General features: G+C 65.1%; 38 protein-coding genes, 3 tRNA genes and 2 pseudogenes (1 of these 43 running past the window's edge). 23 read left to right on the top strand and 20 right to left on the bottom strand.

All coding sequences use genetic code 11. The features are described from left to right. On the bottom strand, nt 1-7 hold the start of the coding sequence (locus BP26_RS0111165) for a peroxiredoxin (RefSeq protein ID WP_029920661.1). The gene continues 560 nt to the left of window position 1, outside the view; the window shows 7 of its 567 coding nt (coding positions 1-7); its start codon is at nt 5-7; its stop codon lies beyond the left edge, outside the window. Nucleotides 8-196: 189 nt separating this feature from the next. Between BP26_RS0111165 and alaC the strand changes: the two genes are divergently transcribed. The 4 genes from alaC to recJ are packed head-to-tail and all read left to right on the top strand — an operon-like array spanning nt 197 to nt 5,560. Continuing rightward, the gene (gene alaC / locus BP26_RS0111160; RefSeq protein WP_029920660.1) at nt 197-1,429 is read left to right on the top strand and encodes an alanine transaminase; all 1,233 of its coding nucleotides are present in this window, start codon (nt 197-199) and stop codon (nt 1,427-1,429) included. Next, nucleotides 1,426-2,733 carry a homoserine dehydrogenase gene (locus BP26_RS0111155; RefSeq protein ID WP_029920659.1) on the top strand — a complete coding sequence of 436 codons (1,308 nt, stop codon included), beginning with the start codon at nt 1,426-1,428 and terminating at the stop codon, nt 2,731-2,733. The genes alaC and BP26_RS0111155 overlap by 4 nt, the downstream gene beginning before the upstream one ends. Beyond that, entirely contained in the window at nt 2,730-3,851 is a 1,122-nt protein-coding gene (thrC, locus tag BP26_RS0111150) for a threonine synthase (protein WP_029920658.1), read from the top strand. The genes BP26_RS0111155 and thrC overlap by 4 nt, the downstream gene beginning before the upstream one ends. A gap of 14 nt (nt 3,852-3,865) precedes the next feature. Continuing rightward, nucleotides 3,866-5,560, top strand: coding sequence for a single-stranded-DNA-specific exonuclease RecJ (recJ, locus tag BP26_RS0111145; RefSeq protein ID WP_051748865.1), 1,695 nt, complete (start codon nt 3,866-3,868; stop codon nt 5,558-5,560). Nucleotides 5,561-5,566: 6 nt separating this feature from the next. Here the strand turns inward: recJ and BP26_RS0111140 are convergent, their stop codons facing one another. Both BP26_RS0111140 and BP26_RS0111135 read right to left on the bottom strand, forming a co-directional pair. Then, a complete protein-coding gene (locus BP26_RS0111140; RefSeq protein WP_029920656.1) occupies nt 5,567-6,397 on the bottom strand; it encodes a heme ABC transporter ATP-binding protein in 831 nt (276 codons plus the stop codon). A 1-nt stretch (nt 6,398) separates the two neighbouring features. Further along, on the bottom strand, nt 6,399-7,439 hold the full coding sequence (locus tag BP26_RS0111135) for a FecCD family ABC transporter permease (RefSeq protein ID WP_084183009.1): 1,041 nt from the start codon (nt 7,437-7,439) through the stop codon (nt 6,399-6,401). A gap of 104 nt (nt 7,440-7,543) precedes the next feature. Between BP26_RS0111135 and BP26_RS0111130 the strand changes: the two genes are divergently transcribed. The 9 genes from BP26_RS0111130 (at nt 7,544) to BP26_RS0111090 (ending at nt 16,607) form a co-directional block, all read left to right on the top strand. Continuing rightward, nucleotides 7,544-7,628: transfer RNA gene (locus BP26_RS0111130), tRNA-Leu, on the top strand. 118 nt (nt 7,629-7,746) lie between these two features. Next, on the top strand, nt 7,747-9,081 hold the full coding sequence (gene tig / locus BP26_RS0111125) for a trigger factor (protein ID WP_029920654.1): 1,335 nt from the start codon (nt 7,747-7,749) through the stop codon (nt 9,079-9,081). 53 nt (nt 9,082-9,134) lie between these two features. Then, entirely contained in the window at nt 9,135-9,758 is a 624-nt protein-coding gene (clpP, locus tag BP26_RS0111120) for an ATP-dependent Clp endopeptidase proteolytic subunit ClpP (RefSeq protein ID WP_029920653.1), read from the top strand. 135 nt (nt 9,759-9,893) lie between these two features. Then, entirely contained in the window at nt 9,894-11,171 is a 1,278-nt protein-coding gene (gene clpX, locus BP26_RS0111115; RefSeq protein WP_029920652.1) for an ATP-dependent Clp protease ATP-binding subunit ClpX, read from the top strand. Nucleotides 11,172-11,454: 283 nt separating this feature from the next. Beyond that, nucleotides 11,455-13,848, top strand: coding sequence for an endopeptidase La (gene lon, locus BP26_RS0111110; protein WP_029920651.1), 2,394 nt, complete (start codon nt 11,455-11,457; stop codon nt 13,846-13,848). Between the two features lie 284 nt (nt 13,849-14,132). Next, the gene (locus tag BP26_RS0111105) at nt 14,133-14,405 is read left to right on the top strand and encodes an HU family DNA-binding protein (protein ID WP_029920650.1); all 273 of its coding nucleotides are present in this window, start codon (nt 14,133-14,135) and stop codon (nt 14,403-14,405) included. Between the two features lie 28 nt (nt 14,406-14,433). Beyond that, nucleotides 14,434-14,509, top strand: a tRNA-Val gene (locus tag BP26_RS0111100). Nucleotides 14,510-14,537: 28 nt separating this feature from the next. Further along, nucleotides 14,538-14,614: transfer RNA gene (locus tag BP26_RS0111095), tRNA-Asp, on the top strand. Nucleotides 14,615-14,672: 58 nt separating this feature from the next. Then, the gene (locus tag BP26_RS0111090) at nt 14,673-16,607 is read left to right on the top strand and encodes a SurA N-terminal domain-containing protein (protein WP_029920649.1); all 1,935 of its coding nucleotides are present in this window, start codon (nt 14,673-14,675) and stop codon (nt 16,605-16,607) included. Between the two features lie 113 nt (nt 16,608-16,720). Here BP26_RS0111090 and BP26_RS0111085 read toward each other — a convergent pair whose 3' ends face one another. The 11 genes from BP26_RS0111085 to gloB form a co-directional block, all read right to left on the bottom strand. Then, the gene (locus tag BP26_RS0111085; RefSeq protein WP_029920648.1) at nt 16,721-17,521 is read right to left on the bottom strand and encodes an enoyl-ACP reductase FabI; all 801 of its coding nucleotides are present in this window, start codon (nt 17,519-17,521) and stop codon (nt 16,721-16,723) included. 155 nt (nt 17,522-17,676) lie between these two features. Continuing rightward, a complete protein-coding gene (locus BP26_RS0111080; protein ID WP_029920647.1) occupies nt 17,677-18,633 on the bottom strand; it encodes an AgmX/PglI C-terminal domain-containing protein in 957 nt (318 codons plus the stop codon). Continuing rightward, the gene (locus tag BP26_RS0111075; protein ID WP_245611773.1) at nt 18,630-19,145 is read right to left on the bottom strand and encodes an ExbD/TolR family protein; all 516 of its coding nucleotides are present in this window, start codon (nt 19,143-19,145) and stop codon (nt 18,630-18,632) included. Before BP26_RS0111075 ends, BP26_RS0111080 begins: the two co-directional genes overlap by 4 nt. Beyond that, the gene (locus BP26_RS0111070; protein ID WP_051748852.1) at nt 19,142-19,669 is read right to left on the bottom strand and encodes an ExbD/TolR family protein; all 528 of its coding nucleotides are present in this window, start codon (nt 19,667-19,669) and stop codon (nt 19,142-19,144) included. The genes BP26_RS0111075 and BP26_RS0111070 overlap by 4 nt, the downstream gene beginning before the upstream one ends. A 35-nt stretch (nt 19,670-19,704) precedes the next feature. After that, nucleotides 19,705-20,337, bottom strand: a complete 633-nt coding sequence (locus BP26_RS0111065) for a MotA/TolQ/ExbB proton channel family protein (RefSeq protein WP_029920644.1) — start codon at nt 20,335-20,337, stop codon at nt 19,705-19,707. A gap of 72 nt (nt 20,338-20,409) precedes the next feature. Beyond that, a complete protein-coding gene (locus BP26_RS0111060) occupies nt 20,410-20,766 on the bottom strand; it encodes a hypothetical protein (protein WP_157572485.1) in 357 nt (118 codons plus the stop codon). Further along, nucleotides 20,763-21,506, bottom strand: coding sequence for a tetratricopeptide repeat protein (locus BP26_RS26630; RefSeq protein WP_051748851.1), 744 nt, complete (start codon nt 21,504-21,506; stop codon nt 20,763-20,765). The genes BP26_RS0111060 and BP26_RS26630 overlap by 4 nt, the downstream gene beginning before the upstream one ends. Continuing rightward, nucleotides 21,490-24,303 carry a tetratricopeptide repeat protein gene (locus tag BP26_RS0111050; RefSeq protein ID WP_029920641.1) on the bottom strand — a complete coding sequence of 938 codons (2,814 nt, stop codon included), beginning with the start codon at nt 24,301-24,303 and terminating at the stop codon, nt 21,490-21,492. Before BP26_RS0111050 ends, BP26_RS26630 begins: the two co-directional genes overlap by 17 nt. Then, on the bottom strand, nt 24,300-26,123 hold the full coding sequence (locus tag BP26_RS0111045) for a tetratricopeptide repeat protein (RefSeq protein WP_029920640.1): 1,824 nt from the start codon (nt 26,121-26,123) through the stop codon (nt 24,300-24,302). The genes BP26_RS0111050 and BP26_RS0111045 overlap by 4 nt, the downstream gene beginning before the upstream one ends. Beyond that, nucleotides 26,120-26,683 carry a hypothetical protein gene (locus BP26_RS0111040; protein ID WP_029920639.1) on the bottom strand — a complete coding sequence of 188 codons (564 nt, stop codon included), beginning with the start codon at nt 26,681-26,683 and terminating at the stop codon, nt 26,120-26,122. The genes BP26_RS0111045 and BP26_RS0111040 overlap by 4 nt, the downstream gene beginning before the upstream one ends. A gap of 71 nt (nt 26,684-26,754) precedes the next feature. Next, complete coding sequence (gene gloB, locus BP26_RS0111035; protein ID WP_029920638.1) at nt 26,755-27,546, bottom strand: hydroxyacylglutathione hydrolase; 792 nt, start codon at nt 27,544-27,546, stop codon at nt 26,755-26,757. Between the two features lie 36 nt (nt 27,547-27,582). On the opposite strand from gloB, the gene BP26_RS0111030 reads away from it, so the two are divergent. The 3 genes from BP26_RS0111030 to dnaQ are packed head-to-tail and all read left to right on the top strand — an operon-like array spanning nt 27,583 to nt 29,600. After that, a complete protein-coding gene (locus BP26_RS0111030) occupies nt 27,583-28,374 on the top strand; it encodes a class I SAM-dependent methyltransferase (protein ID WP_084183008.1) in 792 nt (263 codons plus the stop codon). 33 nt (nt 28,375-28,407) lie between these two features. Further along, nucleotides 28,408-28,866, top strand: coding sequence for a ribonuclease HI (rnhA, locus tag BP26_RS0111025; RefSeq protein ID WP_029920636.1), 459 nt, complete (start codon nt 28,408-28,410; stop codon nt 28,864-28,866). Then, nucleotides 28,863-29,600 (top strand): DNA polymerase III subunit epsilon, encoded by a 738-nt coding sequence (dnaQ, locus tag BP26_RS0111020; protein ID WP_029920635.1) that lies wholly within the window; start codon nt 28,863-28,865, stop codon nt 29,598-29,600. Before rnhA ends, dnaQ begins: the two co-directional genes overlap by 4 nt. 100 nt (nt 29,601-29,700) lie before the next feature. On the opposite strand, the gene BP26_RS0111015 is transcribed toward dnaQ, so the two are convergent. Together BP26_RS0111015 and BP26_RS27565 are read right to left on the bottom strand one after the other, a co-directional pair. Next, on the bottom strand, nt 29,701-30,633 hold the full coding sequence (locus BP26_RS0111015; protein WP_211254897.1) for a metalloregulator ArsR/SmtB family transcription factor: 933 nt from the start codon (nt 30,631-30,633) through the stop codon (nt 29,701-29,703). A gap of 243 nt (nt 30,634-30,876) precedes the next feature. Further along, a complete protein-coding gene (locus BP26_RS27565; RefSeq protein WP_029920632.1) occupies nt 30,877-31,587 on the bottom strand; it encodes a phasin family protein in 711 nt (236 codons plus the stop codon). Nucleotides 31,588-31,944: 357 nt separating this feature from the next. On the opposite strand from BP26_RS27565, the gene fadB reads away from it, so the two are divergent. After that, a complete protein-coding gene (fadB, locus tag BP26_RS0111000) occupies nt 31,945-34,095 on the top strand; it encodes a fatty acid oxidation complex subunit alpha FadB (protein ID WP_029920631.1) in 2,151 nt (716 codons plus the stop codon). A gap of 32 nt (nt 34,096-34,127) precedes the next feature. After that, complete coding sequence (gene fadA / locus BP26_RS0110995; protein WP_029920630.1) at nt 34,128-35,288, top strand: acetyl-CoA C-acyltransferase FadA; 1,161 nt, start codon at nt 34,128-34,130, stop codon at nt 35,286-35,288. A 266-nt stretch (nt 35,289-35,554) separates the two neighbouring features. On the opposite strand, the gene BP26_RS29455 is transcribed toward fadA, so the two are convergent. The 4 genes and pseudogenes from BP26_RS29455 to BP26_RS27560 form a co-directional block, all read right to left on the bottom strand. Further along, nucleotides 35,555-36,073: a hypothetical protein gene (locus BP26_RS29455; protein ID WP_157572484.1), complete on the bottom strand. Its 519-nt coding sequence runs from the start codon at nt 36,071-36,073 to the stop codon at nt 35,555-35,557. Nucleotides 36,074-36,357: 284 nt separating this feature from the next. Then, nucleotides 36,358-36,915 (bottom strand): hypothetical protein, encoded by a 558-nt coding sequence (locus tag BP26_RS0110985; RefSeq protein ID WP_029920628.1) that lies wholly within the window; start codon nt 36,913-36,915, stop codon nt 36,358-36,360. Between the two features lie 114 nt (nt 36,916-37,029). Next, nucleotides 37,030-37,212 (bottom strand): annotated as a pseudogene (locus BP26_RS28530) (EamA family transporter); the annotation flags it as partial. Between the two features lie 115 nt (nt 37,213-37,327). After that, complete coding sequence (locus BP26_RS27560) at nt 37,328-40,312, bottom strand: binary toxin-like calcium binding domain-containing protein (RefSeq protein ID WP_051748849.1); 2,985 nt, start codon at nt 40,310-40,312, stop codon at nt 37,328-37,330. A 274-nt stretch (nt 40,313-40,586) separates the two neighbouring features. Between BP26_RS27560 and BP26_RS30870 the strand changes: the two genes are divergently transcribed. The 5 genes and pseudogenes from BP26_RS30870 to BP26_RS0110955 form a co-directional block, all read left to right on the top strand. After that, nucleotides 40,587-56,390, top strand: a complete 15,804-nt coding sequence (locus BP26_RS30870; protein WP_157572483.1) for a tandem-95 repeat protein — start codon at nt 40,587-40,589, stop codon at nt 56,388-56,390. Nucleotides 56,391-56,485: 95 nt separating this feature from the next. Continuing rightward, the gene (locus tag BP26_RS0110965; RefSeq protein ID WP_029920626.1) at nt 56,486-56,725 is read left to right on the top strand and encodes a zincin-like metallopeptidase toxin domain-containing protein; all 240 of its coding nucleotides are present in this window, start codon (nt 56,486-56,488) and stop codon (nt 56,723-56,725) included. Further along, nucleotides 56,715-56,936 carry a hypothetical protein gene (locus BP26_RS29445; RefSeq protein ID WP_157572482.1) on the top strand — a complete coding sequence of 74 codons (222 nt, stop codon included), beginning with the start codon at nt 56,715-56,717 and terminating at the stop codon, nt 56,934-56,936. Before BP26_RS0110965 ends, BP26_RS29445 begins: the two co-directional genes overlap by 11 nt. Before the next feature lie 41 nt (nt 56,937-56,977). Then, complete coding sequence (locus tag BP26_RS0110960; protein WP_169740689.1) at nt 56,978-57,265, top strand: DNA/RNA non-specific endonuclease; 288 nt, start codon at nt 56,978-56,980, stop codon at nt 57,263-57,265. Between the two features lie 191 nt (nt 57,266-57,456). Next, nucleotides 57,457-57,671: pseudogene (locus BP26_RS0110955) on the top strand (IS110 family transposase); the annotation flags it as partial.

The following is a 57,671-nucleotide window of genomic DNA, read 5'->3' as shown; positions in this document are numbered from 1 at the left end:
TTTCCATGGTTTTCTCCCGGATATGGCCGATATTATGTTCCTCTACGCGGACGGGCGGGGCGATGGATGCACGGCCAACTGTGCTGTGCATTGAGTTATTTGCCCGCGGCATCAATAATTGCGCCCCAAACGCGCTGTCCCGGACCCCGGTCCCGACCCCGCCTACCGCTCAACCCACACCTGCAAAGGTTCTCCAGTGAATAGCGTCTTCCCACGCATCCAGCGCCTGCCGCCCTACGTCTTCAATATCGTCGGTGATATGAAGAAGGCTGCCCGAGCTCGTGGCGAGGACATTATCGACTTCGGCATGGGCAACCCGGACCAGCCCACGCCGCGCCACATCGTCGACAAGCTGGTGGAGGCCGCGGTGCGCGGCACCGATTCCGACTACGTGGTGCCCGAGCACCGCGACGAGGAAGGCACCCATACCCACCGCTACTCGGTGAGCAAGGGCGTGCCGCGCCTGCGCCGCGCCATGGCCGCCTGGTACCGCAAGCGTTACCAGGTCGAGCTCGATGCCGAAACCGAGGTGATCGCCACCATCGGCTCCAAGGAAGGCCTGGCCCATCTGGCCTTCGCCACCCTGGCCCCCGGCGATACCGTGCTGGTGCCGAACCCGGCCTATCCGATCCATCCCTACGGGGTGGTGCTGGCCGGCGCCGATGTGCGCCACGTGCGCCTGACGCCGGAAGTCGACTTCTTCGAGGAACTGCAGAAGGCGATCAAGGAAACGATGCCGGCGCCGAAAATGCTGATCCTCAACTTTCCGGCGAACCCGACCTCGCAGTGCGTGGACCTGGCCTTCTTCGAGAAGGTGGTCGCCATCTGCCGCGAGCACCAGATCTGGCTGGTGCACGACCTGGCCTACGCCGACATCGTCTTCGACGGCTACGTCGCCCCCTCCGTGCTGCAGGTGCCCGGCGCCAAGGACATCGCGGTGGAGTTCTTCACCCTGTCCAAGAGCTACAACATGCCGGGCTGGCGCGTCGGCTTCATGTGCGGCAACCCGACCCTGGTCGCCGCCCTGGCGCGCATCAAGAGCTATCTCGACTACGGCATGTTCACGCCGATCCAGGTGGCGGCGATCACCGCCCTGGAAGGCCCGCAGGAATGCGTGCAGGAAATCTGCGAGATGTACAAGAAGCGCCGCGACGTGCTGGTCGAGGGCCTGATCAAGGCCGGTTGGCCGGTGGAGAAGCCCAAGGCCACCATGTTCGTGTGGGCGCGCATCCCCGAGGCGTTCCGCGCCCTTGGCTCGCTGGAATTCTCCAAGCAGCTGCTGGAACGTGCCCAGGTGGCGGTATCGCCGGGCATCGGCTTCGGCGAATACGGCGACGAGTACGTGCGCTTCTCCCTGATCGAGAACGAGCAGCGCACCCGCCAGGCCATGCGTTCCCTGAAGAAGATGCTGGCCGCGGGGCCGACATGAGCGCCCCGTTCAAGGTTGGCCTGATCGGCCTGGGCACGGTCGGGCAGGGCGTGGTCCGCGTCCTCCAGCGCAACGCCGCGGAAATCGCCGGCCGCGCCGGGCGCCCGATCGTGGTGACCCACGCCTCGGTGCGCAATTCCACCCGCACCCGCGACTGCGATCTGACTGGCATCACCCTGGTTTCCGACCCGGCCGAGATCGTCCGCGCCGACGTCGACGTGGTGGTCGAGCTGATCGGCGGCATTTCGCCGGCCCGTGAGCTGGTGCTGGCCGCGCTGGAAGCCGGCAAGCCGGTGGTTACCGCCAACAAGGCCCTGCTCGCCGAGAAGGGCAACGAGATCCTTTTCACCGCGCGCAAGCACGGCGCCCAGCTGGCCTACGAGGCGGCGGTGGGTGGCGGCATCCCCATCATCAAGGCGCTGCGCGAAGGCCTGGCCGGCAACGGCATCGACAGCCTCGCCGGCATCATCAACGGCACCTGCAACTACATCCTGACGCAGATGACGGTGAAGGGGCAGAGCTTCGCCGATGCCCTGCACGCCGCGCAGAAACTGGGCTATGCCGAAGCCGATCCGACCTTCGACGTCGAAGGCATCGACGCCGCGCACAAGCTCACCATCCTCGCTTCCATCGCCTTCGGCATGCCGCTGCGTTTCGACGCGGTGGCCACCGAGGGCATCAGCCAGGTCACCGCGCAGGACATCCAGCTGGCGCAGGAACTGGGCTACCGCATCAAGTCGCTGGGCATCGCCAAGCGCGGCGCCCAGGGCGTGGAATTGCGCGTGCACCCGACCCTGGTCCCGGTGGAGCACCTGCTGGCCAAGACCGACGGCGCGCTCAACGCCATCCGCGTGCACGGCAACGCTGTCGGCCAGACCGTCTATGTCGGCCGCGGCGCCGGCGGCGATGCCACCGCTTCGGCCGTGGTCGCCGACCTGATCGACGTGGCGCGCCTGCAGGGCGCCGATCCCAAGCACTTCGTGCCTTACCTCGGCTCGCGCAGCGAAGCCCTGAAGGACCAGAAGGTGTTGTCCTTCAGCGAGATCGAAAGCGCCTACTACCTGCGCCTGCGCGTCGCCGACGAGCCGGGCGTGCTGCGCGCCATCACCTCGATCCTGGCCGAGTCGGACATCAGCATCGAGGCGATCCTGCAGAAGGAGCCGGGCGAGAACGAGGATGCCACGCTCGCCATCATCACCTCCGAGATTCCGGAGCACCGCTGCAACGGCGCCCTGGAAAAGATGTTGAACCTGCCTTTTGTACGTCCGGGTGCTTCGCGCCTGCGCGTGGAGCACTTCGAGTGAGTAGATACACGGGAATCATCGAGGCTTATCGCAACCGTATGCCGCTGGCGCCCGGCGCCCGCGCCATCAGCCTGGGCGAGGGTCGCACGCCGCTGATCCGGCTGGAGAACCTGCCGCGCCTGGAAGGCGTCGAAGCGGAGATCTACGTCAAGTTCGAGGGCCTCAACCCCACCGGCTCGTTCAAGGACCGCGGCATGACCGTGGCGGTGACGCAGGCGGTGTACGAGGGCAGCCGCGCCATCATCTGCGCCAGCACCGGCAACACCTCGGCCGCCGCCGCGGCCTATGCGGCCCGCGCCGGCATCAAGGCTTTCGTGCTGATCCCCGAAGGCAAGATCGCCCTGGGCAAGCTGGCCCAGGCGGTGGTGCACGGCGCCACCGTGGTGCAGATCCGCGGCAACTTCGACGACGGCATGCAGCTGGTCAAGGAAGTCGCCGAGACCGCGCCGGTGGCCATCGTCAATTCGATCAACCCCTATCGCCTGCAGGGCCAGAAGACCGCCGCCTTCGAGATCGTCGAAGCGCTCGGCCGTGCCCCGGATTTCCACTGCCTGCCGGTCGGCAACGCCGGCAACATCACCGCGCACTGGATCGGCTATTCCGAGAGCGCCGGCCTGGAAACGGCCGCCTGCGCCGCCTATCCCGACAGCTGGGATTTCACCGGCTTCGGCAGCGTGCGCAAGCGTCCGCGCATGGTGGGTTATCAGGCCGCCGGCAGCGCGCCGTTCCTGCGCGGTGGTCCGGTGAAGAACCCGGAAACCGTGGCCACCGCCATCCGCATCGGCAATCCGCAGAGCTGGGACCTGGCGTGGAAAGTCCACGAAGAGTCCCAGGGCTGGTTCGACGAGCTGGAAGACGCGGAAATCCTCGCCACCCAGCGGCTGCTGGCGGAGACCGAAGGCGTGTTCTGCGAGCCGGCCTCGGCCAGCTCGCTGGCCGGCGCCCTGCGTGATCTCAAGCAGTGCAAGATCCCGGCCGGTTCCACCGTGGTCTGCACCCTCACCGGCAACGGCATGAAGGATCCGGACGTGATCCTCAAGGACGGCCTCACCGGCCTGGTCCAGGTCGATGCCGAGCGTGGCGCCGTCGAGCGCGCCCTGCTGGAGCGGCTCGGCTGAGCCAGTCGCAGCCGCTGGTCCGGCGGCGCCCGCAGGGCGACCATGGCGGCCTGCCGGAGCAGCTGCACCCGGTGCTGCGCCGCGCCTACGCGGCGCGTGGCCTGACGCGCGCGGAAGACCTGCCGCTGGAGTTGCGCGCCCTGCTGCCGCCGGCGGGACTGCGCGGTATCGATGCCGCCGCCGAATTGCTGATGACGGCGATCCTCGCGCAGGAGCGCATCGTCATCGCCGGCGACTACGACGCCGACGGCGCCACCGCCACCGCGGTTGCGGTGCTGGGCCTGCGCGCCCTCGGCGCGGAACAGGTCGATTACGTCGTGCCCAACCGCTTCACCATGGGCTACGGCCTGTCGCCGGCCCTGACCGAGATGGCTCTGGCCAAGGGCGCCGGCCTGCTGGTGACGGTGGACAACGGCATCGCCAGCCTGGCCGGCGTGGCCGCCGCCAACGCCGCCGGCCTGCCGGTGCTGATTACCGACCATCACCTGGCCGGCGACGAATTGCCGGCCGCCGCCGCCATCGTCAATCCCAATCAGCCGGGTTGCGGCTTCGCCAGCAAGCACCTGGCCGGCGTCGGCGTGATGTTCTACGTGCTGCTAGCCCTGCGCGCGCGTCTGCGTGCCGCCGGGCATTTTGCCGAACGATCGGAGCCGAACCTGGCGGAACTGCTCGACCTCGTGGCCCTGGGCACCGTGGCCGACGTGGTCAAGCTCGACCACAACAACCGCATCCTGGTGGCGCAGGGCCTGGCGCGCATCCGCGCCGGTCGCGCGCGTCCGGGTTTGCAGGCGCTGCTGCAGGCGGCCGGCCGGGTGCAGACGCATATCAATTCCGGCGATCTCGGTTTTGTCCTCGGCCCCCGGCTCAATGCGGCGGGGCGGCTGGAAGACATGACCGTCGGCATCGAGTGCCTGCTGGCCGCGAATGCCGAATCGGCGCGCACGCTCGCCGGCCAGCTCGACTCGCTCAACCGGGAGCGCCGCGACATCGAGGCGCAGATGCGCGACGAGGCGCTGGAACTGGCCGCCGCCAACAGTGCCGTCGGCGTCTGCCTGTTCGACGCGGGCTGGCACGAGGGAGTGGTCGGCCTGGTCGCCTCACGCGTCAAGGACCGTCTGCACCGTCCGGTGATCGCTTTCGCCCGTGCCACCGAGGACGGCGTACTCAAGGGCTCCGGCCGCTCCATCGGCGGCCTGCACCTGCGCGATGCCATGGCCGCAGTGGATGCGCACCATCCGGGACTGATCGTGCGTTTCGGCGGCCACGCCATGGCCGCCGGCCTGACCTTGCCTGAAGCCGCGCTGGAGAAATTCTCGCAGGCCTTCGACGCGGAGTGCCGTGCTCGATTGGACGCAGATGCGCTGGAGGAGGTGCTCGAGACCGACGGTGAATTGCAGGACGCCGAGTTGCATCTGGACACCGCCCGCGCCCTGGAACAGGCCGGCCCCTGGGGCCAGGGCTTCCCCGAGCCGCGCTTTGAAGGCCATTTCGAAGTGGTCGAAACCCGCGCCCTCGGCGCCGACGGACGCCACATCAAATACCGCCTGCGCCTGCCCGGCGGGGGGCATGTCGAAGCCATGGATTTCAATGGCGCCGAGCGCCTGGTCGAGCGCGGCGGCAGCGTCAGCCTGGTCTATTGCATCGGCGTCAACCGCTTCCGCGGCGCGGAAAGCCTGGAAATGCGGATCATCGACTTGCGTTCGCAATAGCTGCGTTCAGGATGACGGAAGCGAATTGGCCGGATGGGCGACCACCACCGGCAATGCTTCGCCAGCGGTATGCACCAGCTCGATACCGATGCCGTAAGTCCGCTCCAGCAACTCCCGGCTGAGCAATTCCCGTGTCGGCCCCTGGCCGGTGACCCGGCCGTTTTCCAGTACTGTCACCCGGTCGGAATAGCGCAACGCCAGGTTCGGATCATGCAGCACCGCCAGCACGCCCACCCCCGATGCGGCGAATCGGCGCGCCTGCAGCAGGCAACCATGTTGATGCGCCAGGTCCAGGCTGGCGGTGGGTTCGTCGAGCAACAGGTAACGCGCGCCATCGTCCTTGGCTGCGCCATCCGCCGGCGGCTCCCAGATCTGCGCCATGACCCGGGCGAACTGCACCCGGGCGCGTTCGCCGCCGGACAGGCTGGGATAGCGGCGCTGGGCCAGGTCGGCGACGCCAGCCAGTTGCAGGGCCTCGCGCACGATGCCCTGTTCTACTTCCGGCCGGTGTTGCGCACTGGCGTAACGCCCCATTGCCACCACCTGTTCCGCGCTGAAGCCGAAGCGCAGCGATTCGGACTGGGGCAGCACCGCACGCCGGCGTGCGCGCTCGCGCGGCGTCCAGGCGGGCAGGGCGCGGCCGTTGAGCGTCACGCTGCCGCCCTGTGGCTGGATGTCTCCCGCCAGCAGGCGCAGCAGGGTCGATTTGCCGGCACCGTTGCGGCCGAGTACGGCATGCACCTCGCCGGGCACGAGTATCAGGCTGACCTGGTCGAGCAAGTTGCGTCCGTCGACGCGATAACTCGCCTGTTCCGCCGCCAGCGTCACGGCCGCCATCTCACCAGGTCTCGCCGCGGCCGCGCAGGCGCAGCAGCAGCGCGATGAAGAAGGGGCCGCCGATGAGTGCGGTCAGCACGCCGATCGGTAATTCGATCGGCGCCGCCACGGTGCGGGCGACGGTATCGGCTACCGTCAGCAGGGCGCCGCCGAGCAGGGCGGAGGCGGGCAGCAGCAGGCGGTGGTCGGGTCCGGCCCACAGGCGGATCAGCTGCGGCACGATCAGGCCGACGAAGGCGATGATGCCGGTCAGCGCCACCGCGCCGCCCACGGCCAGCAGCACCAGCAACACCAGCCAGCGCTTCAGCCGCTCCACGTCCACGCCCAGGTGCGCCGCCTCCGCTTCGCCCAGCAGCAGGGCGTTCAACTCGCGCCCCTGGGTGGGGATCAGCAGCACCGCCAGGGCCACCACCGGCGCGGTGGCGGCGATTTCCGGCCAGCCCACACGGCCCAGGCTGCCGTACATCCAGAAGGTCAGGGCGCGCAGCGCCGGCCCGCTGGCGACATGGGCCATCAGCCCGATGCCGGCGCCGGAGATGGCGTTCACCGCCAGCCCCACCAGCAGCATCTGCGCCGGCTGGGTGGCCCCATCGACCCGCGACAGGCGCGATACCAGCAGGGTGGTCACCGCAGCCCCGCCGAAGCTGGCCAGGGGCAGCAGCCAGCGGCCGGCGAAAGCCAGGCCCAGCGCGGGGCCCAGCACGATGGCCGCCACCGCCGCCAGCGCGGCGCCGCTCGAGACTCCCACCAGGCCCGGATCGGCCAGGGGATTGCGGAACACCCCCTGCATGGCGGCGCCGCTCACCGCCAGCGCCGCGCCGACGATCAGGCCCAGCGCCACCCGGGGCAGGCGCAGCTGCAGAATGGTAGAAGACACGGTGGAATCCACGCCCGGCCCCAGGCCGAGCGCGCCCAGGACTTCGCCGCCGCTGATCGCCGCCGGCCCGGCCGCCAGGCCGCTGGCCGCCGCCGCCAGGGCCAGCAGGCCGAGCAGCAGGCACAGGGGCAGGGGGCGGCGCAGGCTGGCGAGCAGAGGGTTCATTTGCACATTGTGCCTGCTGGGCTTGCCGGGTCGCAGGCGGGCGCCGGCGAAATGCTATAATTTTCAGGGTGCAGCGCAGCCGGCTTGCTCGGCAAGTGGCCCAAGCGATAGTGGCGGAATTGGTAGACGCACTGGATTTAGGTTCCAGCGCCGCGAGGCGTGAGAGTTCGAGTCTCTCCTTTCGCACCACACTCCGGCAGGCGCGGCATCCTTAGTTTCCCTCCCCGGTGGGGAGGTACCTGAGGGAGGGCAGTGCAGACCTCCCATGACAGAATCGGTAACACACTTAAAGAGTCGGAACCCCAAGATGGAAATCCACGTCGAGTCCCCGGGCGGCCTTTCGCGTCGCCTGCACGTCAAAATCCCCTCCGAGCGCGTCGAGCGCGAACTGGGGCTGCGCATGAAACAGCTGGCCGCGCGTTCGCGCATCCCCGGCTTCCGCCCGGGCAAGGCGCCGCTGAAGGTCGTGCAGCAGCAGTACGGCGAGTCGGCGCGCATGGACGTGATCGGCGAGCTGGTGCGCCAGACCTGGCCGGAAGCGGTGGCCCAGGCGCAGGTGCAGCCGGCCGGTTCCCCCAATTTCGAAGTCACCAGCGAAAAGGCCGGCGAGCCGCTGGCCTATGTCGCCATCTTCGACGTGTTCCCCGAGGTCAAGCTCGACCAGCTGGAGCGCATCGAGATCCAGAAGCCGGTGGTGGAGATTTCCGAGGCCGACGTCGAGCGCCTCATCGGCAACCTGCGCAAGGCGCGCCGCACCCTCGAGACCGTGAGCCGCCCCGCCCAGCTGGGCGACGTCGCCGTGGTCGATTTCGACGGCCAGGTCGACGGTGAAGCGTTCCAGGGCGGCAAGGGCGAGAAGATCGAGATCGAGCTGGGCGAGAAGCAGTTCCTGGCCGATCTGGAGAACGCCATCGTCGGCCACAGCGCCGGCGACAGCTTCGATGCCGACGTCAATTTCCCGGCCGACTACCGCCGTGAAGACCTGCGGAACAAGACCGCGCGCTTCGCCGTGAAGCTGCTGGAAGTGCGCGAGCCGCGCCTGCCGGCCATCGATGGTGAATTCCTCAAGGCGCATGGCGTCGAAGAGGACGCCGGCGAAGCGGGCCTGCAAGACAAGTGCCGCAAGGCGCTGGAGACCGAGCGCGACAAGGCCATCCGCACCCGCCTCAAGCGCGACGTGCTGGACCAGCTGCTGAGCAACCACCCGATCGAAGTGCCGCAGAGCCAGGTGCAGCAGGAAATCGTGCGCCTGCGCGAAGAGGCGATCAACCGCATGCAGCTCAACCAAGCCGGCAAGCTGCAGGCCGAGCAGCTGCAGAAGATGCTGCCGGACCAGCTGTTCGAAGCCAACGCGCAGCGCCGCGTGGCCCTGGGCCTGCTGATCGGCGAGGTGATCAAGGCCCGCGAGATCCGCCCGGACAACGCCCGCCTGGACGCCGCTCTCGAAGAGATCGCCGCCGACTACGAGCAGCCGGACCAGGTGCGCCAGTTCTACCGTTCGCGCCCGGACATGTTGCAGGGCCTGCAGGCCGTGACCCTGGAAGAGCAGGTGGTGGAAAGCCTGCTGGCCGGGGCCAAGACGGTCGAATTGAAGATGACGCTGGAAGACCTGTTGAAATCGGTCTCGCAGTCCGCAGCTTGATGCAGACCGGCCGCATTCCCAGCCGCACTCCGAAAAACGAACAAGGATCGACGATGAACGACCAGATCGCCCGCGCCCAGCTTGTGCCGATGGTGGTGGAGCAGACCGCCCGCGGCGAGCGCGCTTTTGACATCTATTCGCGCCTGCTGAAGGAGCGGATCGTGTTCATCGTCGGCCCGATCGACGATTTCATGGCCAACCTGGTGGTGGCCCAGCTGCTGTTCCTGGAAGCCGAAAATCCGGACAAGGACATCCACCTGTACATCAACTCGCCCGGCGGCGTCATCACCTCCGGCCTGTCGATCTACGACACCATGAAGTTCATCAAGCCCGACGTCAGCACCATGTGCATCGGCCAGGCCTGCAGCATGGGTTCGTTCCTGCTCTCCGCCGGCACCAAGGGCAAGCGTTTCGCCCTGCCGAACTCGCGCGTCATGATCCACCAGCCCTCCGGCGGCGCCCAGGGCCAGGCCACCGACATCGAGATCCAGGCGCGGGAGATCCTGTACCTGCGCGAGCGCCTCAACCGCCTCTATGCCGACCACACCGGCCAGCCCCTGGAAAAGATCGCCCGCGACGTCGAACGCGACTATTTCATGAGCTCCGAAGCGGCCCGGGACTACGGCCTGATCGACCAGATCGTCGAGCGCCGGCCGTCGGCTCCGTCGCCGGCCTGAACCCGACGTGGAATTTGCGGTCATTTTGCTGCAACATGACTGCATGTTATAAGAGGCTGGCGGGGCGGCGAGGTGGCCGCTCTTTAGGTGTTCCGACACGGGAAAAGGGCTGTAAGCCCATGTTTGAGGAAGAAAATGCCAGATAACGTACGGAGCGGTGGCCAGAGCGGCCGGGTTCTGTATTGCTCCTTTTGCGGCAAGAGCGAGCACGAAGTCCGCAAGCTGATCGCCGGTCCCTCGGTGTACATCTGCGACGAGTGCGTCGATCTCTGCAACGACATCATCCGCGAAGAGGTGCATGCCAAGCCCCAGGTCAAGGGCCTCCCCAAGCCGCACGAGATTCGGGCGGTGCTGGACGAGTATGTCATCGGCCAGGACCAGGCCAAGAAAGTGCTGTCGGTGGCGGTGTACAACCACTACAAGCGCCTCAGCCAGAAAGGTTCGACCGACGGCATCGAGCTGCAGAAGTCCAACATCCTGCTGATCGGCCCCACCGGCTCCGGCAAGACCCTGCTGGCCGAAACCCTGGCGCGCCTGCTGGATGTACCGTTCGCCATCGCCGACGCCACCACGCTGACCGAAGCCGGCTATGTCGGCGAGGACGTGGAAAACATCATCCAGCGCCTGTTGCAGAAGTGCGACTACGACGTGGAGAAGGCGCAGCGCGGCATCGTCTACATCGACGAAATCGACAAGATTTCGCGCAAGAGCGAAAACCCGTCCATCACCCGTGATGTGTCGGGCGAGGGCGTGCAGCAGGCCCTGCTCAAGCTGGTTGAAGGCACCATCGCCAGCGTGCCGCCGCAGGGCGGCCGCAAGCATCCGCAGCAGGAATTCCTGCAGGTCAACACGGCCGGCATCCTGTTCATCTGCGGCGGCGCCTTCTCCGGCCTGGAGAAAGTGATCCAGAACCGCACCGAGAAGGCCGGCATCGGCTTCTCGGCCGACGTCAAGTCGCAGAAGGATTCGCGCCACATCGGCCAGTTGCTGTCGATCGTCGAACCCGAGGATCTGATCCGTTACGGCCTGATCCCGGAATTCGTCGGCCGCCTGCCGGTCCTCGCGGTGCTGGAGGAGCTGGACGAGCGGGCGCTGATCTCAATCCTGCGCGAGCCGAAGAACGCCCTGGTGAAGCAGTTCGCCAAGCTGTTCCAGATGGAAGGCTGCCAGCTCGAGTTCCGCGACGACGCCCTCAACGCCATTGCGCGCAAGGCCAGGGAGCGCAAGACCGGCGCCCGCGGCCTGCGCACCATCCTGGAAACCATCCTGCTTGACGTCATGTATGACCTGCCGTCGATGCAGAATGTGTCCAAGGTGGTGGTCGACGAGTCCGTCGTCAAAGGCGAGTCCAAGCCCTTCGTGGTTTACGAGAACGTCGAGGCCCCGCGCCGCGACGTGAAGAATTCGGCCTAGACCTCCGCTGAACCTGAAAAGGCCGCCCCAGTCGAACACTGCGGCGGCCTTTTTGTTGGTTTTTTGACCAATCGGCAGGGTGTGGCGCGCTGGCGCATGGTGACGGTGGCGCGGCTGACACACCCGATCCGGCCAGCGCGATCGGGGGAGCCGGGCGGATGGCGCCGTTTTCCCGCCGGGCCGCCGATTGTTACAACCCGTTCCAGGCCTTGAATAGGCCTTATCCGCTCGCATTTTGCCTATGTGCTGCATAATAACGGCGTAACGAATAACGAGGTTCAGCGTGTCCCAGACGAACGAAAATTCAGCCCCGGTTCTGCCCCTGCGCGATGTGGTGATCTTCCCGCATCTGGCGCAGCCTCTGTTCGTCGGCCGCGAGAAGTCGGTGAAGGCCCTTACCGCGGCGATGCAGGATGGCAAACGCATCCTGCTGGTGGCGCAGAAGCATGCCGACACCGATGAGCCCGATACCGGCGACCTGTACGACGTAGGCACCCTGGCCAGCATCCTGCAGCTTCTGAAATTGCCGGACGGCACGGTCAAGGTGCTGGTGGAAGGCGCGCAGCGCGCGCGCATCCTGAGCCTGGACAACAGCAACGACTATCTCACCGCCCAGTTCGAGCCGATCGAGTCCGACGAAGGCCAGCCCGGCGGCAGCGAAACCGATGCGGTGATGCGCGCCACCGTCGCCACCTTCGAGCAGTACGTCAAGCTCAACAAAAAGGTGCCGGCCGAGTTGCTGCCCTCGCTGTCGAGCATGGATTCGCCCGGCCGCCTGGCCGATGCCATTGCCGCCCACCTCAACCTCAAGCTCGAGGACAAGCAGAAAGTCCTGGAGCTGACTGATCCGAAGCCGCGTATCGAATACGTGCTGGGCCAGCTCGAAGGCGAGATCGACATCCTGCAGATCGAGAAGAAGATCCGCGGGCGGGTCAAATCGCAGATGGAAAAGAACCAGCGCGAGTATTACCTGAACGAGCAGATCAAGGCGATCCAGAAGGAACTGGGCGAACTCGAGGATGCGCCGAACGAGCAGGAAGAACTGGCGCGCAAGATCGACAAGTCCGGCATGCCCAAGGCGGCCAAGACCAAGGCCAACGCCGAGCTGAACAAGCTGAAGATGATGCCGGCGATGTCAGCCGAAGCCACCGTGGTGCGCAACTACCTCGACTGGCTGACGCAGGTGCCGTGGAAGAAGACCACCAAGGCCACCATCGACCTGTCCGCTGCCGAAAAGCAGCTCGATACCGACCACTACGGCCTGGAGAAGGTCAAGGAACGCATCCTTGAATATCTCGCCGTGCAGAGCCGCGTGAAGAAGCTGAAAGGCCCGATCCTGTGCCTGGTCGGACCGCCCGGCGTGGGCAAGACCTCGCTCGGCCGCTCCATCGCGGAGGCCACCAACCGCAAGTTCACCCGCATGAGCCTGGGCGGCGTGCGCGACGAGGCCGAGATCCGCGGGCACCGCCGCACCTACATCGGCTCCATGCCGGGCAAGATCATCCAGAGCATGTCCAAGGTCGGGGTGAAGAACCCGCTGTTCCTGCTCGACGAGATCGACAAGATGAGCATGGACTTCCGCGGCGATCCCAGCTCGGCGCTGCTGGAAGTGCTCGACCCGGAGCAGAACAACAGCTTCAACGACCATTACCTGGAAGTCGACTACGACCTGTCCGACGTGATGTTCGTCTGCACCGCCAACACCCTCAACATTCCCGGTCCGCTGCTCGACCGCATGGAAGTGATCCGCATCCCCGGCTACACCGAGGACGAGAAGCTCAACATCGCCAAGCGCTACTTGGTGCCCAAGCAGATCAAGGCCAACGGCCTCAAGGACGAGGAACTGGAGATCGCCGACGGCGCCATCCGCTCCATCGTGCGCACCTATACGCGTGAAGCCGGCGTGCGCAGCCTGGAACGCGAGATCAGCAAGATCGCGCGCAAGGTGGTGAAGCAGATCCTGCTCAAGCCGACCGAGAAGACCGTCAAGGTCACCGAGAAGAATCTCGAGAAGTACCTGGGCGTGCAGCGCTTCCGTTTCGGCCGCGCCGAGGAAAAGAACCAGATCGGGCAGGTCACTGGCCTGGCCTGGACCGAAGTCGGCGGCGAACTGTTGTCGATCGAGGCCGCGCTGTCGCCCGGCAAGGGCAAGCTGACCCAGACCGGCAGCCTCGGCAACGTCATGCAGGAGTCGATCCAGGCCGCGCTGACCGTGGTGCGCTCGCGCGTCAAGAGCCTGGGCATCGATCCGGAGTTCTACCAGAAGCACGACATCCATGTGCACGTGCCGGAAGGCGCCACGCCCAAGGACGGTCCTTCTGCCGGCGTCGCCATGTGTGTCGCCATCGTTTCTTCGCTCACCATGATTCCGGTGCGCGCCGACGTCGCCATGACCGGCGAGATCACCCTGCGCGGTGAAGTCCTGCCGATCGGCGGACTCAAGGAGAAGCTGCTGGCGGCCCAGCGCGGCGGCATCCACACCGTGATCATCCCGCAGGAAAACCTCAAGGATCTGGCGGAGATTCCGGACAACATCAAGGCCAAGCTCAACATCGAACCGGTGCGCTGGATCGAGGATGCGCTGCGTCTCGCTCTGGAACGCGCGCCGGAACCGAAGAGTGTCGAAGGCGGCACCAATCCGCCGCCGCCGCCGGGAGAGGGGCTGCGTCCGCATTGATCGGCGGGACTTTTTTCAACGCTTCACAGTGCCTTTACATTGCCGGAAATTCCGCGTTGTGAAGCGTTGAAAACCACGCTGGCACAAGCTCAAACGCTTGATTGACGCTTGCTGCCGGCGCTTGGTATAAGACTGCATCCGTGGCCGTGGCGAACCATCCTCAGAACGAGGCACAGGCGTTCTTTGCGCCGGTTCCGGAGGATCGGGGGACGGCGACCGAAACGGTTCGAAATTCCTGGCAAGAAGCCATTTACAGCATTTACAGATAGAGGGGACTCACCTACATGAACAAAGCCGAATTGATCAACGCGGTTGCCGACAAGGCTGACGTCTCCAAGGCCGACGCCACCCGCGCGGTCGATGCGTTCGTGGAAGTCATCACCAAGGCACTGAAGAAGAACGACAAGGTCTCCCTGGTCGGTTTCGGCACGTTCACCATCCGCAAGCGGGCGGCCCGTACCGGCCGGAATCCCAAGACCGGCGCCCCCCTGAAAATCGCCGCCAGCAAAAATCCTTCCTTCAAAGCTGGCAAGGCGCTGAAAGACGCGGTAAAATAATCGACCTTCGCGGGGCTGACATCCCGCCGGGTGCTTAGCTCAGTCGGTAGAGCATCGCCCTTACAAGGCGGGGGTCGACGGTTCGAGCCCGTCAGCACCCACCAGGTTTTGTTGCAAAGTTGGAATTAATGCGGAGCGGTAGCTCAGTCGGTTAGAGTATCGGCCTGTCACGCCGAGGGTCGCGGGTTCGAGTCCCGTCCGCTCCGCCATATTAATTATAAAAAGGCGCTCGACGAGCGCCTTTCTTATTTCCGGACTATCAAATACATGTTGCAGACCATTCGCGACCGCATGACTGGCCCGATACTCTGGGGCATTGTTGGCGTATTGATCGTTCCCTTCGCGTTTTTCGGGATCCAGTCCCTGCAAAGCGGCGGTGGCGCCGATCCCACGGTCGCCGAAGTCGGCGGGGTGAAGATCACCCAGTCGCAGTTCCATGGCGCCTACCAGCGCGCTTACCAGGATCTGCAACAGCGCATGGGCCCGGATTTCCGGGCGGACGAGCTGCAACAGAACCAGTTGCGCGACAACGTTCTGAAGAGCCTGGTGCAGGACTTGGTGTTGCAGCAATACACCCGCGATACGGGCTACCGGATCGATGACGCCGGGGTGCGCGAATACCTCGAGGCGATGCCGTATTTCCAGGAAAACGGGCACTTCTCCGCCGATCGCTACCGCAGCGCCCTGAGCAGCGTCGGCCAGTCTCCCGAGCAGTTCGAAGCGCGCGTGCGCCAGCAGCTGCCGGTGGAGCAGCTTCGCGGCGCCGTTCTGGACAGCGCCTTCATCACCCCGCGCGAGGGGGAGGCGGCCTGGAAGCTGCAGCGGCAGCAGCGCGTATTCAGCTACGTCAAATTCGAACCTGCCAAATACCTGGCCTCGGTTACGGTCAGCGACGATCAGGTCAAGCAGCGCTACGAGCAGAAGAAGGACAGCTACAAGGCGCCCGAGCGCATCAAGCTGGCCTACGTCGAACTGGCCCTGGACCAGCTGCCCAAGGCCGCTGCCCCCAGCGCCGACGTGCTCAAGGCCATCTACGAGGCGCGCAAGGCCGGGCTGTTCTCCACTCCGGAGCAGCGCCGCGCCAGCCACATCCTGATCGCCTTCGGCGCCGACAAGGATGCGGCGAAGAAGAAGGCCGATGATCTTTACGACAAGATCAAGGCCGGCGCCGACTTCGCCGAGCTGGCCAAGGCCAACTCCGACGATCCCGGCTCCAAGAACAAGGGCGGCGACCTGGGCCTGGTCAAGCACGGCATGATGGTCCCCAAATTCGAGTCGGCCCTGTTCGCCCTGAACAAGGCCGGCGAGGTCAGCGAACCGGTGCAGACCGAATTCGGCTGGCACCTGATCAAGCTCGACGAACTCAAGCCGGCCGAGACGCAGGCGTTCGACGATCCCGCGGTGCAGAAGCAGCTGCTCGACCTGTACCAGCAGCAGGACGCCGTGACCCGCTTCAACGACATGTCCACCAAGCTCGACCAGATGAGCTTCGAGAACCCGGCTTCGCTCGACCCGGTGGCCAAAGCGCTCAACCTGCAGGTGAAGACCACCGACTGGTTCACCCGCAAGGGCGGCGGCGACATCGCCGCCAACCAGGCGGTGATCGCCGCCGCGTTTTCCTCTGAGTTGATCAAGGACGACAACAACAGCAAGCCGATCGCCATCGATCCGCAGCATCTGGTAGTGGTGCGCAAGGCCGAATACGAAGCGCCGCGCCAGTTGCAGCAGGCTGACGTCGCCGAGCAGATCCGCGGCGAGCTGAAGGACGAAGCCGCCAAGGCCAAGGCCAAGGCCGGCGCCGACGCGCTGCTGAAGAGCCTCGCCGACGGCCAGACCTTCGAGCTTGCCACCAAGGCCGCCGGTGTCGCTTCGGTGAGTCCCGGTGCCGTGCAGCGTGACAACAAGGACCTGCCGCCGGCCCTGGTCCAGGCCCTGTTCAAAATGCCGCACCCGGCCAGCGGCAAGCTGGGATACGGCCAGGCCGCGCTGGACAACGGCGATATCGCCGTGATCGCCCTGTCGGCGGTCAACGATCCGGCGACGCAGTCCAGCGACGTCAAGGACATGCAGAGCGCCGGCTTGCAACTGCGCAATGCCCGCGCTGGTTCCGAGTTCTCCGCCTACCGCGATGCAGTGGAAAAAGAGGTCAAGGTCAAGATCAAGGCGACGCCGCTCACCAGCGACGCCGACGCAGGCGGCTGAGAGGCAGTGGCCAGTGGTTAGTGAATAGTGGCCAGTGGAAGCGGCAGGATAAAAAAGCCCGGTGATCTAACCGGGCTTTTTGCTTTTACCGACCACTGATCACTGACCACCAGTCACTGCTTTTCCGCCATGCTCTCCAGCGTGAAGCCCATGAAGCGGAAGCCGGCGTCGACATAGATGATCTCGCCGGTGATGCCGGAAGCCAGGTCGGAGCAGAGGAAGGCGGCGGTATTGCCCACTTCCTCGATGGTGACGTTGCGGCGCAGGGCCGAGCCTTTCTCGGCGTGCGACAGCATGCTGCGGAAACCCTTGATGCCGGCGCCGGCCAGCGTCTTGATCGGGCCCGCCGAAATGCCGTTGACGCGGATGCCTTCCGGCCCCAACTCACCTGCCATGTAGCGCACATTGGCCTCAAGGCTGGCCTTGGCGGCGCCCATGACGTTGTACATCGGGATGAAACGCTCGCTGCCCAGGTAGGTCAGGGTCAGCAGGGCGGCGTTGCGTCCCTGCATCAGCGGGCGCGCCGCCTTGCCCAGTGCGGCGAAGCTGTAGGCGGAAATATCGTGCGCGATGGCATAGCCTTCGCGCGTCACCGTTTCCAGGTAGCCGCCGGCCAGCAGTTCGCGCGGGGCGAAGCCGATCGAATGCACCACGATGTCGATGCCGCCCCATTTCTGCTTGAGGGTATCGAACACCGCGGCGATGTCCTCGTCGCGCGTCACGTCCAGCGGCATCACGATGTCCGAACCATGCTCGTGCGCGGCGGCCTCGACGCGTGGCTTGAGCTTCTCGCCCTGGTAGGTGAACGCCAGTTCGGCGCCTTCGCGATGCATCGCCTCGGTGATACCGGTGGCGATGGAGCGCTCGCTGGCGATGCCGGTGATCAACACTTTCTTGCCGTTCAGGAAACCCATGCCAGCCTCTCAAAGTTTTGCTTCGCGCGAGATCCCGTCACAGGCGTTCTCCGGGGCGGGGGAGATGGGCCTCGCGCATGGATATCCCGCGTGCGGCGACGGAAGCCATCGCACGCGGGAGCAGCCCCGGCCAGTACCGATGCCCGTCCCGATGATTACATCGGGTGGAATTCGATCGGATAGCTGTTGTAGGTGAAAGGCGGAACGTTCTTGGCCGCGAACTTGAACAGCAGGATGCGCTGCACGATCTTGTGCTCAAAGTCCGGATCGTTGAACGAACTCGACACTACCGTGCACTGCGTCACCGTGCCGTCCGGCGCGATGGTCAGCTTCAGCACCAGCTTGCCGTCACCCATGTTCGGGTTTTCGCGCGCCTGCCGGTTGTAGATCGAAGTCAGCGAACCCTTGTTGCGGTCGAACACTTCCTGGATCTCGGTGAGCGAGCGCGCGTTGTTGATCTGGCCATTGGCGCCGACCTGGTTGGCGCTGCGTCCGAATCCCACCGGGCTCTGCACCGAGCCGGTACGGCGGCTGCCCAGACCCGTGCCGCTCTGCGAACTGGTGACCGCTCCGGTCCCGCCGATGCCGTTGCCGCTGTTGGCGGCGGCGGACTGGGCGATGGCTTCCGCCGAGGCGGCGGAACCGCCGATGCCCCCCTTGGAAGTGATGGTGCTGGAGACCAGGGGCTGGTCGCTGAGCGTGTTCAGGTTCTGGTCGCGCAGATCCTTCAGCTGATCCTGGATGACCTTCATTTCCTGGGTCTTCTGCGCCTGCTCGCGCGCCGAGGGCTGCGGCACCGGCTGCGGCGTGGGTTTCTGCACCGGCTTGGGCGGCGCGGCTTCCTTGGGCGGTTGCGGGCTGTCCTTCGCGGCCGGCTTGGGCTGCTCCGGCGGCGCCACTTCGCCCGGCTGCTCCGCCACCAGCTCGGCGTAACGCGCGCCGTTGAAGGAGCTGCTCTCGGCCTTCTTGACCTCCATCTGGAAAATGGACAGCAGGATGGCCAGGATGACCGCCGGGACGGCGACGATCAGGACGATGCGGCGGAAACGGCGGTCGGCTTCCTCCGATAGCGCCCAGCTTTCCCAGCGGATGGTGGTAACTTGCGCGCTCATCGCGCCACCTCACGGCTGCTGCGGTGATTCACCGACAGGGAAATCCTGGCGAACTGCGCCTGCCCGGCGGTGATCATCACCTTCTTCAACAGGGAATAGGGGATGTCCTTGTCCGCCATGATGTTGATCTCGCCGCGGGTCAGCGCACTGGCGGCCGCGCCCTGGATCTGCGCCAGCGGCACCAGCAGCAGCTGCGACTTCAGCGCCGGCAGCACATCGCCCGAGGACGCTTCCGCCTCGGCCACCGTCATCACCGTCTTGCCCTGCAGGGTGATGTCCTGGCCCGTGACCATCAGCACCGGGGTATCGTTCGGTTGCTGCATGGTGACCGAGGACGGCAGCTCCAGCGAGCGCGGGCTGCGGATGGTCTGCACGCTGGTCGAGGTGAGCAGCAGGAAGAACACCAGGCAGGTGAAGATATCGATCATCGACACCAAGTTGAGCGGCACCGTGTCGCGCTTGGTGGCCTTGCGCAACATGCGGTTGCGCATGAAATTCGAGCGCATTCTCATGGCTTGGCTCCTGCGGGCGCGGCGCCGTTCAGCTTGGGCGCATCGCCCATGCCGATCTGCGGAAACAGATCCCGTTGCGGGTGCCCGGGCGTACCCGGCTGCACGCGCACCGTATCCATCACCTGCACCAGGGCATCGTAGGTAACGGTGGGATCGAGCAGCAGCGTGATCTTGTCCTCGCTGGGCTCGCGGTCCTTGATCTGGCTCAGCAACTCGCCGAGACCTTTCAGATCATAGGCGTTGCCCGTGCTCGGGAACTCCTTCACGGCGCCGCTTGAATCGGCCACGGTCAAGCTGTCCGGGCGCACGATCACCTTCAGATCCTTGGGCTGCTGTTGCGGCGGGCTGGAGTCGGAAGAGGGCAGGTTGACGCCCAGGATCGACACGCCGAGCGCATTGACCAGCAGGAAGAACACCAGCACCGTGAGGATGTCGATCATCGACACGATGTTCAACTCGGTGGCGCGCTTGCGCCGGGCGCGTCGCGTGGCGCGACGCAGATTGCGCGACAGTCCTTGCATCATGGGCAGATCATCCTGTGTGGAGCGATGACCGGTCCTTAGTTCTTCAGGCCCAGGCTGTTGAGGAACTTGATCGAAGCCATTTCCAGGTTATCCACCAGTTCGTCGGTCATCGACGTCAGCCAGGCATGGATCAGCATGAACGGCACGGCGGTCATCAGGCCAAAGGCGGTGCAATTCATCGCGATCGACACGGCCTCGGACAGCTGGTCCTGCTTTTCCGCCGGGTTGACGCCGGACAGCGAGGAGAAGCCGTGGATCAGGCCGATGATGGTGCCGAGCAGGCCGAGCAGGGTGGCGACATTGGCGAAGGTGGCCAGATAGTGGGTGCGGCGCTCCAGCTGCGGCGTCACTTCCATCAGGCTTTCTTCCATGGCGCGCTCGACGTCCTCACGCGTCACCTGGCCGCGCGAGCGGGCGATGCCGTAGCCGAGCACGCGGCCGATGGCGGTGGTGGAGGAGGAGGCAAGCTTTTCGGCGTCTTCGTACCGTCCGGAATTGACCATCGGCAGCAGCTTCGACCACAGGGTGCGGTTTTCGCTGTAGGCGCGCCGCAGGTAGATGAAGCGCTCGATGGTGATGGCCAGGCCGAGGACCAGCACTGCCAGGATGGGGTACATGAACACGCCGCCGTTTTGGAAGAAACGGGTGACGGTGGCGAACAAATCCATGGTAATTCCTCTTTGAGCTAGATGACTGTGATGGGCAACGGTGTAGGGTAAGGCTGCTGTTGTTTTGACTGCTTACTTCTTGTTGCCAAGCTCGGCCTGGCGATAACTGGTAATCGTGTCGTAATACGAATTCTGGCGCCGGAACACGCCTGGGTCGATCGGTGCCATTTGCTCTTGCACGATTTGGGCCGGCCGGTCCATGCCGCGCTGGGCATACTCGTTCTTCCACGGCGTCAGGTACAGGCCGATCGGAGACTCGTGATCGCCGATGATGGTGGTGCCGGCACCCTCGTCCGGGCTCGTCGAAACCGCCGGCGCAACGGCATCGGCCTTCTTCGTATCGGACGCCGACGCGGACTGGGCCTGCGCGGCCGGAGCCAGCAGCAGCGCCCCCGTCAGACCCATCAGGGCCAATGATAACGATCTCATGGCTTGTGCTCCACTGGGGCAGGGGGGCTTGCGGCAGGCTTGGCCTGACCAGCGGCGGGGCCGCCGGCCGTGTTGGCTGCCTGCGGCAACCCATCCTGAAGTTCGTTGATCCATGCGGTGACTACCGGCTTGCTGTCCTTGCCCGCGATTCTCTGGTATTCGCGGTATTGCGCCAACGCGTCCTGCGGGCGCTTCAGATACGCATCGTAAAGGATGCCGAGGTTCAAGCGTGTGACCGGATTATCGGGCTTGAGTTCGACCGCCTTCAGATAAGCCTGTTCGGCGCGACCGTAATCGCCGCCTTCACGATACAGGATGCCGAGCCAGCCCCAGGCGAAATCGTCCTTCGGACTGGTCGCTATGGCGCGGGTGAAGCTGCCGATGGCCTGGTCGCGCTGCTTGCCCTGTGCCTGCAAGACGCCCAGATTGTTGAGCGGGCCGCTGTACTGCGGGAAATCCTGCGCCAGCTTGGCGAAAGCGTCCTTGGCGTCCTGCGGCTTCTTGTCCTTCACCAGCTGCACCGCGGCCTGGAAGCGCTGCTCCGGATCGCCCTTGTCCGGCACCTGAGCCGCCGGCGTGGCCGTGTCGGGGGCGGTGGGAGCGGCGGGCGCCTGCTTCTGTACCTGCGAAGCGCAGGAGGCCAGCAGCAGCGCCGCCGCCAGTGGCAGCCAGGTCCCGATGCGGACCGTGGAAGCCATGCCCTGGGAACCGATGCCCTGGGAATTAGTGCAGCGATTCATAAATATCCTCGCGCTGCTCGCGCTTGCCGTACTTCCCCGGAGACAGATCGGCCAGGGCGTCGACGCTCTTGCGGATCGACGGGTTCCACAAGCCCTGCGAAACGCGCTGCAGGTTGGCCTCGTGGGCCTTGATCGCCTGTTCATCGAACGGCTCGGCCTGTTCCTCCAGCAGCAGGTTGTATTGTTCCAGCTCGTCGCCCTTCAGCTTGGCCGGACGCTCCGAATTGACCAGGGCGCGGGCGAAGTCGTGGTAGACGTTGCCGATCTCGTTGGTCGCCGCCGTGGTGGTGTCGGCGAAGCCGTAAGCGGCGGCACGGTTGAGCGCCTGCACTGCCGCCTCGGTCGCCTGCTTGCGTACCGGCAGGGTCTTGGCGATCGGCAGGGTGATCGACACCGCGCGTGCCTGCGCCGCCGTGGCGCGGGCCAGCTCCAGGCTGGCCTGGGCGGCCGCCAGCTTGCTGCTGTCGGTACGTCCGGTGCCGGCCATGCTGTCGGCGCTGACCATCTCGTTCAGCCAGTAGGTGTGGCGGACGCTGTCGCCGGCGGTCATCGCGGCCAGGCGCTGCCGTGCCTCGGTGCTGCGATCCAGCGGCTGCGGGTAGGTCTTGACGTAGGACTCGTAGGCGGCAATCGACGGCTGCGTCTGCTGTGCCTGGTCATACAGCGTTGCGGACAGCCATGCCGCCTCGCGCCGCGTATCGACGTTTTCCGTCGGCCGCTGCGCCACGCGCTGATAGGCGGCGGCGGCCTGCGCCGGCTTGTTGTCCTTCTGGTAGGCCAGGGCCAGCTTCTTGTCCACGTCCGCGGTCAGCGGATTGGTCGGATAGCGGCTGCGGAAGCCTTCCAGCGCCTGTTCCGAAGCGCCCCAGTCCTGCAGGCTGATGTAGGCCGCGGCGGCGTCGTAATCCGCGTTGGGGCGGATGCTGGCGTCCGGCACCACCTGGCCGACGCGCTGGAAGAACTGCGCGGCGGTGCGCATGTCGCCGGCGCTGCGGGCGGCATCGCCCTGCTTGTAGATCGAGGCCGCCAGCTGTTCCACCACCACCTTGCGGTTGGCGTCGGTGGCCGGCGTCAGCGCCAGCAACTGGGTATACGCAGCCTCGGATTCGGCGTACTTGCCCTGCGCGAACTTGGAGTCGGCCAGCACGCCCAGGGTCTGGCTGCGCAATTCCGGCGCGGCCGGCGGGCTCAGCGCCAGCACCCGATTGGACAATACGATGGCCTGGTCCAGATCCTTGATCTCGTACAGGTCTTCCGCGGCGCGGGTCAGCACCGGCGCGGTCTGGTTGCTGGCCGGGAAGGTGTCGGCGTACTTGACGCTGGCGTCCACCGACAGGTGCAGCACGCCCGGACGGTCAGCCGCCGGCACTTCCTTGCCCAGGCGCTGCCAGGCCTGGATCGAGGCGTAAGCCGCTTCCGGCGCCTTCGGATTGTTCGGATAACCGTAGGCGGTCCTGGCGTACTGTTCGGCGGCCTGTTTGGTCTGGCCGCCATCGTAGAGCGAATCGGCGTAGAGCAGGTTGATTTCGGGCAGCTTGGGGTCCTGCGGATAGATCGTCAGGATCTTGTTGTACCAGCCGGCGGCCGCGGCAAAGTCGGCGCGCTTGGCGGCCGCGTCGGTCGGCGGATCCTTCTGCGCCTTGGCCTGGTAATGGCGGCCCAGGTCTTCCAGATCCTTGCGCAGCTCGGCCATCACTTCGGGCGTCGGCTGCTTGCCGGCCCAGTAGGGGGCGGCGGGTTCATAGGCCTTGGCGTAACGTTCCTTCTCGCGCACCACCTGGTCGCTGAAGCCGCCGTCCTGATAGGCGGCAATCACCTTGGTCTGGAAGGTCGGCGCGCTGGGATGCGTCGGATGGCCTTCGACGAACGCGGCGTAGGCATTGGCCGCATCGGTATAGCGGCGCTTGTCCAGCATCAGCTCGCCCAGGGCGTTGTAGACCAGCGGGTAGAAGCGCGGCTGGCCGTTCTTGGCGAAATAATCGTTGATCGCCTTGCCGCCGCCGAGCGCGGTGAAGGACAGGCTCGACACGCGCAGGCCGTCGCGCGCCAGATCGGCGCGGGTCACCGACACCGCCTTCAGCGCGGCCTCCGGATCGTCCAGTTCTCCCGGCGGCAAATCACGGTCGAGGATGGTGAAGAACACCGCGATGTCCTCGGCGTATTTCTGCTGCTGGAACAGCGACCAGCCGTACTTGTACTGCGCCGAGACGAAGAACGGCGTGCCGTCGCCGAAGCCCATCACCGCATGATATTCCTGCTCCGCCTCGGCATAGCGTTCACGCCCGTACAGCAGCTCGCCGGCGCGGAAATGCGCATCGGCGACCAGCGGCGAGGCCGGGTAGTCGTGTTCCAGCTTCTGAAGCGAGACGATCGCCTTGTCGGTATCGCCGCTGTTCTGCTGGGCGCGCGCCAGCTGATACAGCACGCGATCGTTTTCCTTGCCGTGCGGATCCTCCAGCAGTTCCTGGTAGATGCCGATCGAATCCTTCAGGGCCACGCCCGCCGCGGGGCCGGTGTTGCCGTTGCTGTCCGCCACCTGCACCTGCAGGTCGGCGATGCGCTTCATCGCCTCCGCGCGGGTATCGGGGTCCGGATTGAGCTTGAGCAGCTTGTGATAGTTCTCCAGCGCCTTCTGCGGGTCGGCGGCGACCGGCTCGGACTGGATGATCGGCAACTTGTCCTGCGCCGGCTGCTTCTGGCTGGCCAGCGTCTTGATCGGCGGCGCCGCATGCTTGACCGCTTCGGTTTGACAGGCGGCCAGGGTCAGGCAGGCCGCGGCGAGCGCTGCGCGCTTCATTTCGAATCACCCTTGAGCTGGCTGTCGTAAATGCGGGCGAGCGCGAAACGCGACTCGGCCAGCAGTTTCTGGTTGACCACCTTCTGCTTTTCCAGGTCGCCGAGGGCGATGTTCTGCAGCAGCTGGCCCTGCGTATTCTCGGCCGCTTCCAGCTGCGGCATCAGCGCGTCGATGCGTGTGCGCAAGGCCTGCATGCGTTCGAACGGGCCGAAGAATTTTTCCGAACCCGGGTTCTGCGCCAGCTGCAAGGCCACCGGGGCTTCGCTGTCCGGTACATCCGGTGAGCTCTGGCCGTTGTATGCCGACAGGCGGTTGGCCAACTGCAACGGAGGCGCGGAAGCGGCGGCGGACGGATCCGACGAATACCCGGTTCCCGGGGCTCTCGCGGCCTGCCCGGGCGCCGCCGGCAGATTCTGACCGCTGCGCGTCTGGTAGCTGGTCTGCAACTCGGCCATGCGCGTTTTCCAGAACTGCAGGTTCATCTGCAGCATCCGCGTGTCGCGGAAATTCTTCAGCGCTTCCTGGAACGGGTTGTCCGCCAGCAACGTCTGCAAATAGAAGGTTTCCGGTGCGTCCGGCAGCGATTTGAGCTTCCACATCCAGCCCGACTCGGCGGAAGGATCGTGGTCGATCATGGTCTTCACCATGCGGCCGCTGCGCACATGCTGTTCGGCCGAATCGAGACGGGTATGGGTCTCTTCCAGCGCATCGATGGCGCGCTCGTAATACTGCTGTGCCTGGATATGCGCGCCGAGGCGATCGAGCACATAGGGAATGGCCAGCAGGCCTTCCTGCACCGCCGGATCGATGGTATCGCGGCTGGTCAGTTCGACCCAGGGCACCAGCGCCTGCTTCAGCTGCGCTTCCTCGTCGGCCGACCTGCCGCTGAGGTGGAACGGCGCCAGCTTGGCGCGCTTGTAGATGCTGTCCGAATCGATGTAGCCGGGACGCAGCAGCACGCCGATGGTGGCGAAGGAGGTGAAGGCCGTGCCGTCCTGCGGCGCCTCATCACCCAGTTCGGCCTTTTTCTGCTTGTTGCCGCGCGGCGCAAGATAGGCCCAGCCAAGCCCGAGCAGCGCGCGGTTGGAGTAGGGCCCGACGGTGCGCACGCGGCCGAAGATCGGCACCGCGGTGCCGCCTTGCTGGGTACGCAGGAAGTGGTAGCCCAGGGTCAGGTTGGCCTTGTCGCGCAGCGCCAGCGAATCCGAATCGGTCGGCGTCAGCCGGCCCACGCGGTCCAGCATATTGACGCCCTGGCCGACGCGGCCATCGTTGATCAGCGCCACGCCGAGGTTGTAGCGCATGATGTTGGTCATGTCGCTGCTGCTGGCCTGGGTCAGGATGTCGGCGGCTTCGCCGTAGCGGCCCTGCGCCAGCAGCACCCGCGATTGCAGGTCCTGCCAGTCGATCAGCAATTCTTTCGGCAACTGCGCCCGCACCGTGCTCAACTCGGTGGACGACTGCTGGTAATAGCCGCGCTGGTAGAAGAAATCCGCCAGCCGCAGGCGCGCCCGTGCCAGGCTCAACGGATCCGTGGCATTGGCGATCTCCTCGCGGTAGATCACTTCGGCCCGCTGCGGCATGCCGAAGGACAGCGTATCCGCAGCCAGGTCGCGGTAATAGGGCGGCGCGAAGCGCTTCTGCGGCGCTTCCGCCTGCACCTGCGCCAGCAGCGCCGAGGCGCTGAGATAGCGGCTGTTGCCGGCGAGGAACTGCGCGCTGCGCACCCGCGGGTCGTTGTCGCCGCCCGGGGTGTAGATATCGGCCGCGGCGGCGGTGCCGCAGGCAAAAGCCAGCGTGAAGACGACGAGGTGCTTCATTGTGCCGCCCTCCAGTCGCGGAATTTCAGCTCGGGCGGGGTCAGGTACCCGCTGCGCCGCAACGAAAGTTCCAGTTCGGCCGGTTGCTGGGTCTTGTCGAAATAGCCGTCATAGCTTCCGGTGAACGGCGGATCGCTGGGCCGGGCATCGGAATACTGCGCGGTGAACTGCGCCTGCAGGTGGTGCCGCCCGGCCGGCGCGTTGAGCCGCTCGACCAGGTGCAGCCCGCGTTCCTGCAAGGCATAGGATTCGCTGGTGGTGTACTCGTGGTGGACCGGCTTGCCGCCGTCGACCGTCACCGTGATGTCCTTGATGTACATGCCGGCGATGGCGACGCCGACGTAGATCGATACCCGGTTGTAGTCCGGGTAGAGGAAATTCTGCTCCACGGCCTGGGCCTGCTGGATCACGTCCAGCGATTGCTCCTTCAGCTTCTGGATGTTCTGGTCGACAGCCAGCGCCGCGGGGTCGGCCGCCTGCGGCGGAGCCGCCAGCGCTGCGATCGGCAGTAAAGCCGCGGCAAGGAGGCCGCAGGCTCGAAGCGGTTTTCTATTGGTCATGGGGGAATGCAGGCGCATCGATAGGGCGAGTCTAACAAATGCTTCGCGGCTTGCGAAAACTGGCGAAAAAATCAACGCAAGGTACTCTTGTAGCTATCTTTCCAGCGACGCAGCGCAGCGAAAATCTCGACCGGGTCATGGACTGGTTTTCCCGTATGGCTGCCGGCCGATCGCGCCAGCGCCGGCTCGGTGCAACGCAAAAAAGGATTGAAAGCCCGCTCCCGGCCCACACTGCCAGGCACGCTCGGCCGCTGTTCGGCGCGCAAATTTCGCACTCGTTCGATCTCCCCGGTCACTTCCATGTTATCCGGCTCCGCGCTGTGCGCGAAATCCAGATTGGACAAAGTGTACTCGTGAGCACAATACACTGCCGTGTCGTCGGGCAGGGCGGACAGGCGCTGCAAAGAAGCGTACATCTGCTGCGGCGTGCCTTCGAACAGGCGGCCGCAGCCGCCGATGAACAGCGTATCGCCGCAAAACAACAACTTATCGGCCGCGGCGTAGTAGGCGATATGGCCCAGCGTATGCCCCGGCACCGCCAGTACTTCGAAGCTGATGCGCGGTTCAGGTAGTTCCACCCGGTCGCCGTCGTCGAGCAGATGCGTCAATCCGGGGATCTTGCCGCTCTCGGCGCGCGGCCCATACACCGGCACGTCCCAGGCGCGGCGCAGGGTCGGAAGGCCGCCCACGTGGTCCGGGTGATGATGTGTGACCAGGATCGCCGCCAGTTCCAGCCCCCGTTCGCGCAGGGCCTTCAGCACCACCTCGCCATCGCCGGGATCGACCACGGCGGCCTTCCCGTCGGCATGCAGCAGCCACAGGTAGTTGTCGTTGAACGCGGGGAGAGGTGTCACGGTTATCATGTCTGAACTCTGTAGGTTCAGATGCGAGGCGTCAACATGCCAAACCAGCTCGCCATCCGCGGCGGACAACCGTTCAGCCGCTACACCCTGACTCTCTGGTTGCGCAGCCAGCGTGGGCGCCGCCTGCTGGCCCTGGAAGAACGCGAACTGCGGCGGGTGCTGCCGGACCTGTTCGGCCGGCATATTCTCCAGGTCGGCAGCTGGGGCCGCGGCCAGCGCCTGCTCGGCTCGGCCGACATGCTGCATCGCGCCGTGCTCGGCACCGTGGGCGACCTCGATGCGCAATCCCTGGTCGAACCGGAGCGCCTGCCGGTGCAGAACCAGAGCGTCGACGCCGTGCTGCTGCCGCACACCCTGGAATTCTCCCGGATGCCGCACAACGTCCTGCGCGAAACCAGCCGCATCCTTACCGACCGCGGCCGCCTGCTGATTCTCGGCTTCAACCCCTGGAGCGTCTGGGGCCTGCGCCAGCGCCTGGGCCTGCGCTACCGGGCGTTCCCGCCCGGTGCGCGGTTCGTCAATCCCGGACGCCTGTGCGACTGGCTGGAACTGCTGGATTTCGAGGTGGTGCTGGTGCGGCGCTTCGGCATCGGCTTCCCCTGGGGCGCGCCGCGCACCCTGGGCGAGCAGACCGGCCTGCACAGCCTGCTCAACCCATTCATGGAGGGTTACCTGATCATGGCCAAGAAGCGCGTCATCCCCATGTCCCTGGTGGGACGCCTGCCGCGCGCCCAGGTACGCACCCTGGTCGGCGGAGCCCTCGGCGGCGCCGCATCGAAGCTGCCGGGCACACCCTCGCACCGCGAACTGCCGCAAACCAACGAATAAGTCTGAAGCAAGAACAAAACGGAACCGATTTTTTTGAAAACAGTGATCATCTATACCGACGGCGCCTGCAAGGGAAACCCGGGGCCCGGCGGCTGGGGCGCCCTGCTGCGCTGGAACGGGCATGAAAAGAAGCTCCGCGGCGGCGAAACCCTGACCACCAACAACCGCATGGAACTGATGGGCGCCATCATGGCGCTGGAATCGCTGCGCGAGCCTTGCGAGGCCACGCTGTTCACCGATTCCAACTACGTCAAGCAGGGCCTCAACGAGTGGCTGCCCAACTGGAAGGCACGCGGCTGGCGCACTGCCGACAAGAAGCCGGTGAAGAACCAGGATCTGTGGCAGCGTCTGGACCTGGCCGCGGCGCGGCACCGTATCGACTGGCGCTGGGTCAAGGGCCATGCCGGCGATCCCGGCAACGAGGCGGCCGACCAGCTCGCCAACCAGGGGCTCGAAGAGCACCGCAATTCAGCCACGGTAGCGCAAGCATGAGCAGCGCCGTCCGCCAGATCATCCTCGATACCGAAACCACCGGCCTGGAAGTGGGCGAGGGCCATCGTGTCATCGAAATCGGCTGCGTCGAGCTGCTCAGCCGCCGCGTCACCGCCAACAACTTCCACCATTACCTCAACCCGGACCGCGCCATCGACGCCGGGGCGCAGGAAGTGCACGGCATCAGCAACGACTTCCTGGCCGACAAGCCGCGCTTCGCCGACATCGCGCCGAGCCTGCTCGAGTACCTGCGCGGCGCCGAGCTGGTGATCCACAACGCCGCCTTCGACGTCGGCTTCCTCGACAAGGAACTGGAGCGGGCCGGCTACGGCGAGCGCCTGGGCCAGATCTGCGGCATCGTCGATACCGTGTCGATGGCGCGGCGCATGCACCCGGGCCAGAAAGCCAGCCTCGACGCCCTGTGCAAGCGCTACGGCATCGACAATTCCAACCGCGACCTCCACGGCGCGCTGCTCGACGCGCGCCTGCTGGCCGAGGTCTATCTCGCCATGACCGGCGGCCAGGGCGCCCTGGTGCTGGATCGCGAAGCCGCCGGCGCCAAGTCCGGCAGCTCCGCCCTGGAAGGCCTGCGCGAACTGCTGGAAACCGCCGCCGCGCCCTTGCGCGTGATCCGGGCCCAGGACGAAGAATTGGTTGCCCATCGCGAACGCCTTGCCGGCATCGACAAGAAAAGCGGGGGCAAGCTGCTGTGGAAGGACGACGCCCAGGCCTGATCGCGGGACACTTCAAACCGGAATCGTAGGGCGGCCTGTGGCCGCCGGCTTCTTGCGTCATCACGTAGTGTGCAGTCGCGGCCATAGGCCGCCCTACGAATTAAACGCCAGCCCGTGCCAGCGCCGTCACCACCTCGAAATACGGCGGCCGCGGTTCGCGCGAGGTGACGCGGCACAGTTCCACTTCCAGTCCGCAGGCCTTCAGCCATTTCGCCAGCGCCTCCGGCGTCACGCCGAGGTTGACGTGGTCGTAGGCCTGCATCGCCGCTTCGTGCTTGTGCGCGCCCAGGGTGGCGATGATCAGGCTGCCGCCCGGCCGCAGCAGCGCGGCGGCCTTGGCGATCACCGTCTTCGGCTCCTGCGCATAGCTCAGCGCGTGCATCAGGAACACCTGGTCGAAACGGCGGTCGGCGAACGGCGGCGCGCGCATATCGCCCTGGCAGAAGCCCACATTGCTCACCGTGCCGAGCCGTTTGCGCGCCGCGGCCAGCACCTTGGCGCTGATGTCCATGCAGGTGACCGAGCGCGCGCGCTCGGCGATCAGTTCGGCCAGTACGCCGTCGCCGGACGCCACGTCCAGCACATCGCCCAGTTCCAGCAAGCCGATCAGGGCATGTGCGGTGGCTTCCCAGGTGCGGCCGGGAGAATAGTGCAGCTCCATGCGCCCGGCCACCGACTCGGCCCAGGTCTGCCCGGACTTGCGCGCGCGTACCACTTCGTCGGCGCGCTCGCGATCGAGGCGCGCTTGCCGGTCGTCCAGTTCCTGCCGCATCAGTGCCCACAATTCGGCGGCACTGTTTTCCACCGCCGCCAGGGTATAGAGCGCCGCGCCGCCAGTGCGCTGGTCCTGCACCAGACCCGCGCGCTTGAGGCGCGCCAGGTGGGTGGACACGCGGCTCTGCGCCAGTCCGGTGACCTCGGTCAGCTCGGCCGCGGACAGCGCATGGGCTTCCAGTAACAGCAGCAGGCGCAGGCGGCTGGGGTCCGCCAGCAGGCGGCAAAGTTCGGTGCTCTGGGCGATGCTCAGTTTCACTGTGGACACCGTGGACGTCCTGGTCCAGGCCACCAGGCTTGCCCGGCTGCGCTTCCTGCTCCGCCGGCAAGCCGGGGCGCGCCATCCTGGCGCGCCCGTCCGGGAGCGCGCGGACCAGTGGTCCGCAAACGCGCTGCCGGACCCATGCCTGGACTGTTCAAACAAGCAAACATAAAAATCAAACAAGCAAACATAAAAAACCCGCCGTCAGCAAACGGCGGGTGTGATCGCGGAATCGAAATCTCAGCCTTGCTTTTTGACTGCATCGGTCACCTTGGTCACAGCACCCGTTACCGCGCCGGTCACGCCGGACACCACGCTGCCCACCGATTCCACCGCCGTGGTCGCCGCCTGCTTGGCCCGGCTGGTGGCGCGGCTGGCGCGCGAACCGGGCGAGGGCGGCGGGATGACGGCGTGTTCCACTTTTTTGATCGCGGCGCTGGCCGTGCGCTTGCCGCTGGCCACAGCCTTCTTGGTGGTGGCCTGGGCTTGCCTGCCGACCTTCTTCACCGATTTCTGCGCATCCTTGCCGGCCTTCTGCGCCGCGGTCTTGACCTTGGCGATGGCTTTCCTGGCAGGCGCCGCGGCCTTGTTCAGGTCCGCCATGGCGACTTTTTCGCCCTTGATGCCCTTCTGTACCAGCTTCGACAGCTCGGCCCGGGTCTCGGCGACGATGCCCATGGACTCGCGGGCATGGGAGATGACCTGGTTGACGGTGTCCTGCAGCAGGTCGAGCTGCTGGTGGGCCAGGCCGCGGATGTCGTTGCGATTCGCCTTCTTGATCGAATCGAGCGCGCCGCGGTAGTAATCGTTGAGCGCCTTCAGCTCGCGATCCGCCAGTTTCTGCACGCCGTTGTAGACGATCTTGTTGGCGCTGGCGACGACCTCGAGGGAATCCTTGCGCAGCCGTTCGATCTGCTGCTTGAGCTGGTCCAGATGCTGTTTTGCGGCCATTCTATGACTCCCCGGTGCGTGTCAGTGGCTTGCCGGGATTCTAGGACCCGCTGTAAGTGCCTGTCAAAGCGTGAATTTTACGCACCGCTTTGGTGTCGGGCAGGCTTTCCGGACGGGCTCGGTTTGTCCCACCGTACGCAGGCGTATATGATCCCCGGGCTGCGCCCCAGCCGGGGCCGGCCGGCACATTCGCCGGCATATCCATGTTCCGCCAGCGCGAAGCATCGATCTGCCGCGTCCGACCCGCCGGTCCGCCCTGCGGAACGGGCGTCAGCGCCGGCCGTGACTGTGGTTCGATCACGCCGATCAAGAAGTCCGTTCAAGACAATTCATCATCTAGCCGAGGAAAAGAAGCCCATGTATCAAGGCCAATCCATTCAGGTGCGCAAGCTCGACGGCGATATCGCCGAGCTGTGCTTCGACAGCAAGACCGATTCGGTCAACAAGTTCGACGCCCGTACCGTCAACGAACTGCGTGAAGCGGTCGCCGCCGTCACGGCCGACAGCGGCATCAAGGGCCTGGTCATCACCAGCGGCAAGGACACCTTCATCGTCGGCGCCGACATCACCGAATTCGGCAAGAGCTTCCAGCAGCCGGAAGAAGAGATCGTCAAGTGGTCGGTCGAAGCCAACAAGGTGTTCAGCTCGGTCGAAGACCTGCCGTTCCCCACCGTCACCGCCGTCAACGGCATGGCCCTGGGCGGCGGCTTCGAAATGGCCCTGTCCACCGACTACCGCGTGATGTCCACCAAAGCCCAGGTCGGCCTGCCCGAAACCAAGCTCGGCATCTTCCCGGGCTTCGGCGGCACCGTGCGCCTGCCGCGCCTGATCGGCGCCGACAACGCCATCGAGTGGATCGCCGGCGGTACCCCGCAGAAGCCGGACGCCGCGCTGAAAGTGCACGCCGTCGATGCCGTGGTCGCCCCGGAGAAGTTGAAGGACGCCGCCCTGCGCATGATCGCCCTGGCCCAGGCCGGCGCCTATGACTGGAAGAAGCGCCGCGCCCAGAAGACCGGCCCGCTGCACCTGCCGATGATCGAATCGATGATGGTGTTCACCACCTCCATCGGCTTCGTCGGCGCCAAGGCCGGCAAGCATTTCCCGGCCCCGGTCGCCGCCATCACCGCCATTCAGAAGGCCGCCGGCAAGAAGCGCGACGACGCGCTGCTGATCGAGGCCCAGGCCTTCGCCAAGATCGCCAAGACCCAGGCCGCCGACTCGCTCATCGGCCTGTTCCTCAACGACCAGCTGATCAAGAAGAAAGGCAAGCAGTACGCCAAGATCGCGCGCCCGGTGAAGCAGGCCGCGGTGCTCGGCGCCGGCATCATGGGCGGCGGCATCGCCTACCAGTCGGCCAGCAAGGGCACCCCGATCATCATGAAGGACATCGCCGACAAGGCGCTGGACCTGGGCATGTCGGAAGCCAACAAGCTGCTCTCCGCCCAGGTCACCCGCGGCAAGCTCAAGCCGGAGAAAGCCGGCGCCATGCTGGCCGAGATCCGTCCCACCCTGAACTACGGCGACTTCGGCCATGTCGACGTCGTGGTCGAGGCCGTGGTCGAGAACCCCAAGGTCAAGAAGGCCGTGCTGGCCGAAGTGGAAGCGGTGGCGCGCCCGGATGCGGTGATCGCCTCCAACACTTCCTCCATCTCCATCGACGACCTGGCCAGCGGCCTCAAGCGCCCCGAGAACTTCCTCGGCATGCACTTCTTCAACCCGGTGCACAAGATGCCCCTGGTCGAAGTGATCAAGGGCGCCAAGACCAGCCCCGAGGCCGTCGCCACCATCGTCGGCTACGCCACCGCCATGGGCAAGACGCCGATCGTGGTCAACAACTGCCCCGGCTTCCTGGTCAACCGCATCCTGTTCCCGTACTTCGGCGGCTGGTCCGGCCTGATCCGCGACGGCGGCGACTTCGTCAAGATCGACAAGGTGGCCGAGTCCTTCGGCTGGCCCATGGGCCCCGCCTACCTGCAGGACGTGGTCGGCATCGACACCTCGCACCACGTCGGCGACGTGCTGGCGGAAGGCTACCCGGACCGCATGGGCCGCGACTTCAAGACCGCGCTCGACGTCATGTACGAAAACAAGCGCTTCGGCCAGAAGAACGGCATCGGCTTCTACAAGTACGAGACCGATCCCAAGGGCAAGCCGAAGAAGGTCATGACCGACGACAGCTACAAGCTGATCGCCGCTGTGCAGCCCAACGGCACCAAGGACTTCAGCGATGAGGAGATCATCGACCGCCTGATGATCCCGATGGTCATCGAGACCGCGCGCTGCCTCGAGGAAAACATCGTCGACACCGCCAACGAGGCCGACATGGGCCTGATCCTCGGTATCGGTTTCCCGCCGCACCTGGGCGGCGCGCTGAAGTACGCCGACATCATCGGCCTGGCCAAGCTGGTCGAGAAGTGCGAGAAGTACAAGAGCCTCGGCAAGCTGTACGAGCCGACCGCCCGCATGAAGGAAATGGCCGCCAAGGGCGCTACTTACTACACCAAGTAAGCCCCGCCACCAATTTCGTTTTGGAGATTCACATGACTGAAGTCGTAATCGTTGATGCGGTGCGTACCCCGATGGGCCGTTCCAAGGCCGGCGTGTTCCGCAACGTGCGCGCGGAGAACCTCTCCGCCGAACTGATCAAGGCCCTGCTGGCGCGCAACGCAGCGGTCAGCCCCAAGGATATCGAAGACGTGATCTGGGGCTGCGTGCAGCAGACCCTGGAGCAGGGCTTCAACATCGCCCGCCAGGTCTCCCTGCTGGCCGGCCTGCCGCACGAAGTCTCCGGCCAGACCGTGAACCGCCTGTGCGGTTCGTCGATGACCGCCATCCATGCCGCCGTCGGCGCCATCAACTCCGGCATCGGCGACCTCTACATCTGCGGCGGCGTCGAGCACATGGGCCACGTGCCCATGGACTACAACTTCGACGGCAACCCGGAGCTGTCCCTCAACACCGCCAAGGCGGCGGCGATGATGGGCCTCACCGCCGAGATGCTGGCCACCACCTTCCAGATCTCGCGCAAGGCCCAGGACGAGTTCGCCCTGGCCTCGCACCAGCGCGCCACCCAGGCGCGCAAGGACGGCGCCTTCAAGGACGAGCTGATCCCGCTCGCCGGTCATGACGCCGACGGCCTGCCGGCCCTGATCGACTTCGACGAAGTGGTGCGCACCGACGCCAGCTTCGACGGCCTGTCCAAGCTCAAGCCGGTGTTCAACCCCAAGGGTTCGGTCACCGCCGGCAACAGCTCCGCGCTGTCCGACGGCGCTTCCGCCGTGCTGGTCATGTCCGCCGAAAAGGCCAAGGCCCTCGGCCTCAAGCCGCTGGCCAAGATCCGCTCGATGGCCTCCGCCGGCTGCGACCCCAGCACCATGGGCCGCGGCCCGGTGCCCGCCAGCAAGAAGGCGCTGGAGCGCGCCGGCCTGACCCTGAAAGACATCAACTACTTCGAGCTGAACGAAGCCTTCGCCGCGCAGTCCCTGGCGGTGCTGACCGAGATGAAGCTGCTCGACCGCATGGATCACATCAACATCAAGGGCGGCGCCATCGCCCTGGGCCATCCGCTGGGCTGCTCCGGCGCGCGCATCACCGGCGCCCTGGCGCACATCCTCAACCAGAAGGACGCGCAGTTCGGCCTCGCCACCATGTGCATCGGCATGGGGCAGGGCGTCGCTACCGTTCTGGAGCGGGTGCACTAAAGCCCGTTCGAAGTCCGCTGTCACCCCGGCGCAAGCCGGGGTCCAGCGCCTCACAAAAAAGCCGGAGCTTCTGCTCCGGCTTTTTTATTTTTGTGATGTCTGGATTGATGTATGTCGGTGGTCGTCGCTGGAATTGGGCGCAATAAGCGAAGCGCATTGCGCCGTATGAAGGGGCGCCAATCCGGCGCAATGCGCTTCGCCCCTCGATACACGTTGCTTCGCAACGCACTCGGGACAGGCTTATTGCGCCCTGCAAGCGTTGAGCATCAAGTCCCGTCTTTGGTCGATAGACCCTTGCACGCCTGATAGAGACGCTGATCTCGATCATAGATGCTCTTGTTTGCCGCGGTTGTTGAGGCGGAAGCAGAATGTGCGATGCCATGTTGATAGGCATCACTCTCATCCCTGATTTTTGCGGCCAGGTTGATGCATCCCACACGATGCGCCCACGGGCTGTCGTCGTGGAGAATAATGACGAAGTGCTCAGGAGCGGCGCCGAGATACCGGACGTTGAATTGGTCGCCGGCTTCGAAAGCGAGCATGGTGTAGGGCGAAAGGGGGTCCCAGTGCGTGTCGTTGTGATGGAGATCGAACAACACGACATGAGTGCTGCTGTCCTGTCCCTGAATGACGATGTCGTATTGATCGGGTGATGATGATTTGAGCCCGATAAGGGGCGCCGATCCTGGACGCCCAAGCCCCGCGATGACTGCGCGAGGTAGTCTTGCGGACTGGCTGAATGCAGCCAGTGCCGCCAGACCGGCGACAAGATTCAGAATCTGCACCTTGCGTGGCAGGCGAGACAAAAGCCACACGAGGAGCAGGAACAGCAGGACTGAGGGAAGTCACCATTCCCAGTGCGCTGCGACATAGAGTCCGTATGCTATTTGATCGATCATCCGAGTGTCGATAATCGCGCTTTAGGGAAAGGAAAGGTCCCCGCAAGAATAACGTATCGATACCCGACGCAAATGGCTACCATCGAGGCGAAGCTGCGCAATGTAAGAGTCGCCTGTTGGACAGCACTCAGCATTGCTCGGCCGCGGCGCCGAGCGGTGTCGGTTGGTGCTTATTGTCGGGCGCCTTGCAAATAAGCAACCAAGGCCTCTTTCGCTTTTCTTATCCGGTGCAATTCCAGCGGAAGGGATACTGCAACCATAACGCCCGCGATGGCCCAGCCGAATAGAACGAATGAAACAGGATCAAGATCATCCTTCTTGGGGAAAAATCCAGCAGTACTCCAGCCGACCAACCAGGCTCCCAGGAACGCTACCGAGCCAATCGGAAGTCTGCCGATTACCCTGATGGCCGTTGAGTCTGACCAAAGCAGAGTCCCTTTGATGGGGAATGGCGTATTGATTCGAAAGCCGAATATGGGAGCTGGCGCCCTAAACAGCACTTCGTCGGGCGAGATCATCCGCGCCTTCACAGCTTCAAGATCTATTGCACGAAGTAATGGATGCCGGAGCGGCTGTTGCACGCTCTCTTCAAACACCTTCAGTCCCGTCCGGTAAGCCCAAGGCCAAAAGCGCCACATTCCGATCATCTCCGCCACAAGATAGAACCAGGAGCTGAAGGTGATGAGCGATGCGGCCATGAACAATGAAATGGGAAGCTTCTCCACCATTAGCTACTCTATGCTCACGCCGAGTTTCGGCGGCGACTGTAGGGCGGTCGATGCAAGTCTCAGCGGGACAGGTTACACGTAAACAATAGGGGGCGGATTACGTTTTCCTCCGAGTCAAACCCCCAGACAAACCGCCCCGGCTGCGACGACCAGGGAGGCGAGCCAGCGCTTTCTACTGACCGCTTCCTTCAGGAACAAGCGCCCGATCAGCACCGCGAACACCACGCTCGTCTCGCGCAAGGCCGGTACCGCACCCATCGCGCCCGACTGCATCGTCCAGATCACGATGCCACACGCTTCAGGAACAGACCACGATAATCAGAAAAATAGGGTGTATGAAGTACGACTATTGGGCGTAATAATCCTATTCCGCACCTATCGGCCGAATGAGGGGGCAGGAGATCCTGCTCCCTTACCGCGCCCCCCTGAACCCCACAAACCCCACCTGCCTGCTCACCCCATTCTGCAAATCCATCCCCGCAACGCCGGAATTGGAAGCCGCCGAATAAGAAGCGCCCCGCAAGACCGCCGAGTAGTGGTCGACATACCCGTTCTGTCCATAGCCGACGTCGAACGTGGCGTTCGAGCCGTCGCTGATGCTGTCGCCGTTGGTGTCGCTGTTGGGTGAGCCGTCGTTGTAGACGCCGGCGCCCAGGATGCGGGTCAGGATCGTGGTCTTGCCCGAGGTGGCGGTGGGCGGCGCTGTGTTGGGGATCACCGGCTTGAGCCAGTCAGGCATCGCGGTGATGGTTCCCTTGAGTCCGGAAAGATTGGTGCCGTCGTAGTCGAACAGCTCGTTCAACCCGTCCGCGAAGCGGTCACCGCCATTGCGCGTACCCGTGGTGCTGGTGGTGGCGACGGAGCCCACCACGCCGCGTGACCACTGCGGCGCGTTGCCGGCCAAGTCCCACACCTTCACCGAGTAGCCCAGGGGCAGGGTGAAGTCGCGGGTGACGACGCCGTTGGCAATGACGAAGTAGCGGCCCTGGTCGGCGCCGTTGGTAGCGTCGTTGCCGGTATCGGAGTACAGGTTGGACTCGTCGCCGATGGCCAGCGGCATCGGCGGCGTGCCGTCGGAATGCCCCCGGAACAGGCTGCCAGTGGCGAGCTTGCTCGAGGTCCAGTTCAGCGGATTGTTGACCGCCGTCTGCACCAGCTGCATCCACTGCGTTTCCGAAGGCAGGTCGATCGGGTAGGGGCCGCCCGTGGCCGCTGCGGCATCCACCGGCGATTCCAACAGCGCCGCACGCGCTTCCAGCCAGGACAATCCCGTATAAGGCACGCCGGCGGTGGTGAATACCGCGCGATGCACCGTCTTGCCGTCGATGCTGGCCTGCCCGGAGGCGCCATACTGATTGCCGCGGCAGGTGCCCTTGGCGTCGCTGGTATCGCTGTCCTTGGGCGCGGTCGCGGTGTCGCAAAGCCGGTCCGAATAAGTCTTCTTGGTGGCGTTGTACACCTGCGCACCCTGCAGCAGGTCGGTGACATTGCGGGTGCCGCTCACCGGCACCGCGGAGTCCTTCGCATCATAGGCGGCGATGAAGAACCCGGTTTCATTGGTGCCGTCCCCGTCCACATCCCAGCCGCCAGGCACATACACGAAGCCCGCCGCCTGCATCGCCGTGAACTCCGGCTTCGTTCCACCGGCGGCCGTTTCATAAACGTACTGGAACGTATCCGCCTTGGCGTTCGGATTCGTTCCCATGCAGATTTCCTCGATGGTCGCCTTGCCGTCGCCGTCCGGGTCCGTCTCCAGTGCGGCTTCCGTCAAGGTCGTATCCAGGAATTTCAATCCGCCCAGGTTCGGCCGGGTGCCGGGGCTATTGGGATTGAGCGGGCCGGTCAGGCAGGCCTTGGCGTTGTCCGGGTGGAGATACTTGGCGAACTGGTCCTGCACCTGCTTTTCCAGCCCGTCGTTGATCCCATCCCCGTCCGTATCCACATTCAGCGGGTCGGTGTGGACCACGGTGACCCCGTCGTAGAGCTTGAAGCCCTTCACCTCGTCGCCGTCGCTGATGCCGTCCCCGTCGGTGTCCGCCTTGGCCGGGTTGGTGCCGTAGACGTTCACCTCTTCCCCGTCGTTCAGGCCGTCGCCGTCGCTGTCCACCTTCAGCGGATCGGTCTTGAAGACATTCACCTCATCTCCGTCGGTCAGGCCGTCGCCTTCGGTATCCGGCTTGGTCGGATCGGTTTTGTACTTGTTGATCTCGTCGACATTGCTCAGGCCGTCGCTGTCGGCGTCCTTGGTGGCGTCCGAGGGATCGAGCGGGTCCAGCCCGTACTTCACCTCGTCTCCGTCCTTGATGCCGTCGCCGTCGCTGTCCGGGTTGGTCGGGTCGGTCTTGTACTTGGTGAGTTCATCGGCATTGCTCAGGCCGTCGCCGTCGCTGTCCTCCGCGCCATCGGCCGTGCCGTTGCCGTTCGAGTCCACGATCCAGGGATTCAGCCCCAGCTTCAGCTCGATATCGTTGGGAATGCCGTCTCCATCCATATCCGAATCGGAGGCGTCCACCTTGCCGTCCCCGTCGGTATCGTTCGTCGTCGGATCCTCGAAGACGTTCACCAGCCCGTCACGGTTTGCGTCGCCGAACTGCGCCGTCATGAAATCCTCGGTCGTTGCGCGGCCGCCACCCAGGCGCAGGCGGTCCAGGTAGCTGTTGCCCTGCCCATTCTTCAGCGCCAGGATCTGCAGCAGCAGGGGCGCGATCCGCAAATGCGCATCGGCGGCGCGAACCGGCGTCGCGCTGCCGGCACCGGTCATGTCCGAAGGATCGTAGGCCAGGAAATCGCGGTAATCCACCTTGCCGTCGCCGTTCAGGTCTCCCGCCGCGCCGTCCTTGAAGACGAAGGCCGCCAGCCGGTTCAGCCTGGTTTCGATCGTATCCTTCACGGCGGAGCCCGCAACGCCGGCGAATGCCATCTCCGTCAGCACATTCACCCGCACCTTGCCCGCCAGCAGCGCGTCGCCAGGGATCACCGCACGGAAATTGCCCAGGAATTTCGGCCCCGCGGCGCCCTCCGTACTGTCGATCACCCCGTCGTCGTTGGGATCGCAATCCACTCCGCCGTTGACCTCCGCGATATACAGCGCGTCGCTGGAAATCTGTACCGAAGCGTCCGCCTTGATCTGGATCTTGCCCACGGCGCGGCCGTCCGCATAGCTGCGCAGCACCCGCGTTGTTCCCGACAACACCGTGTCGCGCGCCTCGTCATACGTCATCGTCGTACCGGCCAGAAGCTGCTTGCCGGTCAGGTCGTAGATTTTGACCGTTGCACCGGAAATCGGGCCCAGCACCGCATAACTGTCGTCGAGCACCGTCGGGCCGCCCCCGCCGCCCTGGCCGCTGCCGCCGCCCCCGCCGCAGCCTGCCAGCAGGAGCAGGCAAGCCAGGATCATGCTGCTCCCGCATGCCCGCGCGCCCCATTTCGACGAAAAAATCGGCATATCTTGAAAATCCCCTGGAATGTGCTCTCGCCCCTGCGACGGGAGAAAGTACCCGTTTGCAATGCGCATTGCCAGCACTCGCCACCGTGGGGAACCCCCATGTGAAGACCCCTAAACTTTTTTCCCGAATCCGCGGATTAAAGAGATTAGGGGAGGTAGTGCCGGAAGCACATCGCGCGAATTGATTCGGGCCTCGACCAGACGGAACATCTTAAAGAGGCGCCGCATGACATCGATTTTCGTAGGAAACGGTCTTGGTTTGCTGGACAGCAGCCTGACGCAGCTCAACGGCTACGGCTCTGCGGGCGGCGGCGCGGTGGGGCGGGGCACGGACCTGGCCTCGGTCAACGCCGCCACCGGCGACCTGGTGATCCAGGACCAGGACGAATTCCTCGGCGGGATCGGGCTGGACGATACCCTCCTGCGGACCTACAACAGCCTCGGCGCCACTGACGGTGACAACAACGACGGCTGGCGCATCAGCGCCTACCGCAGCCTGGACCTGTCCCAGATCGGCACCACCCACGGGCCCATCACCCGCACCAGCGGGGACGGCCATGTCGCCACCTTCACCTACAACGGCACCGCCTGGATCGGCACCGAAGGCTCCGGCGCCAACGACACCATCACCCTGCTCGCCAGCGGCCCCAACGCCGGCAAATACCAGTACACGCAGGGCGGCACCGGCCTCACCGAGCTCTACGACCCCGCCAGCGGCCTCATCCAGTCCCAAAGCGACCAGAACGGCAACACCCTCAGCTATATCTACAACGCCGCCCACTACATCACCGCCATCACCGACCAGAGCGGCCAGGTCGCCTACCTGGACTACACCGGCAACAAGCTCGCCGACATCCGCCTGCATGAGCTCAAACCCGGTGTTACCACCCAGACCGCCGCCGACTACCAGGACATCACCCGCGTCCGCTACACCTACGACGGCCAGGGCCGCCTGTCCTCCGTCACCGTCGACCTCACCCCCGCCGACAACAGCATTGCCGACAACAACACCTTCACCACCGCCTACGCCTACGACGGCAACAGCACCCGCGTCAGCCAGATCAGCCAGACCGGCGGCGGCAGCCTCAAGATCCAGTACATCCAGATCGGCGGCCAATACCGCGTCTGGACCCTCACCGATGGCCTCAACCGCACCACCGAATTCCACTACGACACCACCAATCGCAAGACCCTGGTGACCGACCCGGCCGGCAACGTCACCGCCTACACCTACGACTCCGCCAACCGCCTGACCCGTGTCGACCTGCCCCCGGTCAACGGTACCGCCGCCAACCTGCAGTACGTCTATGACCCCAGCGGCAACATCACCCGGGTCACTGACGGCGAAGGCCGCATCGTCAACTACACCTACGACAGCCACGGCAACCTCACCCGCAGCCAGGACGCCCTGGGCGACACCGTCGACCGCACCTACGACAGCCAGGACCGCCTGCTCACCGAAACCCGCTACACCGTCGCCAGCTTGAGCGCCCCCAGCGGCGCCCTGACCACCCGCTACGTCTACAGCGCCGACGGCAAGGAAAACCTGCTTTACACCATCAGCCCGGAAGGGCGCGTCACCCAGTACCTGTACGACGCCAAGGGCGAACGCACCAGCAGCATCCTCTACCTGGGTGGTTTCTATGCCGCCGGCACCACCGTGCCGGCGGCCACCGCCGTCGCCAGCTGGATGAGCGGCCTGGGGCTGGGCCTGAGCCAGCGTACCGACAGCAGTTACGACCTCACCGGCCAGATCAAGACCGTCACCAGCTACAGCGCCACCAACACCGACGGCACCGGCGGCGGCGTCGCCAGCGTGCGCAAATACATCTACGACGCCAACGGCCGCCTGCTCATCAGCGTCGACCCGCGCGGCAGCAGCACCACCGCCGGCCAGCCCTACGTCACCAGCTACGTCTACGACGGCCTCGGCCGCCTCACCGCCACCACCGACGGGGCAGGGCGCGCCACCAGCATCGCCTACAACGACGCTGGCAACACCATCACCACCACCGCCCCCGGCGGCCTGCTCACCACCGCCGTCTACGACAACACCGGCGAACTCATCAGCGTCGCCAAGGGCAGCACCACCGTTCCCAACGAAGGCACCACCTACTATTGGTACGACGCCGACGGCCGCATCACCGCCCAGTCCGAGCAGACCCTCCAGCCCCGGACCAACACCGCCGTCCCGCGGACCTATTACATTTACGACAGTCGCGGCCGCCAGGTCGCCACCGTCAGCCCGCAGGGCACCCTGACCGAACTGGTCTACAACAACGACAACCAGGTCATCCGCAAGATCCAGTATGCCGGCCTGGTCAACACCGCCACCCTGGTCGATGCCAGCGGCAATCCCGTCCCCACCGACCTCGTCACCCTGCGCGGCGGCACCCGCGCCGCGGCTGGGCCGGCGCTGGACCTGGACCCCACCAACACCCCCATCCCCGGCCACCAGTACGAAGCCCTCTACACCACCGGCGGCGCCACCATAACCGCCGTTGGCAGTGGTCTCACCCTGACCGACGCCGACAGCACCGTCACGACCGTCACCATCACCCTCACCAACCGGCCGGACGGCGCCAACGAAACGCTGGCCGTCACCACCACCGGCACCAGCATCATCGCCAGCGCCTACAACAGCGCCACCGGCCAGATCACCCTGAGCGGTGCCGACACCGTCGCCCACTACCAGGCCGTCCTGCGCACCCTCACCTACAAGAACGCCCTGGCCACGTTTACCGCCGGCGACCGCGCCATCGACATCAGCGCCACCGACGGCACCAACCTCAGCAACCTCGCCACCGCCGTCATCCGCGCCGACAAGGCCCCGGTAGCGGCCAACGACAGCTACGCCGGCACCGAAGACACCACGCTCAGCACCACCGCCGCCACCGGCGTCCTGGCCAACGACAGCGACAGCGACGGCCCCTCCATGGTCGCCCAGCTCGTCACCGGTCCGGCCCACGGCACCCTGAACCTCGCCGCCGACGGCTCCTTCGTCTACACGCCCAGTGCCAACTACAACGGCACCGACAGCTTCACCTACAGGGTCACCGACGGTATCAACACCTCCGGCACCGCCACCGTCACCCTCACGCTCGCCGCTGTCGATGACGCGCCCGTCGCCGTCGGCGACAGCTACAACGCCGCCAAGAACCAGGCCCTGACCGTCGCCGCTTCAGGGGTCCTGGCCAACGACACGGATATCGACAGCGCCAATCTCACCGCGGTCCTGGTCACCAATGCCACACATGGCACCGTGGCGCTCAATACCAACGGCTCCTTTACCTATACTCCCAACGCCGACTACCTCGGCACCGACTCCTTCACTTACAAGGCCAGTGACGGCAGCCTGTATTCAAACGTCGTCACCGTCACCCTCAACGTCCTGGCCACCAACGTCCCCCCGGTCGCGGCCAACGACAGCTACAGCGCCACCGAGGACACTACGCTCACCGTAGCGGCCGCTGGCGTCCTCGCTAACGACTCCGACCCGGCCGGCCTCGCCATCACTGCCCAGCTGGTCACCAACGCCGCCCACGGCACCGTCACCCTCAATGCCGACGGCTCCTTCACCTATATCCCGAACGCCAACTACAACGGCACCGATTCCTTCACCTACAAGGCCTACAACGGCAGCGTCACCTCCGGCACCGCCACCGTCACCCTGACCATCGCCGCCGTCAACGACGCTCCCGTGGCGGTGAACGACAGCTACAGCGGCACCGAGGACACCACCCTCACCGTCGCCGCCGCCGGCGTCCTCACCAATGACACCGATATCGACAGCGGCAGCCTGACCGCCGTCCTGGTCACCAATGCCGCCCATGGCACCGTCACCCTCAACGCCAACGGCTCCTTCACCTACGTGCCGGCCGCCAACTACAACGGCACAGACAGTTTCACCTACAAGGTCAGCGACGGCAGCCTCTACTCCAACGTCGCCACCGTCACCCTGACCATCGGCGCCGTCAACGATCCCCCCGTGGCGGTCAACGACAGCTACAGCGGTACCGAGGACACCACGCTGACCGTCGCCGCCGCCGGCGTGCTCGCCAACGACAGCGACATCGACAGCAGCAGCCTCAGCGCCGTCCTCGTCACCAACGCCGCCCATGGCACCGTCACCCTCAACGCCAACGGCTCCTTCACCTACGTCCCCAACGCCAACTACAACGGCAGCGACAGCTTCACCTACAAGACCAGTGACGGCAGTCTCTACTCCAACGTCGCCACCGTCAGCCTCACCGTCGCCGCGGTCAACGATCCCCCCGTGGCCGTCAACGACAGCTACAGCGGGAGCGAAGATACGACGCTCAGCATCGCCGCCGCCGGCGTGCTGGCCAACGACAGCGATATCGACAGCGGCAGCCTCACGGCGGTGCTGGTCACCAATGCCGCCCACGGCACCGTCACCCTCAACGCCAACGGCTCGTTCACCTACGTCCCCAGCGTCAATTACAACGGTACCGACAGCTTTACCTACAAGGTCAGCGATGGCAGTGCCTACTCCAACGTCGCCACCGTCACCCTCAATATCGCCGCGGTTGATGACGCGCCGGTCGCGGTCAACGACAGCTACTCCGGCAACCAGGACACCACCTTCACCATCGCCGCCGCCGGCGTGCTCGCCAACGACACCGACGTCGACGGCCCCTCGCTGACCGCGCAGCTGGTCACCAACGCCGCCCACGGCACCGTCACCCTGCATGCCGACGGCTCCTTCACCTACGTGCCGACCGCGGGCTATTACGGCAGCGACTCGTTCACCTACCAGGTCAGCGACGGAACGCTCACCTCCAACATCGCCACCGTCTCCTTGTCCGTCGCCCATGTCGACCATGCCCCGGTCGCCAACGACGATTCCTATTACACTGGCTCCAGGACATTCGGCTCTGCGGCGCCCGGCGTGCTGGCCAACGATACCGATAGCGACCACGATCCTCTCACGGCGGTACTGGTATCCGACGTCGATGCCGGAACCTTGACTTTCAACAGCAACGGGTCGTTCACCTGGGTCCGCGGACCCGGGAAGGCGGTGGATACCTCGTTTTCCTACAAGGTATACGACGGTACTCTGTATTCCAATGTGACTACGGTACTGATCCAGTTCGATCCGGCCGGCACCAATGTCGTCGTTGGCGGTGGATCAGCTGCAGCCCACTCCCAATCGTCGCCCCAATCGCTGGTCACGGCACAATCCCTGGTGGTGCCCGGTACATCTGACCGGACCACCTACTACGAGTACGACGCTGCGGGCCGCCTGGCCTACACCATCGCCGGCTCCGACAGCACCCACTACAGCGTGACGGGGTACCAGTACGACGGCGCCGACCGCAAGACCAGCCAGACCGACTACGCCACCGTCCTGAGCAGCGCCCCGGCCGACGGCAACGCCGCAAACATCACCGTCACCGCCACGGCCAACGACCGCACCACCCGCTACTTCTACGACGGCGACAACGACCTCACCGGCGTCCTCGACCCGAATGGAAACCTCAGCGAAACCGTCTACGACGCCGGCGGCGAAATCAGCCGCAGCATCGCCTACGCCACCCCCATCACCGACAGCGCCCTGCTCGCCAGCGGCACCCTGGCCCAGCTGCGCGCCCAGGCCACCAACACCAGCGCCCCCGGCCACATCGCCGGCGACCACACCGGCACCACCTTCTACGACGGCGAAGGCCGCGTCCTGGCCAGCCTCGACGCCAACGGCTACCTGACGGCCAACACCTACGACGCCGCCGGCAACCTCCTCACCCAGACCGCCTACGCCACCGCCGTCAACTACACCACCCAGACCCTGGCCCAGCTCACCACCGCCGCCAGCGTCCCCGGCAAAGACCGGCTCATCACCTACCAGTACGACGCCCTCAACCGCCTCACCAGCCAGACCGACCCCGAAGGCACCACCACCACCTACACCTACGACAGCCGCGGCTACCTCATCGCCGAAAGCATCGCCGCCGTCGCCGGCACCGGCACCAGCCAGAACGACGGCCTGGGCCGCGCCGACAAACGCACCACCAGCTACTTCTACGACGACCTCGGCCGCCTCACCGCCACCCTGCTGGGCGTCGGCAGCACCGCCTACGCCGCCGCCACCCCCGCCAACCAGCCCGCCATCCTCGCCGCCGACGGCACCAGCAACACCTACGACGCCGCCGGCCGCCTCATCAAACGCGTCGAACCCGTCAACGGCAACGGCCTGGCCGCCACCACCTGGTACTACTACGACACCGACGGCAATCTCCTCTACACCGTCGACAGCGCCGGCGACGTCAGCGGCAACCAGTACGACGCCTTCGGCGACACCGTCAAAACCACCCGATACGCCGCCCGCATCAGCACCACCGGCCTCACCGGCGGCCTGCTCGCCGCCGACAGCGCCTTCACCACCGCCATCGCCGCCACCGGCTTCCAGACCAACCCCCTCAACCGCACCACCGCCTACACCTACGGCGACAACCGCGGCCTGCTCACCCAGACCATCCAGGACAACGGCGGCCTCACCGTCGCCACCGCCGAGGTCTACAACGCCTTCGGCGACCTGCAGAGCCAAAGCGTCGACACCGGCGCCAGCCACGGCGCCGCCGTCCGCTCCGACCTGTACACCTACGACAAGGACGGCCAGCTCACCCAGACCACCCGGGACAGCGGCGGCCTGGCCATCGTCACCGCCACCACCTACGACGCCTTCGGCCGTGTCCTGAGCACCACCCTGGACCCCACCGGCCTCAACCAGAAAACCCAGTACACCTACAACGACAGCCTCGGCCGCGTCGTCACCGTCACCGACCCCCTGCTCAAAACCACCGTCACCACCTACGACGCCTTTGGCCGCGTCCTCAGCCTCACCGACCGCACCGGCGCCACCACCACCTACGCCTACACCGACACCACCCAAACCCAGACCGTCACCGACCCCAGCGGCGACGTCATCACCACCCTCCACAACCGCCACGGCCAGACCATCCAGATCAGCGTCGCCAAGGCCGGCGTCACCGTCTCCACCACCACCTACACCTACGACGCCGACGGCAACCTCCTCTCCACCAAGGACGGCGACAACAACCTCAGCAGCAGCACCTACGACGGCGCCGACCTGCTGAGCACCAGCACCGACGCCAACGGCACCGTCACCCGCTACAGCTACGACGCCGCCAACCGCGTCCTCAGCCGCAGCGTCGACCCCAGCGGCCTCAACCTCGTCACCCAGTACGCCTACAACGCCTTCGGCCAGGCCTACCAGGTCACCGACCCCAGCGGCGTCATCACCCAGACCGTCTTCGACAACCTCGGCCGCAGCACCGCCGTCATCATCGACACCGCCGGATTGAAGCTGGCCACCACCTACACCTACGACGCCCTGGGCGACACCCTGACCCAGGTCGAAGGCCAGCAGGGCAGCTACAACGCCACCACCGGCGTATGGACCTACAGCGCCGCCCCCGGCACCGTCACCCGCACCACCCAATACGCCTACGACAAGCTCGGGCGGCGGACCAGCCAGATCGTCGATTACGGCAGCGGCAAGCTCAACCTCACCACCGCCTACGCCTACGACAAGGCCGGCAACCTGGTCAAGAAGACCGACGCCAACGGCAACCTCTGGCGCTACGGCTACGACGCCGACAACCGGCAGATCTACGCCGTCGACCCCCTGGGCGGGGTCAGCCAGAGCGACTACGACGGGGAAGGGCGCATCACCCGCAGCGTGCAGTACGCCGCCGCCATCAACACCGCAAGCCTCGCCGACCCGCCCACCGCCGCCGGCATCAAGGCCCTGCTGCCGGCCAGCCCCAGCACCACGGCCGACCGTATCAGCTGGAATATCTACGACGCCGCCGGGCATCTGAGCTACAGCATCGACGGGCTGGGGGAGGTCACCGGCTATGCCTATGACGCCGCCGGGCGGCTTACCGATACGGTGCGTTATGCCAACCGCATCGCCGTCACCAGCCTGACCGCTGCGCCCACCGCGCCTACCGGATTGACTGCCAACGCGGCGGATCAGCATAGCGGCACCGCCTACGACCTCGCCGGCCGTGTCATCTATACCGTCGATGCCTCCGGCGCCGTCACCAAGAACGGTTACGACGCCGCCGGCAACCTCGTCAGCGTCACCGCCTACGCCACCCGCACCACCGTCACCACCGCCAGCTACACCAAGGTCGCGCTCGATACCGCCGTGGCCGCCGCCGGCTTCGCCGACAGCGCCCACGACCGCATCACCTACTACGCCTACGACAATTCCGGCCGCCAGCGCTACACCCTGCAAGTCCTCGGCCTTGCCGGCGCCCAGTACAAGGCCGCCGTCAGCGAAACCCGCTACGACGCCGACGGCCGCGTCACCGATACCTATCGGTATGCCAACGCCATGACCGTGAACGCCGCGGCGCCCACCGAAGCCGCCATGGCCACCCTCGTCGCCGGCAACCTCAACGCCGCCGGGGACGAGCACACCCATGACAACTACGACAATGCGGGCCGCCTCGGCAGCGTAGTCGACGCCGCCGGTTACACCCAGTCATACACCTACGATGGCCTGGGCAACAAACTGAGCTACACCAACCAGAACGGCTACACCTGGAACTACGCCTACGACGGCGCCGGGCGTCTGGCGCTCGAAGTCGACCCCCTGGTCACCACCTACACCCTTGCCACTGGCGCCACGCCGGGCATCACCGTGGACGGCGGTGGACGCCGTGAAGCGACCCAATACACCTACGATGCCCTGGGTAATATCACCAGCCAGTCCAAGGGCAGCGCCGTCGGCACCGGCACCTACACCTTCACCGTTCTGAAGGACGCCACCAATACCTATCCCGACACCATCACCTACAACTACGACGCACTCGGCAGGCAAATACAGACCACTCAGCCCGTTGTCGGTGTCTACAGCGCCGCCAGCGATGCTAGCGGGCATTACGGCGCCGCGCGCACGGAAACAATGCTCGCGCTTTCCAGCACGACGTTCTACGACGCCCAGGGCAACGCCATCGTCGGCGAAGATGCCGCCGGCACAGGTGTTACCGGCAACTTCAGTTACAAGATATACAACGTCCTCGGCCAGCTGGCCTACGACATAGATGCTGAGCGCGGCGTCACCGCCTACAGCTATGACGCCTTCGGCAACCAGACTGGTGTCACCCGTTACGCATCTTTCATCGACCAGACCAACACCACCACCGGCGGCGGCAGCAGCCTCGCTACCCTGGAAGCCACTCTGCGCACCACCCCCAGCGCTGCCAACGCCGCCGCCGCCCTGGCCAAGGCCAAGGCGCTTGTCGGCATTCTGAGCAGTGCCAATGCCCGCACCATCACTACCGCTTACGATGCTCTCGATCGCAAGATCCAGGTCACCCAGCCGGCTGTGGACTACTACGTCCCCGTGGTCGGCGGCAACGCCCTGGACGACCTGGCACAAGGCTTGGCGAAAGCCAGCCCGACCACGCTCTATACCTATGACGCCTTCGGTGACTTGCTCTCGCAAAGCACCCTGATCAAGCCTCAACCCACGGGCACCCAGCCCAATGTCCAGTCCTATCCGGCGGACTGGGCCACCGCCTATTACGGCTACGACAAGGCCGGCCGGCAGACCGATAGTCTTGATGCCCTGGGCTACTACACCCGTAACACCTACGATTCTTTCAGCAGGCTCACCGACACCATCCAGTACGCCAGAGCGCAGACCGTTACTGTGACCGGAGGCGTCGCCAACTTCACCGCCCTGACGCCGGTAACAACACCGGTCTCGGCCAACAATGCTGCCGGTTACGACCGCGAAACGGCTTACCAGTACGACCAGCTCGATCGCCAGACCGTCAAGACCTCGGTCGGCGTGCAGTACGCCCAGCTCAACGGCACTGCGGTCGCCAACACCACCGGCAACCTCTCCCAGATCACCCAGTACGACGGCGTCGGCAACATCGTCGCCGTCACCGATCCCAGCGGCGCCATCACGCGTACCACCTACGATGCGCTTGGCCATGTCGTCGCCGTGTCGGCGCCCACCCGAGCCAGCGTCGGCCCGGACTCCGCCGTCACCATGCGCTCGGTGGGCATGCAGTATTCTCTCGACGACATCGTCTCCGGCAACGCCACCCGCCTCGACGTGCAGTGGGATTCGCTCGACAACTGGGGCACCGGCAACGTGGTGGTCAGCGTCACCTACGAGAAGCAGTACTGGCTCAGGGGGGACGTTGCATACGACACCAAGACTGTCACCGAGACGAACACCCTGGCCGCGGCGGTCGGCGACGACGGCATCTCCATCTCGCCGCCGGCAATCGACGGCCACTATAGCTACGTCATGTCGGTGGACAGCATCACCGTGCAGAAGTACGTCGGCACCACCCTGGTCACCGTGTACGACAGCAGCAAGCCTTCCTCGATGATCGAGATCGGCAGCATCCCCTCGAACGTCGCATCCTTGCAGTTCCAATACCAGGCAACGGGCTCCACCACCTGGCAGTCGCTTCCCGCCGCCGTCAAGGCCGGCAACTTCTGGCAGGTGGATTCACACACCCTGGCCGCCGGCAGCTACAACTACAAGCTCACCGCCACCGATTCCGCCGGCCATGCCGTGGTGCTGCCCGGCGGCCCGGCGGACGGCACCCTCTCCGGCCAGCTGCGTGTCTATCCCGCCAATGGCGGCACGCCCTACATCCAGGCCACCGGCGTCACGAGCCTCGACTCACCCCTGACCACCTACGCCTACGATCTGCTCGGCCACCAGGTCAGCAGCACCAGCTACGCCAACGGCGGCGCCATCAGCGGCAGCACGGTCACCATCGCCGCGCCGGACGCCGCCAACGACCAGACCAGCTACAGCGCCTACGACCTGCTCGGCCGCGTCATCTCCAGTTGGGATGCCGCCGGCAAGCAGCAGCAGAATTCCTACGACAAATTCGGCAACTTGGCGCGCACCTGGCGTACCCAGACCGACGTGCTCGGCCCCGCTCTGCAGCAGGTCACGCTCTACGCCTACGACCGCAACGGCCGCCAGACCGAAACCGATATCGTCACGCGCAGCGCGCTGAACACCAACTACGCCTTCGACAAGACCCAGTCCGCCTTCAACACCTTCGGCGAGCAGACCGGCAAGGACACCGTCGAAGCCGTCTATACCTCCACCGGCACCTTCGTCTCCGGAGACAGCCGCGCCGCCGCGGGGACCGTGCTCGGCACCTACCGCGAGGTGTATTACTACGACGATGGCGGCCACCTCTGGCAGACCGACCAGGGCGGGGTGGACACCGTCTACCGCTACGATCTGCAAGGCGATACCACCGCCAGGATCGTCGTGCCGTTGCAGCTTGCCAACCAGCAGACTTACCAGACCACGGCCGGGCAGGCCTACGACCCCACGCAGCCCTACGTCTCCGGCCTGCTGAGCGCGCCCTCGCAAGTCACGGCCATCACCGGCCGCATCGAAACCGACACTGCGTACGACGCCCTTGGCCGGGCCGTGCAGGAGAGCGATCCGCAATTCACCCAGGACGCCCCCACCGCCAACGACGGCAGCGGCATCAGCCTCGTCGTCACCGCCGATCACCGCCTGCTGCTGACCGTTCTCCCCGGCATGGGCCAGACCTTCAACAGCGGCGCCGTCACCTACACTTCGAGCGCACAGAGCGGCACCCTGGTGCTCACCGCCGCCGGCACCAACGTCTGGCAGATCGGCATGACCGACGCCGCCGGCCACGCGCTCAGCGGGGCCATCAGCTACAACTTCAGCATCGCCCAGAGCGCCGCCGGCATCACCCCCACCGCCAGCACTGTCGATGGCGCCATCGTCCAGGCCCTCAACACCTACGCCGGCACCTTCACCGTCAGCGCCGGCACTCCCGGCAACGTCACCGCCCCGGCGGCCGGTATCACCATCACCCCCATCCGCACTGAAACCCTGGACCGCTGGGGCAACGTCCTGAGCGTCACCGACCCGCGCAACAGCGCCTGGGCCACCACCTACCGCTACGACTACCTCAGCCACCAGACCGTCCAGACCCTGCCGCAGGTCGACGTCCTCAACCCCCTCACCGGGGCCAGCAGCCTGGCCAGCCCCACCAGCACCAGCTACTACGACGCCCGCGGCCTGCAGATCGGCAGCACCGACGCCGACGGCCACACCGTCACCGAGCTGTACGATGCCGGCGGCAACCTCGTCCAAACCTACAACCCCGACGCCGGCGTGGTCACCGACACCTACGACACCCTGGGCCGGCGCATCGCCGACGAAGACGGGCGGGGCGACATCACCGTCTACGGCTACGACAAGCTCAACCGCCTGATCCGCCAGGAAACCCTGGACGTCTACGACATCAACGGCAACCACGTCGACCCGGTCCTGTACTTCACCTACGACGAAGCCGGCAACCGCACCAGCGCCAGCGACGGCATCACCGACAGCGGCGGCAACGCCGTCAACCTCACCCGCTACCGCTACGACACCCAGGGCCGGGTCGTCGCCTCCATGACCCCCCTGGCCGGCACCAACTACGCCAGCATTTACAAGACCACCTTCAGCTACGACGCCGAAGGCCACGAAACGTCCACCACCGACGGCGACGGCAACACCCAGAGCTGGAGCTACGACTACTTCGGCCGCGAGCTGACCCACACCGACCTGGGCGGGCACAGCGTCAGCGACCAGTACGACGCCTGGGGCCGCCTGTCCCACCGCGCCGGCAGCGGCCAGGACCTGACCTACGCCTACTACGCCAACGGCTGGCTCAGGAGCGAGCAGGAAAACTTCAGCGGCGCCGACTCCCGCCTCACCCTCTATCGCTACGACGCCGCCGGCAACCACATCCTCGAGCGCTACAGCGACCTCGTCACCGGCCAGTCCTGGCAGGACACCCGCATCAGCTACGACGCCGAAGACCGCGTCTCCCAGGTGCGCGACGACCGCTACGACATCGCCTACGCCTACGACGCCGTCGGCAACCGCGAGCACACCGCCGTCCAGGACCTTGCCGACCCCACCCAGCCCGCCAACACCGGCACCGTCACCCACCTGGACTACTGGTACCAGTACGACGGTATGAACCGCCTGACCCTGTCCCAGGGCAGCCTGGTCAGCGGACAGATCGTCATCGGCAGCGCCGGCACCGCCATCGCCTACGACCTGGGCGGCGAGCGGCGCATGACCACCTTCGCCCAGAGCTACACCAGCTACGACTACGACACCGCCGGCCGCCTCGTCGCCGTCCACCTCGACACCGCCCCCAATGGCGGCGCCCCCGACACCGTCTACACCTACGACCAGGCCGGCCGCCAGACCAGCGCCGAAAGCTACGCTAACCAAGGCCTCCAGCCCGAAACCGGCCGCATCGCCAAATCCTTCTACAACGCCAACGGCCAGCTCATCACCGAAAACCAATACACCGACGACGGCCTCGGCCATCTCAGCCTGCAAACCCGCGTCCGCTACTCCTCCAGCACCGCCAGCGACAGCGACACCCCCAGCATCGCCAGCGACACCGGCTACTACGACGGCGCCGGCAACGCCACCCAATACACGATGCACAACACCCCGCAAAACTACGACAACACCTACCAGCTCACCTACGCCCGCTATGCCGGCTACCAGCAGCAGAGCGAAACCGCCACCACCAACTACGTCCCGCCGTCCGGCAGCTACATCCCCGGCAACAGCACCGAAACCTTCGACGCCTACGGCCACCTGACCCAGGTCCAGCTCAACTACGGCAGCGCCCCCACCCGCGGCTACATCGTCGACGCCGGCGGCCACATCCTGCAGCAGACCTTGTACAACGCCAACGGCAGCCAGAACGCCCAGCAGAGCTACTACTACGTCCACGGCGCCGCCGTCGGCAACGCCGGCAACCTCGTCGCCGGCATGGCCGACGCCACCGCAACGGATGCCGCCGTCAACCGCGGCGAAACCCCCAACACCCCCCTGGGCCAGACCCTGCTCAGCGACGCAACCTTCGCCGCCGGAGCCCCGGACCCCACCCAGCAGACCACCGCCGGCCCCGGCCAGTACCTGGTCCAGTCCGGCGACTCATTACAAAGCATCGCCACCGCCGTATGGGGCGATTCCAGCCTGTGGTACCTGATCGCCGATGCCAACGGGCTGACCGGCAATGGCGATCTTGTAACTGGCCAAAGCCTGACCATCCCCAACCAGATCGGCAGCCTGCACAACAACGCCAATACCAGTGCGCCGTACAACCCGCAGAAGATCCTGGGGGATATCGGGGCCCAGCCGAACTATGTGCCGCCGCCTAAGCCGCAGTGCACCCAGGGCTCCATGATCGTCGGCGCCATCGTCGGCGCCATCGTCACCTTCTTCACCTGGAACCCCGTCCTGGGCGCCGCCGTCGGCAGCGTCGTCCAGCAGGACACCTACCTGGCCGCCAACGGCCAGCTCAGCACCGGCAAACTGTTTTCCGCCTGGGCGCTCACCGGCGGCGACCCGCTGATCAGCTCCAAGTACGCCAGTGACGGCAAATTCAGCATCGGCGAAGTCGCCATCGCCGCCGGCGCGGCAGCGGCCACCGCCGCCGTAGGCGGCGCTGGCGGAGGGACCGCGACCAGCTCCATCGGCTATGGCGTAGCGGCCGGCATCACTGGCAACGCCGTGCAGCAGCTGGGCGACATCGCCATCGGCCACCAGAAAAGCTTCGACTGGGCCAGCCTGGCCGGGGCGGCGGTCGGCGGCGGGGTCAGCGGCGGCGTGGGCTTCGACCTCCAGAAATACGCTGGTTTCAGTAGGCTTGCGGCGAGCACGGTCAGCTCCGTCGTCGGCGGTGTGGCCAGCAGCGAAACGCAGGTCCTCGTCAACGGCTACGGCCACATCAACGTCGCCGCCATCGCGGTCGATGCCTTCCGCAACCTGATCGGCAATCTGGCGCAGCAGGAAGAGCAGACCACGCCGGGCGAGAAGCTCCCCTCCCTGGTCTCCGGGCAGGATATGTGGGGGAACAGCGGTATCAACTTTACGTCGGGGGAGGGGATCGATTCGAGTGTGGATTTGGGGCTGGGGGATACAAACACCATCGGAGCCGCGGCTGTGAGCTCGTCGTCAACGGGCGATGGCTATATCGCCGGCTGGGATGGCGTGTCGTATGGCTCGCCGGGCGGCAATGGTGGTCAACCTCAGAGTCCGGCTCAGTACTATCTTGGCGACGACGGCAATATCCATCCCTATGGAACGTATATTGGCTCCAATCCACCCGCTGTCCCATCTGACTTGGTGGTCCCTGCAGGAGTTGGAACTAATGAGCCGTTTACGGCGCAGCCACCGGCGGCCGGTAGTGGAACAATGTATGTCGATCATCCCGATGATACTCAGACACCGGTCGCATCGGGGGTGACGGTCAATGGACCGAAAGGAGGTTTCCTCAGTACGCTGGCGCACCAGCTTTCAGATGGGGAGTTTGGTGAGGCTGGGCACACGATTTATAACGAAGCGGCATCAGGAGTCCAGGCCGTTGGGAATTTCTTCGCGCAGGGCAATCACGCGTCGGTGATTCAGACGCTGACTTATATGCTCTCGCAGGTTGATCAGCAGAAGATGCCGATACAGGTCAATCCGTCACAGATTGCGGTAGGTTATGTCGGCGAGGGGCTCAATGGGATTCAGCAATTTGCCGCGGGCAGCAGTCCGGCATTCGATCCCATGGAGATGCGCGGAGCTGGCATTTACAAGGGACTCACTGGCCATCAATTGCCGGGGTATATTGATCCGATTCAGGCGGGGATGAATGCCGCCAATAACGCCGCGCAAAATCCGTGGGTTGCCATCAATACTCCCGATCGCCAGCTTGGCGCTACCGTTTTCGACATACAGGCTGTTGCCGAAGGAGCGAAGGGACTCCTTACTTTGGGGGTGGCGGGGGTCAAGTCAGTTCCTGGACTGATCAGTCGGCTAGGTAAGAGCGAAACCACCAGTGCACTTTCTAACATTGGAACTGGGGCTTCCGCGACAAACAACGTTGCAGCTGACTCTCTTGGGCCTGCATTCGGGGGGATTTATATCCGGCGGATAAGTTAAAACAGCTTGTGCCGTATCTGGAAAAGCGCGGGATATCTGTATATGGCACACAGGGGAATCCACGATTCCTAGCCCGTGCAGACGGTACTGGAATAATGGAGCTGCCAGAAAATCCGACTGCGCTACAGGTTAAGCACGAGCTTTCCCATTACCTTGATTTCCAGCAGCTCGGATACGATGCCTATCGAGATCTTGGGCGGTATGGTCGTGAAGCTTCCGTACTTGAGCGCCTTCAGCAGAACAGGATTTGGGATCAGCTGAATCCTGCCGAACAGGACTTCTCGGTAAACTACGTTGAACGGCTACGCGTTGAGGCGCAATCGAATGGACAGTAAAGAAGCAATCGGCGTTGCAAGCACGTTCCTCGACGGCAGGGGAATCGGGTATTGCGAGCCAATAAAAGTGTTCCCGAAAGGTGAGGAAGGCTTTGTGGTCATTCTCACCGTACCCGAGGCATTGGATCCAAATGTAGTTGTTGATCCTCCGGAAGTACGAGTGCTGGTGTCAATAATTGGTCGAAAAGCTGAACTGTTGCCGGATATGTAGTAGCGACAAACAGTGGTGCGCCTACACTGGTTACGCGCAGTGTGGGCAACAACAGCGTGGTCTACACGTTAGACGCCAACGGCGACACCCTCTCCGCGTCGGGTAACCTGCAAGAGTATTTCAGCGGCGGCGTTCGGAGTTCTGCGGAAGTGCAAGCCCAATCTAATGCTGCAGCAACAGGGTTGGTTACCGACCAGGGTGGCCACATCGTTGGATACCGCTTCCTTCCGGAGCAGGGGGATATCAACCTGTTCCCGCAGGACGGCAACTTCAACATGTCGGCCTTTAAGACTATCGAGAATGACTACGCTCGATACATCGACCAATAAGGATACCTCAGGGACAGACCACAATTAAATCCTGAAATTTTCCGATTGGTGGAAATGATTGTGCTCGGTCCCCGGTCGCTTATCGTTGCTTCATCCGATGGGTATGGACTCCTCCCCCTTCTAAGTAACGGCATCTAAGTGCCAAGCTGGAATTGCTGAGGTTCCGGCTAACGAAGAGAGAGGAGTCCGACATGGAGATTACCGTTTTCTCGGTGGATTTGGCCAAGAACAAGTTCCAAGTGCACGGCTTTGATGCCCGAGGCGAAAAGCGGTTCGGCAAGACGCTCAAACGGGACCAGTTCCTGGTCTTTTTCCGCGGCCAGACGCGAGGCGCCCAGGTCTTGATGGAGGCTTGCGGCGGCGCCCACCATTGGGGCCGGCAGCTGATCGAACTGGGTTACCGGGT

It is taken from the genome of Nevskia soli DSM 19509 (genome assembly GCF_000711955.1).
Taxonomy (GTDB): Bacteria; Pseudomonadota; Gammaproteobacteria; order Nevskiales; family Nevskiaceae; genus Nevskia; species Nevskia soli.
This window is presented reverse-complemented; position numbering and strand designations above follow the sequence as displayed.

Coding starts and splice junctions, on each gene's coding strand:
- BP26_RS0111155 (WP_029920659.1), top strand. CDS start 1,426: ATGAGCGCCCCGTTCAAGGTTGGCCTGATCGGCCTGGGCACGGTCGGG.
- BP26_RS27565 (WP_029920632.1), bottom strand. CDS start 31,587: ATGGCCGCAAAACAGCATCTGGACCAGCTCAAGCAGCAGATCGAACGG.
- BP26_RS29445 (WP_157572482.1), top strand. CDS start 56,715: ATGGACAGTAAAGAAGCAATCGGCGTTGCAAGCACGTTCCTCGACGGC.
- BP26_RS0111140 (WP_029920656.1), bottom strand. CDS start 6,397: ATGGCGGCCGTGACGCTGGCGGCGGAACAGGCGAGTTATCGCGTCGAC.
- BP26_RS30870 (WP_157572483.1), top strand. CDS start 40,587: ATGACATCGATTTTCGTAGGAAACGGTCTTGGTTTGCTGGACAGCAGC.
- tig (WP_029920654.1), top strand. CDS start 7,747: ATGGAAATCCACGTCGAGTCCCCGGGCGGCCTTTCGCGTCGCCTGCAC.
- dnaQ (WP_029920635.1), top strand. CDS start 28,863: ATGAGCAGCGCCGTCCGCCAGATCATCCTCGATACCGAAACCACCGGC.
- BP26_RS0111065 (WP_029920644.1), bottom strand. CDS start 20,337: ATGGATTTGTTCGCCACCGTCACCCGTTTCTTCCAAAACGGCGGCGTG.
- BP26_RS0111135 (WP_084183009.1), bottom strand. CDS start 7,439: ATGAACCCTCTGCTCGCCAGCCTGCGCCGCCCCCTGCCCCTGTGCCTG.
- BP26_RS0111040 (WP_029920639.1), bottom strand. CDS start 26,683: ATGACCAATAGAAAACCGCTTCGAGCCTGCGGCCTCCTTGCCGCGGCT.
- clpX (WP_029920652.1), top strand. CDS start 9,894: ATGCCAGATAACGTACGGAGCGGTGGCCAGAGCGGCCGGGTTCTGTAT.
- BP26_RS26630 (WP_051748851.1), bottom strand. CDS start 21,506: ATGAATCGCTGCACTAATTCCCAGGGCATCGGTTCCCAGGGCATGGCT.
- BP26_RS0111060 (WP_157572485.1), bottom strand. CDS start 20,766: ATGAGATCGTTATCATTGGCCCTGATGGGTCTGACGGGGGCGCTGCTG.
- BP26_RS0111030 (WP_084183008.1), top strand. CDS start 27,583: ATGCCAAACCAGCTCGCCATCCGCGGCGGACAACCGTTCAGCCGCTAC.
- gloB (WP_029920638.1), bottom strand. CDS start 27,546: ATGATAACCGTGACACCTCTCCCCGCGTTCAACGACAACTACCTGTGG.
- BP26_RS0111105 (WP_029920650.1), top strand. CDS start 14,133: ATGAACAAAGCCGAATTGATCAACGCGGTTGCCGACAAGGCTGACGTC.
- BP26_RS0111075 (WP_245611773.1), bottom strand. CDS start 19,145: ATGAGAATGCGCTCGAATTTCATGCGCAACCGCATGTTGCGCAAGGCC.
- BP26_RS0111045 (WP_029920640.1), bottom strand. CDS start 26,123: ATGAAGCACCTCGTCGTCTTCACGCTGGCTTTTGCCTGCGGCACCGCC.
- fadA (WP_029920630.1), top strand. CDS start 34,128: ATGACTGAAGTCGTAATCGTTGATGCGGTGCGTACCCCGATGGGCCGT.
- fadB (WP_029920631.1), top strand. CDS start 31,945: ATGTATCAAGGCCAATCCATTCAGGTGCGCAAGCTCGACGGCGATATC.
- BP26_RS0111050 (WP_029920641.1), bottom strand. CDS start 24,303: ATGAAGCGCGCAGCGCTCGCCGCGGCCTGCCTGACCCTGGCCGCCTGT.
- BP26_RS0111080 (WP_029920647.1), bottom strand. CDS start 18,633: ATGAGCGCGCAAGTTACCACCATCCGCTGGGAAAGCTGGGCGCTATCG.
- clpP (WP_029920653.1), top strand. CDS start 9,135: ATGAACGACCAGATCGCCCGCGCCCAGCTTGTGCCGATGGTGGTGGAG.
- BP26_RS0111070 (WP_051748852.1), bottom strand. CDS start 19,669: ATGATGCAAGGACTGTCGCGCAATCTGCGTCGCGCCACGCGACGCGCC.
- BP26_RS27560 (WP_051748849.1), bottom strand. CDS start 40,312: ATGATCCTGGCTTGCCTGCTCCTGCTGGCAGGCTGCGGCGGGGGCGGC.
- BP26_RS0110985 (WP_029920628.1), bottom strand. CDS start 36,915: ATGGTGGAGAAGCTTCCCATTTCATTGTTCATGGCCGCATCGCTCATC.
- BP26_RS0111090 (WP_029920649.1), top strand. CDS start 14,673: ATGTTGCAGACCATTCGCGACCGCATGACTGGCCCGATACTCTGGGGC.
- BP26_RS0111085 (WP_029920648.1), bottom strand. CDS start 17,521: ATGGGTTTCCTGAACGGCAAGAAAGTGTTGATCACCGGCATCGCCAGC.
- BP26_RS0110965 (WP_029920626.1), top strand. CDS start 56,486: ATGGAGCTGCCAGAAAATCCGACTGCGCTACAGGTTAAGCACGAGCTT.